Below are 57,671 nucleotides of genomic sequence, written 5' to 3' on the forward strand. Positions count from 1 at the left end.
AGGCGCTGGTCAAATATCCGCTGCGCATGGCGCTCAATTTCTTCATTTCAGACATCGGCTCCATCCTGCCGGCCATCATCTCCGGCGCCGAGATCACCGCGATCGTGCTGTCCTTGGAGACGACCGGGCCGATGCTGATCCAGGCGCTGCAAAGCCAGGACATGTATCTGGCAGGGTCGTTCCTGATGTTTCTCGCCTTCCTGACGGTCATCGGCGTCCTGATTTCCGACCTGGCGCTGGCGCTGCTTGATCCGCGAATTCGTTTGCAAGGCGGCAGCACCAAATGAACACGCAATCGCCGCTGCCCGCTCCGGGTGCCCCACTGCAACACTACGTTTCCATCGCGCCATTCGACCTGCAGTCGGTCGAGGCGATGACGCCGGAGCAGTCGAAGGTCTTCCAGGCATCGCAATTGCGGCTGATGTGGTGGAAATTCCGACGGCACCGGCTTGCCCTCATATCCGGCATATTCCTGGCAGCGCTTTATCTCGCGATACTGATCTGCGAGTTCCTGGCGCCCTACAATCTGCACACGCGCAACATGGACTACATCTATGCGCCGCCGCAGCAGGTGCACCTGTTCGACAACGGCCAGTTCGTCGGGCCGTTCGTCTATGGCCGCCGGATGACGCTGGACATGGACACGCTCAAGCGGAACTACATCGACAGAAAGGACGATGTTCAGCGGATCCGTTTCTTCTGCAAGGGCGACAGCTACCGGTTCTGGGGCCTGATCGAAGGTGACATGCATCTTGTCTGCCCTGCCGAAAACGGCCAGCTCTTCCTGGCCGGCACCGACCGGCTGGGACGCGATGTGTTCTCGCGCGTCATCTATGGCGCGCGCATTTCACTGACGATCGGTCTCGTCGGCATCGCTTTCAGTTTTCTGCTCGGCATAGTCATCGGCGGACTGGCCGGCTACCACGGCGGTATCTTCGACCTGATCGTTCAACGGATAATCGAAGTCCTGCAATCGATCCCCAGCATTCCGCTATGGCTGGCCCTGGCGGCGATCATGCCGATAACCTGGAGTCCGATCCTGATCTATTTCGGCATCACCGTCATCCTCGGCCTGCTCGACTGGACCGGACTGGCGCGGGCCGTGCGTTCGAAGCTTCTGGCCTTGCGCGAGGAGGACTACGTTCTGGCCGCGCAACTGATGGGCGCCAGCAGCGGCCGCATTATCCGGCGGCACCTCATTCCCGGCTTCATGTCGCATCTGATCGCGACGGCGACGATCTCCATACCCGGGATGATCCTGGGCGAGACGGCGCTGAGCTTCCTCGGGCTTGGCCTGAGGGCGCCGATAACCAGCTGGGGCATCCTGCTCACCGAGGCGCGTAGCGTCAGCGTGATCGCGTTCTATCCATGGCTGCTTTTGCCGATCCTCCCCGTCATTCTCGTCATCCTGGCCTTCAACTTCCTCGGCGACGGCTTGCGGGACGCCGCAGACCCCTACAAGTGATACCGCCGTTCCGCCGCGCGCCCGGCTGCGCGCTCGGCCCGGCATGATCCCAGCCGGGCCGATCCGCTCTATCTCTTTGTTTTGACGCAATTCCGGATGGAAAACCGTTCACACTTTTCCTGGAATTGCTCTATATGCGGCGAAGGCTCGATCGGGGTCCAACAAGTCGCCCTCGGGTTTCACCCGCGAACCGTTCCGGTCGCGGGCATTGCCGATCCCTTGAGCTGGTTCAGGACACAAACGCATATGTCTCGCCTCGAGAGTTTCATCCGCAGGCTGACCGCACAGCGCGACATTCTCGATCAGGTCTGCGTGGAGGTGGCCAAGATCGAAGGCCCCGTGATCGAGCTCGGCCTCGGCAACGGCCGAACGTTCCATCATCTGCGCGAGCGCCTGCCCGGACGGCGGATCGTGGCGTTCGATCGCGCATTGGCCGCGCACTCCAGCTCGATTCCCGAACCTGAAAACCTCGTGCTCGGCGAGATACGCGAGACGGCGAGACGGTTCATTGGCATCGAGGCCGCTCTTGTCCATGCCGACATCGGCACCGGCTATGAAGATCGCGACGCGGTGACCTCCACCTGGCTCCCCGACCTGACCGCGCGCCTCCTTCGCGTCGGCGGCATCGCGGTCAGCGGCACGCCGCTCGATCACCCGCAGTTGCAACGCCTCCCGCTGCCGCCTTCGGTGCCCGCCGATCGCTATTTTGTCTGCAGGCGCGTGTGAGAGCCGACCCAAGTGTTCAGGGGATCGTGTAGACCGCTATCTCTCGCTCGATGCCGCGCAGCGAGACCTCGTGCGGCACGGGCGTCAGCGCGTTCCTGTGCAACAGATCGGCGGTGAGATTGTCCTCGACGACCGCACGCGTGGCGAAGATCGCCTGTGCGGTAGCGAGGTTCTGGACCCGCGAAGCAATGTTGACCGTCTGGCCGAAATAATCCTGCCGCTCGTTCATGGACACGGCGATGCAGGGGCCGGCATGGACCCCGATCTTGAGCAGCAGATCCTCGCGCCCGCTCTTGTCGTTGAGCGCACGCATGGCTTCGCGCATCCTGAGGGCTGCGGCAATCGCACGATCAGGCGTCGCGAAGGTCGCCATCACCGCATCACCGATCGTCTTCACCACCGCGCCTGCCTCCGCCGCGACGATCTCGTGCAGAACCTGGAAATGCTCGCGCACGAGATCGAAGGCCGAAAGGTCGCCCACCCGTTCGTAAAGCGCGGTCGATCCGCGCAGGTCGGTGAACAGGAATGTCAGGCTGGTGATCTTCAGGCGCTGGTTGATGTCGAGCGTATCCGTGCGATAGAGATCGCGGAACGTCTGGTTGGTGAGCAGGCGCTTGGCGGTGACGAAGGGCCGGCGTTTGCCCAGGAAATCATGCAATGCCTGGCCGGCGATGAAGACCGTCGGCAGCACGCGGGTGTCGGTCCTGTTTTCCAGCGAAATGCGCAACGGGCCGGGTTGCATCTCCAGCGTCTGGCTCTGGACATGCTCGCGGTCGAAGACCAGTGAGAGGCTGCGGCGCTCCTTTGTCGGCTCGCCCTTCACGTCGATGAACTGCGCCGAATGGGTGACCGGCTCGAAGACGATGACGAATTCGGACGGAAGCTGTATTGGCAGAACCGCCTTTTCACCGGGCGCAAGCTCGATATCCTCCAGCGAGAACGCTTCCATCGTCTTCGCGAAATCCCCATCCTGCAGATCGACGCCGGACGCCCAGTAGATCTGGCGGAAATACTCCACCATCGGCAGTTCATGCGGATTGTGGGCGGCAATCCTGCGCATGCGGGGACTGACGGTGAATGTCACTTCGACCATCTCATCGAGGGTCGGCGAATAGCCCGAGGAGCACAGCGCGCAGGTGTACTCGTCCTTCTGCAGGGTTTTCAGCGTGGCGTTGGTGTCGAGCACGCCGCCGCAGCCGGGACACAGAACATTCCAGGAAATGTCGAAGATGCCGACCCGCGCCGCATGGAGAAAGGCGCCTATGGCGCGCTCCTCGTCGAGACCATGCTTGCCGGCGAAGGCCAGCGCATTGATGCGGCAGAGTTCGTGGTCCTCGCCTTCCGCGATGATTCGCCTGATCGCGTCGACTGCCAGTGGATCGACACCGGCCGATTGCCGCAGAAGCGAGAACAGATCCTGAGCTTCGTTCATCGTGCAGGCTCCGGAAAATGCGCCCAGTGGCGTGTTGACCGGACCGCGCTGGTCCGAGTGCTCCATTTTACTTCGAAACGGACCGTAGGGCGATTCGAATAGACAAGCCTAGTGACAGCCAATTCCATTCGGCCGATTTTCACCGGCCGCAAGCGGCACTATGATGGTCCACGGGCATTCATCTTTGGGGCTCTCTCCCATGCCGACATCCGACAATCCGCCATTTCCCCCGACCCTGCGCCTTTTCTCTCTGGCGGTCATTATCGTCCTGATCGTGGGTGCCGGCCTGTTTTTCGCGCCCGTGCTGGTCAAGCCGCGCTGGCCCTGGGCCGTCACGCCGTTCAATGCCCGCTTCCTCGGCGGCTTCTACACCGCCGAGATGGTCGTGATGGCGGCGCTGCTGTTGTGGAATCGCTGGTCGCCCGGCAGGCTCGTGCTCGTCATGGCGTTCATCTTCACCGTCATCGTGTCGGCGGCTTCGTTCATCAATCTCGGCTATTTCAACTTCGAGCGCAAAGCGCCCTGGCTCTGGTTTTTGGTCTATCTTGCCTCGGCCGCGGTATCGGGGCTGTTCCTGTGGCGGACCAGGGCCCTTCCTTCCGCAAAAGGCGTGACCTTAAACCCCTCATGGCGCGGCTACCTGCCGGTGGAATCGGCAATCCTTGGACTTTATGGCGTCGGCCTGTTGCTGTTTCCGCTGACATTCAGCGGCATCTGGCCGTGGCCGGTCGATGCCTTCCACGCTCAGGTCTACAGCGCCATCTTCCTCGCCGGTGCGGGCGGCACATATCTCGTCTGGGCAAGCGCGCCGCGCGAGGAACTGCTGGTGCTCGGCCTGGCGCAGTTCCTGGTCGGCCTGCTCGCCATCCTTGGCCTCGCCATCACCGACGCTGCGGTGCACCGGATCGACTGGACGGCGGCCGGGACTTTGTGCTGGCTCGCCCTTTTCGGCTGGATCGGCATCAGCGGCGCCTTCAAACTCTACGCCGCCTCCCGGTATTTTGGCTCGCGAGCGGCACCATAGGGTGCAGAGACGGCTGGATTTTCAGGTGACGTCCGGTGCATCGTGCCGGACCTATTGTCTTAGAGCATTTCACTTGTTTCAAAGGAAATGGCGAACTGCTCTATCTCTTTGTTCTGACGCAATTCCGGGCGGAAAACCGCTCACACTTTTCCTGGAATTGCTCCAACCGGGAACGCCATGACCAGCACGACCTCGCCATCCGCCAAGAAAATCCAGCCGCAGCTCCGATCCGTCCGGCCAAGCGATGCGGAGGCGCTTTGCGCCATCTTCAACATGCCAGGTTTCCGCTGGGGCACGTTCAGGATGCCCTTCGAGATGGTGGAGCAGGTGGAGCGACGCATCGCCAAGTCCGGTCAGGAGACCACCTGGATCGTTGCGGACCTGGATGGCAAGGTCGTCGGCCATGGCCGCCTGGAGGTGCAGGGTTCGCCGCGCCGTTCGCATATCGGCGAGGTCAATATCGGCATTGATGATGCCTTTGTCGGCAAGGGCATCGGTTCTGCCATACTTGGCGCGCTGCTCGACGTGGCCGACAACTGGCGGGCCCTGAAGCGGGTCGAACTGACCGTCTATGCCGACAACGAACCGGCCATCCGTCTCTACACAAGCCACGGCTTCGAGGTCGAAGGTCGGCATGTGAAGGCCGGTTTTACCGACGGGCAGTACCGCGACCTCCTCAGCATGGCCCGGCTGCGGTTCTAGGGATCGACCGTCTGGCCTTGGCGAACCGGTCTCCCTTGGCGATTGCAGCGCAAGCGGCTAGACGGGACCGATGAGCGCCGTCCTTGATCCAACCCCTGCGCCGCCGGCGGAAATTCTGGCTGTGCTGTCGCTGCTCTGCCCGGAAGTCGTGCGCGACATCGAGCAGAAGTGGAATGCCCCGGTTTCCGACTACGCCCGCCATCTGTGGCGGCCGGTAGCAAGGCCCGCATCGAGCCCGGCGATCGCTGCCCGCTCGATCCTGCGCGAAGTCCTGCATCAGCGCCTCGGCGCGATCATGCGGCCTGAGGAGATCGGCAAGGCCCTCGAAGAGTTCGAGCAACGACCGGTGATCCAGTCCGGCCTGCACTGCCTGCTTCTGATGGACCGGATCACCTTCGATGCCCTTCTGTTCGCCTGGCTCGGCGCGGTCGAAAACGGGCTATCGGCCTTCGTCGGCTTCATGGGAACGACGATGACCATGGAGACGATTGGCCGGGAGGGGCCGGGATGGCTCGACGTCGGCGACGACAAGGTCAACCTGTTTGGCATGGGGCGCCACAAACTGTGCCGCAAAAGCGCCTGCGCGGCCGGACCCGTCTCCCTCAACAAGCGCGCGCTCGAAGCGGTGGGCGATGAAACGGACGCCAGCCGCTGGCTGGGCACGCTGCTGGCCAGCCGGGACAAGGTGTTTGGAACCGCCGCGGATGCGCTGACAGCCCTCAACGAGGATCTGATCGCCGATTGGGACCGTTCCGGCATGGCCCTGCCGGTTTTCATCGATGATCGGTTCGCAGCCGCTGTCATGGCGCGGCACCTGGAACGTGACAGCAGTCTTCTTTCCAGGCTGCTCATTCAACCCGCACGACGCCAGCGTCTCGAGCATGCCTTGCAGCAGGCCGCATCGGGCCCATTCGGCAGATTCCTGCCCAACGCCACGGACTATTTCTGGGGTATCCGCGAGCAGCGCGTGCGCAGGCTCGTCCTCGAGAACGGGCAGCTGATCGAGCCCGACAGGCCGCATGGTCTTGCCATCCCGTTCGAGCGGCCGCATCTCAAGCAGGCGCTGCTCGACGGCGTGCTGCTGCCGAACCTGTTCCTGACGTTCCTCGTCCTTGCGTTGTTGCCGCGGGTGCGGGTTGTTGGCGGCCTGAGACAGATTGGCTATGTGGCGCTTTTCCACTCGATCCTGCTGGCTGCGCTGGACGAAGACGCACCGGAAGAGCGCGATCTGGCCGCCGAGCTGCAGGTTCGGGAAAACGCCTGGGGCATGCGGGTCATCGATGAGATGATCTCGGTCCGCGAGCAGCTTGCCGGCCTGCCGGAAGGGGCGCTCTTCCCGGACCTGCTCGGGCAATACCGATCGCGGACATTCGCCGAGACGACCGACGACCTGAAACTGGTTCGCGAAAACGCCCGCTGGCGCAAGATCGGCCGGGCAGAGATCAAGGCGAGCTAAGCCTCACGGCGACTGTCGGTGCCCCCGTCCGATCCCGCCGCTTCATTCGAGCACGGCCTCGACAATGGCGACAAAGTCATCGAGCGAGCGATCGCCACGAATCTCGATGCGTGGAAGATCGATGAGATCGCAATCGAGGTCCGCCGGCCCATGTCTGCCGCCAAAGCCGATCCGATAGCCGCATTCCCTGGCAAGCCGGCCAAGCCGTCGGTCGGTGACAGAGAAAGGTGCCGCGAACGCCGTGGTCGACCGACTGGTCCAGCGTTCGATGAACATACGCGAACGCAGGAGCTCGGCGGCCAGCTCAGAGCTCGACAGGCCGTCGATCGCGCGATGGGTCGCCATATGGCTTCCGAAGAACGCACCTTCGCCGGCGAGGCGTCGCACCGTCCCGGCGTCCATAAGCGGCGTCGGCGGACCGCTGAACGCGTCCCACTGCGCACTTTCACCCACCAGGTCCGTCACCAGGAACACTTCCGCCGTCAGGTCGTTCGCGCGCAACGTCGGCCAGGCGTGATCGGCAAAGTTCTGGAAGCCGTCATCGAAGGTGATGAGCACCGGGCGGCCGGCGAAAGGGTGACGGTTGGCGATGAACCATTCCAGTTGCTCGGACGTGATCGCGTGGAAGCCATTGGCTCGCAGCCACGCCATCTGGCCGGCGAATGCGGCTGGCGTGCACCGATAACGGGCGAGCGCGGCCGGACCGTCATCGGCGACGCTGTGATACATGAGGACAGGGATACTCTGCCTCCGCTCGCTGCGTGCGACGTCTCGGCGCAAGGCCCGTGCCCCGCCCCAGACGATCTTTCGCGCAACCCCGATTTCGATGGGCGCGCGGATTGGCACATGATCAATCACCGGCTCCGTCGCCACGTCGTCCGGCGACAGGCGGCGGAAGCGGTCTATGCGATAGAGCTCGGTCTGGATCGATCGATCGAGGACGACGCCGTCGATCCCTGCCAGCGTCTCCGCGATCGCTTGCGCACCGAATGTGTTCCAGTCGAAGCCCGTCCTTTCAATATTGTCACCGAGCACGAATGCATGCGCGCTGATGAAACTGCCGCCAGGCGCCAACGCCTCGACGACCTTCTTTGCGACGCGCCGCAACTCGGCGAGATCGTCCAGGTAGTAGAGCACTTCCGAACAGACGATCAGATCCATCTCGCCCGGCAGCGTGTCCGCGGCGAAATCCAGCACGCCGAACTCGACATTCGGCTGATCGCTGCATCGCGCGCGCGCCCGCCCGATGGCTATGGCAGAGATGTCGGTCGCGGTCAGATGGCCCACGCGCGGCGCCAGCCGCCGCGTGAAGTGGCCCTCCGCACAGGCCAGCTCAAGCGCCCGCCCGATAGGACCCGCAGGCAGAATTTCGAGCTGCCGCTCATATTTTTCCTGCTCATAGGGCGAACCGTAGTTCCAGGGATCCTCGGTCGCGAAATAGCGATTCCAGAACGACGTGCGATCATTGTCGTGGGCATCCGCGGCCGGTCTACGACGCGGCGCTGCAAGAGGTTTTGCAGGTTCGGCGCTCGACCGAACCAGCCTCCGCGCTTCCGCGGCCAATCGCGCAAGCTTGCCGAAGTGGCTGTCCCGATCAGACCGGCGTCCCGCCATGGACAACGATGCCTCGGCTGCAAGCATGTTCGACGTGTCGGCACCGGCGCCCGGCGCAAGCCGCTCGGGAGGCATGAGATTCGCGATCAATTCGATCCAATGACGCCTTGTCACCGTCCCGAGCGCGGCGAACTGCACGCGAGCCTCGATCCGGCCATCCATCATCAGACAGGCATGGATCTGATCGATCCCTTCCGGAAGTTCGATCGCGGTCGGATTTCTGGCGTCGACGCGAATTCCGAGTGTCCGCGCCAGCCTGCGCGGCGCGGCAAGGTCGTCGCAGTCGAGAAGCATTTGCTCAAGGTGATATTGGGCACGGCGACCGGCCACGGGATCTCCCCAGACCTTGCCGAGTTCGATGATCAGCTCGGCGAGGGAGGCGCCGAACCTGTCCCACCTGGCCGCCAATTGCGCCGGCACCGACAGGCTTCCCACGATCAGGCCGTCGACGACCACCTTGGCGACCTTGCGCGCCCACTTACGCCCCACCGGGAGCGCGCGCAGGGACTGCGGGTTGATCGGGCGCGAGCCGCGGCCGCAATCCGACGCGGCGTTCCACAACGCGAACCACGCGAGCGCCTCGGAAGCGGTACAGCCGTTTGCCTCGATCGCTCCATTGGCGTGAGCCGGTGCCGGGTGTTCGACCCTGGGATCGGGAGAAAAGCCGCGGGTGATCACGATCTCCGCATCTGCCATCATCTGCGTCGAATTGCGGGAGAGCGAGTCGGGGCCGATCCGATGGAAGGCGAGCGGCTCGTCGACCATCACCCAACGTTTGCCCAGACGCGCGAGGCGCTGCCACAGGTCCCAGTCCTCGCAGGTGCGCAGCGACACATCGAAACCGCCCAACTCGACGATCGTCTCCCGGTCGACCAGCAGCGCATGAGTGCGAATGGCGCACCGGCGAGCGAATGTTTCGAAGGGCTGGATCGCGACCTCCGGTGCGATGCTCGACGGGGTGAGGCCGCCATCGGGCATCACGCGGCGAGATCCGCAATAGGCGGCCACTGCCTCGGGAGCGGCTTTCAGCGCGGCCAGCATTTTCGCGAGAAAGCCGGCATCCACCCAATCGTCCGCGTCCAGAAACACGAGCCAGCGGCCCCGCGCTGTCGAAATCCCGCTGTTGCGCGCGCCGGCGGCGCTCTGCGCGCGAGAGCTCAACGTCCGAAATCGGGCATCGCGCTTCGCATAACCGGCGATCATCGCGGGGGTGCGGTCCGTGGAGGCGTCATCGACGATGATCGCCTCCCAATCCACAATTTCCTGATCGAGAAGGCAATCGAGCGCGCGCGCCAGCGTTGCCTCCGCGTTGTGCACGGGAACCACGATTGAAACCAAGGGATTATGCGTCACGCCGTCTCACCCGCGTCTGGTTCGATGGGAGAACAAAACGGATGACGGCATCGGATGGCAGCATCGCTCTGTCAAGATCGGGGCGAATTGGAAACAGGCAAAAAGGACTGGAAGGACGACGGAGCGCAAGCGAAAGCTTCGCAAACGACGGGCGCCTCAGCCGTCCGAATCGGCAGCGTTCTGCCACCGGCCCACAGCGATCGCTCGATGCCCATTTGCGCTGCCGCTTGCTGGTTGACGGCTATCGGTTCATCCTTGTGCATAGCCTGGCCGTGAAATGTGTGGCGAGATCACGCCGTCGCGGCCGCCAGTGAGGTCTTGTTCCATGGACTGCTCGGGCTGTGGTTTCGAGGTTGAGGCCGGTTTCGCCTTCTGTCCGAAGTGTGGCCGGCGCCAGCCGGTGCCATGCGCCAGTTGCGGCTACCTCTGCGCACCTGATTTCGAGTTCTGTCCGAAATGCGGGGCAAGCGTCGGTGCGCCGGCAAAGGCCGTCGAACGGCCTGCTCCGACACCAAGCCGCACCATCGTGCCGCCTTCGCGAACGCCGTCGCTGCTTCCCAACATCGAAAGCGAAGAAGGGCCGCAACCCGCCTCTGACGCCGATCGCCGGACGGTAACGGTGCTGTTCGCCGACCTTTGCGGCTTCACGACACTCAGCGAGCAGCTCGACCCCGAGGTCATGCAAACGCTGCAGAACGCACTGTTCAAGGAATTGACGGCGGCCGTGCGAAGCTTTGGTGGTTTCGTCGACAAATTCATCGGCGATGCGCTACTCGCCTTGTTCGGTGCGCCGGCCGCGCATGAGGATGATCCGGAACGTGCGCTTCGCGCCGCTCTCGACATGCTCGCCCGGACGGCGCGGCTCGGCGAACGCACCCCCGACTCGGGCTCGCCTCTGTTGCTCCACATCGGCATAAATACCGGTCCGGTCGTTACCGGAGGATTGGGCATCGGCACCGCCAAATCCTATTCGGTGACCGGCGACACGGTGAATACAGCGCAACGCCTGCAATCGCTGGCCGCGCCGGGTGAGGTGCTGGTGGGCGAGCTCACTCACAGGCTGACCCGGCATGCCTTCTCCTATGAGTCGCTGGGCGATGTCGCGCTTCGCGGCAAGGCTGGCAGCGTGCTCGTCCATCGACTGGATGCTCCGCTCGCCGCGCCGCGCGCAGCGCGCGGGCTCGAAGCGCTCGGCCTCAATGCGCCGATAATAGGCCGTGGCGCGGAGCTCAACAGAATGCTGGCCAGCCTTGACCAGGCGTGCGGCGGCTCGGCCCAGCTTGTCCGCCTCGTCGGAGAAGCCGGCATCGGGAAATCGCGGCTGGTGAAGGAGTTCGTCGCCCGCGTCGGCGACGAGGATCGCTTTCGCAACGTCGCAGTGCGGCAGGCAACGTGCTCACCGCTGGGCGAACAATCATATGGCGCCTTGGGCGCGGTAGTGCGCAGCGCTGCCGGAATGATGCAAAACGACAGCGGCGACGAAATGCGGGCGAAGCTCGCGGCTTTGCTCACCGATCTCGGCCTGCAGGGCGAGGAGGCGAGGCGGCTGATGCCCTTGCTCTACCATGTGCTTGGCCTTGGCGACCCCGATGCCACCCTGCAGCATGTCGAGCCCGAGCAGTTGCGGCGGCAAATTCTCTACGCGGTCCGCACGATCGTCGAACGGCGGCTTGCGTTGTCGCCGCTGTTGATTGTCGTCGAAGACCTGCATTGGGCCGACGCCGTGTCGCTCGAGGCGCTGCGTTTCGTGATGGACAGGCTGGAACGCACGCGGTTGATGCTGCTGGTCACGCATCGTCCAGCGCCGGACAACGACCAGCTCGACTCAAGTCGGGTCAGTCACACGGCGCTCAGGCTTTTGCCGCTCAACAGCGACGACGGACGCAGCCTGCTTACGGCGCTTTTCGGCGAAAGCTGGGTGAACTCCGCAGGCGGGCTGGTCGACCAGATCCTCGAGCGCGCGGGCGGCAACCCGCTTTTTGTAGAGGAGATCGTTCGCGGCCTTATCGATCGCGGTGTGCTGACGCGCGAGGGCCAGCGGTGGCGGACTGCGGCGGGCGAAATCGCAACCGGCATTCCCGCCACTATCCAGGCAATGTTGCTTGCCCGGGTAGACCGGCTGCCGCAAGAGGTGCGCCGGTTGGCCCAGGAGGCCGCGGTAATCGGCCCGCGCTTCGATGCCACGCTTCTGAAAACCGTGACAGCCGACCCCGCCCGCCTGGAAGCTGGCTGCGAACTGCTTTGCGACGCGGAGATCATCGAGGAGGTTGCCGGATCAGGCTCGGTCTCGTCGCAAAGCTACCGCTTCACGCAAACCTTGCTGCAGGACGTGATCTACCAGAACCTGCTCCTGCAACGCCGGACCGACATCCACGGGCGAGTCGGTGCCGCCTTGGAGCAACTGTACGGCGACAAGCCGGAACGGCTCGAGGATTTGACCGTGCTCGGCCATCATTTCGCGCAGAGCGCCGAGCGGGAAAAGGGCGCGCGTTACCTGCAGGCAGCGGGCGATCGCGCTCGCATGATATACGCCAACGACGACGCCCTTCGTTTTTACGAGCGAGCGCTGACCGCGCTGGGCGCGACCGGGCAATCACCGGTCAAACTGGCAATTGCAGAGCGCATTGCCGATTTGAGCGGCCCGGCAGGCCGCCGCGAGATCGCGCACCGCCACTACGAGACGGTCTTGCAGGCATATCGGGAGTCGGCCGATCGTGTCGCTTCGGCGCGCGTTCTGCGCAAGATCGGCCGGCTGCTCTGGGACGTCGGCAAACGGGACAACGCAGAGTCTCGCTATGCTGAAGCGGCAGCGCTGCTCGACGGAGCGGATGCCCCGGTCGAGCAGGCGCATCTGTGGCAAGAACGTGGCCGGCAGGCGTTCCGTAGCGGAGACCACGCTCTCGCGGCAAAATGGGCAGACGCGGCGCTGGATTGCGTGCGGGCTCTGACAGCGGAGCATGTCTCGGAAGCAGGGCGTGAAGCCACACTTGTGACCGCCGAGGCGCTCAATACCAAGGCTGTTGCGCTGGCTCGCCTTGGGCGAAGCCATGAAGCCGTGCGTCAGATTGAACGTAGCATTGAATTGGCCGAAGCCGCCGGTCTGCCGGGCACGGCCTGTCGCGGCTACACCAATCTCGGCGTGCTCTACACGACCATCGATCCGGCAAAGGCGATGGAGGTCTGCCGGCGCGGTCTTGAAGTGGCGCGCCGTATTGGCGATTTGGGGTTCCAGGCGCGCCTTCTCGCCAACCTGGCGGTCGCCTGTTGTACGTTCACAGATCGCTGTCCGACCGAGGGCGTTCCCGCCGCTGAGAAGGCCATCGAGATCGACCGGGCGCTCGACCAGCGCGAACACCTGGCGGTGCCGTTGATCGTGCTTGGGCAGATCCACCAGTGCAACGGCCGTCCGGAACAGGCGGTTGGTTTGTTCCATGAAGCGCTGGATGTGGCCCGCGAAACGGGCGAACCCCAACTGCTGTTTCCGTGCTATGATGGTCTTGCAACGCTCAATCTCGACCTCGACAATCTGACCGAGGCCGAACGCTACTTTTCCCTGGCGCAGGGAATATGCGCCCAGCACGGGCTCGACCCGGAAGCGCTCGTCGTGCTGCCTTTTCTCGACTAGCCGGGGTGGGAGGTTGGAATGTCCGCGCATAGTGACTTGGTACCGCTTCAACCGGGTGATCGTGCGCCAAACGTGGTACTCGACGCCATCACCCAGGAAGGCAAGATCGCGCTCGACGACTTTCGCGGACAAAAACCGGTGCTGGTCGGCCTGTTTCGAGGTCTGCATTGTGCGTTTTGCCGGCGCCATATCGCCGCCCAGGCGCGGCTTGATCCGGAGTTGCGCGAAAAGGGCGTGGGGAGCCTGACGGTGGTCAACACGCCGATCGAGCGGGCGCGTCTCTATTTCCGCTACCACCCGATGCCGAATCTGCTTGCGGCCTCCGACCCTGAACGCGCTTCACATCGTGCTTTTGGACTGCCCAATCTCGAATTCACCGAAAACGAGACGAACTGGCCGTACAAGGTCGCGATGGCAGCAGCAATGGATATGCGGGTCGACATACCAGGCGAGTTGCCCGGTCCTATGAACCCCATTGCGGCCGCCGAAATCCTCGACAAGAAGGACCATTACGAAGTGACCGAAGCCGACCAGCAGATGATGGCGACGGGACACGGACAACTGATCGGTCAGTTCCTGCTGGACCGGCAGGGTATCGTCCGCTGGAGCTTCACGGAGGTTCCAGAGGGTGGCCGATACATGTTTGCGGCGCCAAGCCCGCAGGAGCTGATGTCAGCGGTCTCCCAAGTCGCCCAATAGACTTGCGAACAAGGTAAGCATGACACCGCCCAGAGAGCGGCAACGCTGTCGCCTGCGAGCGCCGAGATCGCAAGTTTCACAACAAATTCAATAGTTTGCTTAAAATAGGATGGTCCCGTTGGCTGGGATCACTATCGGAACCATGTCATTGTTTCTATTATATTTTTTCTGACTTCAGCAGATTTGTATCACAATATGTGCCACAATACGTAGCACGCATCTGGGGCGACTTCGAGGCTCAGCCAACCAGCGCATTTCCGAGCGCTCAGCCAAAACTGCATCAATTTCCCTCAGCTCTCAGACGACGAAGTCACCACAATTTTGGACGAGGCCGCTCGAACGCAAAGTGCTTGGCGATGTAGCGATCCGAAATTCACCGGCCACACGAACATATAGCGTCGCTCAAAGGCCCTCTAGAGTGGCGGAGCGAGAAGCGCCTGCGGTTTGCTACGTGACGCTAGATTCGATCTTGTGGATCATGTCGATAGGCTGCGGCCCAGCTGGCGAATGGCAACTTCGCGGCGCGAAGTTGTCCGCGGCTATAGCCGACAGCGGATCGTCGGCTTTTGGCAGGGTAGCTGGCAGCTGTTCCAGGGACCAGGGATGAGGCCGCTCATCTTGCCGTATCAACGTTCCTTGACATCGGGTATTTATCCGAAATTATGTAGCAAAGATGGGATCGCAAGCATGACGGGAATCGCGCTTTCGGGCGTATCAAAGCACTTTGGCGCAGTCGAAGTGATCCGCGATGTGAGTCTGCACATTGACCCAGGAGAACTGGTCGTGTTTCTCGGTCCGTCCGGTTCCGGCAAGACGACGCTGCTCCGGATGATCGCCGGCCTCGAAAGCATTGACCAAGGCACGCTGACGATCGACGGGGTGCGCTCGGAGAACCTTGCGCCGGGCAGGCGCAACGTTGCGATGGTCTTCCAGAACTATGCGCTTTACCCACATATGACAGTCGCGGAGAACATGGCCTTTGGGCTAAGGAACATTCGGGTTGCGCCGGATGTCATACGCCAACGCATCGCTGAGGCTGCGCGTATCTTGGAGATCGAAGCGCTGCTCCACCGGCGGCCGTCGCAGCTCTCCGGCGGGCAGCGTCAGCGCGTGGCCATTGGGCGTGCGATCGTCAAGGAGCCCAAGGCATTCCTGTTCGACGAGCCACTCTCCAATCTGGACGCGGCGCTTCGAGCCCGTACACGCGTCGAGCTTGCCGAACTGCATCAACGTTTGAAGTCGACGATGATCTACGTCACCCACGACCAGGTGGAGGCGATGACGCTCGCCGACCGTATTGTGATCCTCAACAATTGCCGGATAGAGCAGATGGGAAAGCCCGTTGAGGTCTATGCACGTCCGGCGTCGCGATTCGTCGCGACCTTCGTCGGGTCTCCGGCGATGAACATTCTGCCTGTTACGGTTTCGGACTCAGGCGATAGGCTCAATGCGCGCTTGACGGATGGATCGCTCGTCGAACTTCCGGGCGCGCCCGTCAACATGGATTGGCGCGAACTAGGAGTGCGGCCGGAATCGCTGACTGTGGTCGCGGAGGGCGGTGACGCATTCGCCACGGCCACGGTTGTCGAGCGCCTTGGCGAGCGAACGCTCATCTATGCGCGGCTCGCGGATGGGACGCAGGTGACGGCACAAGATCGCGGGCTTTCGAGCGCCAGACCGGGCGACGCCGTTCGGCTGAAGTTCGACACCACGGCCCTGCATCTCTTCGCCGCGGACGGATCAACCTGGCACGCGCATGCCGACGGGGCCTGAACCTGCCGAGCCTGAATCCGGTTCTGCGCGACGCGCTTGTCTTATGACTTTGCTTGCCGAATGGGCGAGAAAGAACCGCTGGGAGAGAGTTCGCCCTCTCTCGTCAGCGGCGAGGGACGGATACTTTAGTCTAGCCCTTGATACCCGCCGAGAGCGTTATCGCTTCGGTTACCCGGCGCTGGAAGAAAAGGTAGGCCAGTGCCACCGGAAGGCCGGCCAGTACGGCTGCCGACAGCTGGCGCGCGTAGTAGACACCGAAGGCGTCATTGACCTGCGTAATGCCGACGGTGATCGTCATCATCTCGGTGCGGGTCACGGAGAGGAACGGCCACAAAAACGCATTCCACGTCCAGATGAAGCAGACGATCGACAGCGCCGTCGTTACCCCCCAGTTCATCGGCATATAGATCTTGAAGAGGATCCCGAATTCAGACGCATTGTCCATGACCGCGGCCTCGCGGAAGTCCTTCGGGACCTGATCAAAGAACTGCTTGTACACGATGATAATGACGGGATGGATAAGCTGCGGCAACATGATTCCGGCCCAGCTGTTGAGCAGGCCAAGGTTGGCGACCAGCACGAAATGATTGATGATAAGCGCTGAGGTTGGCACCATGAAGGAGGCGAGGATCAGCCGCCATAGCGCGATCCGCCCCGGAAAGCGCAACTGGGAGATCGCGTAGCCGCACAGCATCGAGATGAAGATGGTGATGACCGTTACGCCGACCGCGACCGCCACCGAATTGACATACCAGGTGCCGATCTGTGTGGTGGTCAGGGCGTTAATGTAGTTCTCAAGCGTCGCCGTCTTGGGCCAGAGTTCGATGTAAGGCCGGATGACCTCGTCGTCCGGTTTGAGCGATGAGATCACCCCCCAATAGAGCGGGAACGCCCATAGGATGGCCCAGACAAGCGTCAGTGCCGTGATTATCCCGCCCCAAAAGTTCCAGCGTTGCACAGCCATGACGTTCACCGGCGCCGCCTTTCGGCGAACCGGAGCAGTTGGAATTGCAGGACCGAGACGACGACCACAAGCGCGAAGAGGGTGACGGCGACAGCTGCCGCCCTGCCTCCCTGGTTCTGCTGGAAGGCCTTCTGGAAGACGTAGTAGACGAGCACCATATTGTCGTTCGGCCGTCCGCCGATTGAGAACAGATAGACCTGATCGAATATCTTGAGCTGCAGGATGAGCTGGATGGTTAATACCAGCGAGGTGATCGGCCATAGCAGTGGCCAGGTGATGCGCCGGAACGTGGTCCATCGCGTCGAGTTGTCGAGCGCCGCGGCTTCGTAGATCTCCGCTGGTATTGACCGCAGTCCGGCGAGAAAGAGGAGGATCGAGAAGCCCGCGGTCCACCAGATCGTCACTCCGGCCACCGCAGGCAAGAACCAGACGCGCGACTTGAAGACCGGTACGCGCGGGATTCCCAGCCAGTCCAGCACATGCATCGCGATCCCGAACTGGAAATTCAGCGTCCAGTCCCAGATCAGATAGACCACGGATACCGGCAGGATGTAGGGCAGGAAGAACAGCGCCAGAACGATCGCCTGGAACCGGCCCTTGAGGCGCGACACGCCAAGCGCGATCAACAGCGCGATGAGCGTTCCGGGGACTACCGTCATCAGCACGAAGTAAGCGGTGTTCCAGACCGCACGCCGGAACATCGGGTCGTTATCGAGCCGCAGGTAGTTGTCGAGACCAACCCACCGACCCGCCCCGATCAGCGGCGCATCGGTGAAGGAGATGCGGAACATCTGGACCGTCGGATAGAGGAATGCCAGCAGGTAGATCGCCAGGAAGGGAGCGACCAGCACCAGCGCGACAAGACGTTCAGTGCGGGAGTTGCGAAGCATGGCTCCTCCTCAAATAAGGCTAGGACCGCCCTGGACAGGGCGGTCCCAGCCTTCGAGCCCTACATGCCGTTCAGCTCTTCCTTGATGGATTTCACCGCCTCGCCCGGGTCCATCTCTCCATTGAGGGTCGGCACGAAATAATTGGACATGATGTCGAAGATTGGCCCGGCGACACCAGCCTTGGGCGACTTTGGATCAAAGATCATGTTGGCCGTCAGCGTCGAGTAGGTCGCGTTGGGTTCCATTGCCTTGTATTCGGCCGTCTCGGTGACCGGCTTGTATGCAGGGATGTGGCCTGCCGTGGCCCAGAACAGCGAGTGCTTATCCATCCATGAGATCACCTCGAGAACGGCGGCACGCTTTTGCGGGCTGATCTCCTTGCCCTTGTTCTTCGGGATCGCGAATGAGTGGCTGTCTGCATAGGTGCATGGCTTGTCGAAGATCACCGGGATCTCGACGGCGCCCCAGTCGAACAGCTTGCCTTGCTTGGCAAGGTCGGTCATCGTGGGAACTTCCCAGACGCCGTTGATCATCATTGCGGCCTTGCCCGAGGTGAATAGGGCGACGGTTGCGGGATAGTCCGTATAGGTCGACTGCAGCCCTGCCTTCGTCCACCCTTGCAGAACCGCCAGCGCCTTCGCCAGCTTTTCGGGATTGTCGCCGGTGAGGAACTCATTGCCCGTCAGAAGCTCGCCGCCCTGCTGACACACCAGCGAATAAATGGTGCGGTACATGAAGTTGCCGTCGGCGGTGACGCTGCCCAACGGGAACTCGACGCCGGCATCCTTCAACTTCTGCAGTGTCGCGGTAAATTCCTCCTTGTTGCCCATGCCCACCGGACGGCCGTCGCCGCCGAGCACGCCTGCCTTCTTCAGGAGGTCGCGATTGTAGTACAGGACGATTGGATGGGTATCGAGCGGCACTGCGTATTGCTTGCCGTCGACCGTCACGGCGCCCATCGTCGTCTGGGCGAAGTCCGAGGCCGAGAGGCCCATCTTGCTCATGTCGTCGGCGGTGATTTCTTCGAGAATGTCCTGGCTCACCGCCAAGGGGATGCGGCTGGCATGATAGGTCATAACGTCTGGCGCCTCACCGACCGCCGCCGAGGTCTGCACCTTGGTGTAGAAGGGCGTGCCCCACTCCAGCGTCGTGGCGTCGATCTTGATCTTGCCGGCGTGGGCGGCGTTGAAGTCGGAGATCATCTGCTTCATGCGCACACCGTCACCGCCGCCGAGGAAATCCCACCATGCGACGGTTTCTTCGGCCTGGGCCGCGACGACCCAGAATCCTCCGGCCGCAACCACCGCCATGGCCATCTTGCGAAAGTTCATCTCAGCTTCCTCCCGAGTGCGGCGGTTAGATCCGCCTTGAACATTTCAATGCTACACCAAACCAAACCGCCTGCAACGGATTTTACGGTATATATCTGATGATCGGATATTAACTCAGAGCGTCACACGCACCATCGAATAAGAGTGCGGCGGCAAGTTCAGCGTCATTCCCTTGCTGCTGAGCGTCGCCCCGTTGCCTTTGACCGGCGATACGTTGTCCGGCGCGTCCTTCGTGTTGCAGGCCTCGAGATCGTCGTGACGGATGATCGTATGCTCGATGGACTTGGCGGCGAACCGCTCGAGGGCGACGTCGGCCTCTATCGTCTCGGACCCATGCCGGTTGATTGCGAAGAAGGTCAGCGTGCCGGCGTTCGAATTGTGCACGCCCGCAATGTCGAGCCACGGCACCCTGTCGGCCGCGGCCGCGTCATAGGTAGGCACCTCGACCACAAGCTGCAGCGCGGTGCCGCGGCCGTGCCTGGAGGCCAGCATAAAAGGCCAGTAGATCGTCTGCCGCCAGGCGGCACCGCCGGGATCGGTCATGATCGGCGCAATAACGTTCACCAACTGCGCAATGCAGGCGATGCGAACAATATCCGACCGACGGATGAAGGTGTTAATGATGCAGCCGACCTGCAGCACGTCCTCGAAATTGTAGACGTCTTCCAGAAGCCTGGGCGCTTCAGGCCAGTCCCAGCCACGCATGCGCTCGGCGTCCCGCTTGCGCTGATGGTACCAGACGTTCCACTCGTCGAAGGAGATCTTCACGTCCCGCTTCGAGCGGGTCTTGGCCTTCACATAGTCGATAATGCCCGCGACCGTGCCAATGTAGCGGTCGAGCTTGGCTGGAAGAGCGAGATATTCGGCCGTATTCTTTTCGTAGTTCTCGAAATACATGTGGAGAGAGATGTAGTCGACCTGCTCGTAGGTCGCTTCCAACACGGTCGCTTCCCACTGCGGATAGGTCGGCATATTGGAATGCGACGAGCCGCAGACGACCAGTTCCACCGCCGGGTCGAGGCCGCGCAGCGCCTTGGCGGTCTCGTTGGCGAGGTGGCCGTATTCGCTCGCCGACTTGTGGCCGACCTGCCAGGGGCCGTCCATTTCATTGCCAAGACACCAGAGGCGGCAGTTCCAGGGTTGCGCGCGTCCGTTCTTGGCCCTGAGGTCGGACCAGTAGCTGCCGCCCGGGTGGTTGACGTATTCAACGAAGGCCCGCGCCTCGTCGAGGCCGCGGGAACCGAGATTGACCGCAAGCATCATCTTGGTGCCGGCTTTTTCGGCCCAGTCGGCGAATTCATGGATGCCAACCAGGTTCGGCTCCGTGGTGCGCCAGGCAAGATCGAGTCGCCGCGGGCGGTTCTCCTTTGGACCTATGCCGTCTTCCCAATTGTAGGCGGATACGAAGTTGCCACCCGGGTAGCGGCAGATCGGAGTGTCGAGCGCACGCACCAGCTCGATCACGTCCTTGCGCATCCCCTCTTCGTCCGCTTGCGGATGTCCGGGCTCGTAGATGCCCGTATAGACCGCCCGGCCAAGATGCTCGAGAAACGAGCCGTAAAGGCGTTTGTCGATATCCGCGACGGCATAGGCCGCGTTCGCCGTGACTCTAGCCTTCATGATCCCTCCCACTGCGGACTATCAATCCGACTTTCCGATTTATATCCGGGTCATGGGTCAGTTAAGGGTGGAGTTCGCCCGCCCGTCAAGGGCCTGGAGCAATTCCAGGAAAGATGTGTGCGGCTTTCCTGGAAAAGCCGTAGCGCTTTTCCTTGGGAATTACGTCCAAACAAAGAGTGGAGCAGTTCGCAGTTCCGTGAGACCGCGCCCTTAGGCCTTCAGCAGGCGCAGAACGATGTCGTTGCTGTAGTTGCCGAAGCCGCTGCCGAAGATGTTTATGCCGCCGGGGTGACGCGCACCTTCCTTCACGCCGATTCGTATCCGGATCGAGCGGTGCCGCTCGAGCTCCAGATCCGCCAGCGAGCATTTGGACACCTTGTCGTTGTTGCGATAGGTGCCGTCGTCCGTGACGCGCCAGTGTGCGAGGTCGCCATACTGCGATCCGGCCAGCTTCCACCAGCCAGGCGTATGCTTGCCGCGCTTGTCGCCATAGTCGGCCGGCGCCGTCCAGGTATCTATCTCGTGTCCGTTGATCGCGACCGTGATGTCCGATGGCCAATCCTTCGATGTGCCCGGCACCTCGGACGAAAGCTCCATCGCCAGTTCCAACCCGCCGACTTTGGCATGAGCAAGCGTCGCATTGTTGGGAAACTGGTATTCGACGAAGCCGCGCGTGAACCACAGCAGCCCGGCCCGCATACGGTCGGGATCGAGGAAGGTGTCTGGCACATCGAGAAGTCCGATGACGCCGTCCTTTGAACACAGGCCGCAGGGAGCGGAAACTTCGCATCTTGTATAGAGCCCAAGCGGCATCGCCACTTCTATGACGCCTAGATCCTGCGCCGGGGTGCGGTCTTTAAAGACGACAACCAACTCGGAGAAGGTCGAATAGCAGACCTTCTGGCTTCCCTTGCGCGCCTTCTGTGATTTCGTCTCGATCAAACCGACATCGACAAGAACCTGAATGTTTGCGGAAATCGTCGATTGCGGAAGACCCAGTTCTTCGGCCACTTGATTGACGTTTTTCGGCCCCTTGCGGTGCAGCAGATCGAGAATCCGGACCCGGACCTCGCTCGCGAGGCTCTTCAACAAGTCGAGCCGCTCAAGCGGATCGACAACCATGATTTCATTCGACATATGGCCCCGCACTCGTCACACGGGGTTATGTATCAGCAGATCAGATACAAATAAAGACGCGTTATGAATTGAACCGCCTAGCTGACATATGCTTCGCAGCGACTTCGTCATCAAGCAGTTGATCAGCACGGCCACCATGGCGGCGCAGTCGCCTGCCTTGACCAGAAAAACGCAAACAGCCGCAACTTCTGCAGCCTGAAGTCAGAAATTATATTATAAATTCATGGCTTTATCGGAAAGCCAGATGGTACCGTTGGCTGGGATCGGGTAGTTGCCTATACCATTGTTTTTGCTTCAGTTTTTCCTTTTCGGCGTCCTATTTGTATCACAATAGGCGTCACAGATTGTAGCACCCTCGCAGTTGGCGATTGCCGCTGCTTAGGCCTAAGGCATCGACAATCCACCGCGCAACGTCGAGGCGGCTCCGTGCTTCTTGGTTGATTCAGGCTTTCCCACCCTGCGTATGGCTATTTTGCAACGTCCCGACGATCGATAGGCCGGGTCGTTGCGATGGATTTGGTGGGCCCGGAGGATGTACTCAAGCCGCTGATTTTATTGTCTTTTTCGCGGGCATAAATCGAGAGCTTCCCGTATCGTTCCAAATGGTTCCGCGGCTCATTCAGCCTGAAGCCCCCGACGTGCCAGGGATTTCCACAACGTCTGTCCCAATGTTGGCTGCGCCAACTACCCTGGCTCTCGCTTGTGCCAACGGCAATGTTGGGCCGGTAGCGGATAGCCCGCTGTTGGAGTGTTCAACGAGAAGCGGACACACCGCCGGTGGAAGCCTAGGGTGGAAGTGGCCTTAGCGCCCGTATGGAACGTCCGATGTTGGGATATCCGGTTCGACAACTGGCTGCGAGTTCGGAGTTTGGTCGACTGCTGAGGCTTGCTCTCTTCTAAGGAAGTGGTTTTCTATGTTTGTAAAAGGTCGGTCTGATCGGTTGGTGGTCCAACATCGCGAGGATCTCGGCGCTACCCCCAAACTGCTGGTGAACGCCATCTGCCATCCCAAGTAGTGTCTCCCGTCGTTTCTTTGAGGCTATGTCAAGCCCGAGATCAGAACTCTGTTCCAGGCCCGGCTTGTCATCCATCCTCAGATGGCGGCCACCGAGCCGGTGCCGAGCCATGACATCGACGAGTTGCTGCTGGGACGAAAAAATCATCGAGATCAATCGCTGGTTCTTCATCCATGAACTCGCGCCGAAATTGCCTCCAAGCGAAGTTGGCAAAGAGAACCCGGTCGTGATGGTGCCGATGCTTAACACCCGAATGTCGTCGATTTCTATCCCAAGGAAATGAGTGGCTTCATGGATCGCACAAAGGTCCGGTGTATTCGCCACTACGCCGCCGTCGACGAAGTAACTCGCACCGATTTTGGCCATCGGAAAGAAGGTCGGCGCCGCCGAGGTCGCCATGGCCACGTCGATCGCCTTGACCTTGTAGTCGTTGATAAAGTTGGGGTGGTGCGCGGTTTTGAATAACTGCACACTGCCTTTTGTCATGTTGACCGTGGGGACCAGAAGACGCGTCTTGGCGTCGCCTATCAATGTGTCCGCACCTACTACGGCCTCGATAGCCTTACGAAGTTCGGTCCCATCGTACCTGGGCTTTACGATCCCCCGAAGGAACCGCCAGGAGTTCCTGATTGGTTCCGAGTTGGTTCGCCTCTAGTGAAAATGTCCTCGCCTTTTTCCTCGAAGACGTCCCGAATTTCCTTAGCCGGTTTTCCGAGCGCCAAGCCGATTGCGATAATGCCACCGATGGACGTTCCAGCGATCAAGTCGAAGCACTCGCCAATTGGCCTCCCGGCTTGCTCCTCGAGCTTGGAGAAAATGTGCGTCGAGAACAGCCCGCGATAGCCTCCGCCGCTCAGGGCAAGAATCTGAAATGGCATCTCTTTCCCTGCACTCGGCTTCTCGTTTATCCGTGGAGAAGAAGCCTATGTTCGTAATATGTTCTTCATAGATGCCGCGGATCCGAGTAAGATTAACCAACGATTCGGGTTCCTTCGCAATCGATCCATCAGACGATCGCCGACAGTGGGGTTCACCTTTGGCAAATGTATCGAAACTGCTCCATACGACCACCGACCCGGAGACATTTCTGGAGAACCTGACGCTCGACACGTCGGACGTCGAGAAGCTTCGAGAGGCGCGTCTTTATGTCCGGGCTTTTCTCAAGGAATGGTTCGCCGCGCGGAGTCGGCAGGGGCTGGGCTTCGTGATCGAACCCAGATTCTTCACTCAAGGGAGCGTATCCTACAAAACCATCAATTATCCGATCTATGTGCCCAAGCAGCAGATGGACATGGACGATGGGTGCTATCTGCCACTTAACTTCGTGCGCGGTGCTCAGCCGAGCGACGCGGCAACCCTCTTCTTCGCATTCATCGATGAAGCGCTGCGCCATCTAGCGAAGGAAAAGGGCTGGCGATTCGTCGAGAAACCGACGTGTTGCCGGCTCGTCATCGCAGATGACGCTCACGTGGACATTCCCCTATACGCCATTCCCGACCGAGAATTTCAAACGCTGGAAAAGGCGGCGCATGCCAGCGCTGACATGGTCACTAAGCGGATGGCGGCCGGGGACACGGCACTGAAGTGGGAGGACCTTCCGGCCGACAGTGTCCTATTGGCTCACCGCGAGAAGGATTGGATTGCATCCGATCCGAGGAAAATTAGGAAGTGGTTCGTCGACGCCGTCGAGGTACACGGCGAAATCCTACGGCGAGTGTGCCGCTACCTCAAGGGCTGGCGGGATTATAATCATCCGACCCTTGATGGCGTGTCGTCTATCATTCTCATGGCCTGTGCTTTCGAGGTATTTGAGGAGATGGGGCGTCGCGATATGCCCACGCGGGAGGATTTGGCGTTGCTCACGGTCGTCGAGCGGCTGCCAAAGCTGCTCGAAGGACCGGTGCTCAACCCTGCCGATCGTAGCGAGAAGCTAGATGCGAAGCTTGACAGCGAGCAGCGCGAAGTCGCCATCGCAGAAGCCCGGCGCCTGCACGCTAACGTCCGGGAAGCGGTTCATCACTCGGCGAACTGCCAGGAGGCTGTCGCCGCCATGCAGGAGGCATTCGGTGACCGGATTCCTAACCGCCCCGACCTCGTGAACATCGCTGAAGCGGCTCGCGCTGAGGTGCGTTCCCACGCGCCGAAGATCGTGGCTGCTCCGACTGTGGGCCGTTCCACTAGTGGCTGATGAAAGGGATATTAGGCGCCGCATTCATGACGCCTTTTCCCAGCGGGAGTTCAAGCGTGATTGGGGCAGCGGTACCTACGTAGGATTGCTCGATCCGACCGACCTCAAGATATCGGCCACAGTCGAGGTAACGGACCTCAACTTCGTGCGTGCACCGACGATCCGGCTCGCAGATCAAGCAGACATCAAGCGGACGATACCTCACCTGCTGAGCAGCGATTTGTCGCTTTGCTATTTCGAACAGGGTGCCGTCATTCTCGACCGTTACAATCCAACTGGCACCGTGCTGCAGTGCCTGGAGCAGGCCGACAAAGTACTCCGCGACGGTATGCGGGGTCGCCTTGACGCCGATTTCGCCGATGAGTTTCAGGTCTACTGGGGACTGGTTCCGGTGATGATTGACCTGCCCGTGGGCTTCACTGGGGACGCCAAAATCAACGTCAGCGAGCCGGACGGGAGGGGCGAGGCCCAGATCGTCCTGACGCGCGGAGCCAGTTGGCTGACAAAGGCGCCGGATCCTGGCAAGGGCAGGTATAAGCCGAGCGAGGGTTTGCCATGCCGGGTCGTGAGAACGAAAAAGCGCCTCACCATCAATCCGGACGGTCATTGGCCGCCTGACACTCTCGCGGACTTAAACGTCTGGCTCAGATGGGTCGACCCGGGTCTAGTGGGCGCTATCGAGATAGCGCTCCGACAGTCCCACGGCAGCGTTCAATATCTCGCCATCGCCGCTGCGAACGGTGTGTTCATTGCCCGGATCGAATTGCCAAAGGGCTTCCGAACGCCTGAGTTTTTGAAAACCCGGCGAGCGGCGCTCCCTTATCTCTTGGAGCGCTTCGCAAGCAAGATCGGGGTGGACAGGACGAGTGGCTACCGGGCTGACCCGCAATACGTATTCGGACGCAACATGAGCAGGATCAAGAATCTCAGTGGCAAACGTATCCTACTGATCGGTTGCGGAACCATCGGCGGATTTCTGGCGCATCAGCTTGCTCAGGCGGGCGCTGGGGCGCAAGGCGGAAAGCTCACGCTCGTCGATCGTGATACCTTGAAAACGGAAAATCTGGGGCGGCACCTGCTTGGAGCGCCCTATCTTGGGAAAAACAAAGCGGAAGGCTGCGCCGCTTTCCTCTATGATCAACTGCCTATGTTGTCGGTCAGCGCAGCCGCCGGCGACGTGTTTGACAGGGACTTGGCATTCAACCGCTTCGACCTGCTCGTCGATGCAACTGGAGAGGAGGCCTTGTCGATCGCTATAAACGACAAAATCGTTCGCTCGCGGCCGCATGCACCTGCGGCCTTGTTCGTTTGGCTTATCGGCAATGGAGCCGCCGCGCAGTGCCTACTCGTCTGTGGCCCGGACGGTGCCTGCTTCAAATGCCTGAAGCCGGCACTGAATGGCGAACCTCGATTCCGCACGCTTAAGAAGGGCGTGGAGACCGAGGTCGAACGCAACCTGGCGTGCGGCGATGCTCGATATGTACCCTTTCCCGTGTCGCGGTCGGTCGCAGCAGCTTCGCTGGCTTGCGAGGCCGCAATTGATTGGGTGAATGGTGTGAGGGAGCCAACCTTCCGATCGGCGACGCTGGATCGACATAAGGCATTCATGGTGAAAGACGCTCTCCCCGCTAAGGCTGCGAATTGTCCAGCTTGCGGCCAGGAGGCCTGACTTGATCCTGAGCTTCGCGCGCGACACCTTGGTCGTAGTTGAAAATCATGTCATCGACGCGGTATCCGCACATGCGCAGACAGGGAGGGACGCAGCTGAGGCCGGCGGCATCCTTATCGGAAGCTATCGCGGCCGCCATATTGATATTTGCGAATGTACCGTGCCAATGCCCGCAGACCGACGCCTGCGCTACATGTTCGACCGATTGGATACAGGCCATGACCGGGCCGCCAAGGAGGCGTGGCGGAAGAGCCAGCGCACGGAAACCTACGTCGGGGAATGGCATACCCATCCAGAGGACTATCCGTCCCCATCAGGACTCGACCTCAGAACCTGGAGCAATGTGATGCGGCACCACCGAGAAGGTCCCGTCTTGTTCCTGATTGTAGGCAGACGGGGATATTGGGCCGGTCTAGGTTGCCGCGGCACAGTTCTGCCCACCCAATATGCCGATGCGGAAAAGGCTGAAATTCACATCGCCTGTCAAACGCCATCCGGAACTGCCCCCTTTGTGTCATGAAGAACTGCCCCCCATCGGGTTCATGATGTCGGTTGAAGGTTTGTTCCGTCGGTGACGGGCCGGAGGGAGGCGGAGCCGACCGGAGGCGTGGAACAGAAAGGTAAGTTTCTCATGTCCACCGGTGAAACCCCAGCATTCACCTGACAAAATAAGTGAGTCGAGGGGCTGAAATTCCATGGGCTGCAGGGGGATGCCATCGGGCAAATCATCCTGTACCTGACGGACGAGGGCGCTCCGCCGTCGACGGCCGGACCCTTTCCGAACACGAAGAATATCCACATTCGGACTATTCACTTGTCGATACCAGACTGGCTGGCTGACGGGCCTTTTCTATTGGCCGAGTGACCTGACAATGCGGAGAACCTGCCGATCAAGAACACTCGGAGGACCTCAGCTGAAGCCCGAGCTGCGAACGGTTTGAACCTATCATCTTTCTTCGGATCGGCATGGTCCATGACGCCTTTGATCACGATCCACCGCTCGATTCCGGCGCTTCGGGCCACCTCTCCGATGACAGCCGCCTCCATTTCAAGCCCGAGAACCGAACGCACGCCCATGCGGGCGAGCATGTCCCAGGTTAGGCCGTCCTTGACAACCACATTTCCACTCGCAATTGGGCCCCGCTTGATGGCAAACGGCAACCGCGCGGGCGGGTCCACATCCATGAGTATCGAGCGTCGAACTTCGTTCTCACCTTTGCTGGTTAGCCGAAGAGCGTCGCCCTCTACAACGACAAGCGCATCGGCTTCGAGCGCTTCAACGGCAGCGCGCCATTTGCCCGGTTCGAAATAGCGTCGCCGAGCAGGATGCCTCTTTGGGTCACCCCCGCCATTGAGGCGTTCCATGATCCAGAAGCGTGCATCGGCATCGGTCGGACGTCCGTAGCTCGGCGTCGCTTCGGCGGAGAGCGCATCGGCTGCCCGTAGCCAGTCAATAGAAACAGGCGACTGTCGATGATCGCCGGTGAAGCCGCACTGATCGACCTTGCCCTCGTCATACTGGTACGTCATTTCGGAGACAACCACGTCGCCCAGCGCTAAATCCGCCGGGTTACCCGCGCACACGCCGCACATCACCAAATACCTTGGTCGTAAGCGCTCCGCCAACATCATCGCCAAGGCGCCTGTCCGGTTGGCCCCCATTCTCGTGGGCTTTGCCAAAGCCAGAGTGAACAGTGGTTCACCACCCGAAAAGAAGGTTCCAGCGAGATGGCAGGAACTGGAATCCTCGCGAAGGCGCCACTCGCGCACGCCGTTGTGCCCCGGCATGAGCGCCGTAAATGCGACTTTTGCAGCTACGAACTCTTCCTCTATCGCTGTAATCAGCAAAACATCCGTCCGCTCCCCGGCTATGACCTCGCTCTCCGCTTGCGTCCAACGTCGGAGCCGGAAGTGCCCCTTTGATAATTGACTCGTCCAATAATTTCCGCGGAGTTCGTTACCATCTTCGTAGAACCTCAATATAGCCGCGCCTTTGTACGGGCCATCATTGTTCACTTCAAGAAACTTAGGCTCAACTTCGTACAAATAATGAAGTACTGGACCACTCGAACCCTCACGTCCGTAGCGTGCGAAGATTGTGCGTGAGTCCGAGTTCTTGGATTGCACCTCCATGCTGATCCCGTTTGAGTCTTCGCGAATGATTGCGGCGGCTTTGACATCGCCGGTTTTCTCCCCACGCTGCCATGTAATGTTCATGCTCCAGCGGCCAGCAATATTCGGAAGGTTTGCATCGCCCAACGCGTGCACCACAGAACCATTATTATTCGGGCTCATCGGTCGCCTTGTCAAAAGTTGTGAACCTCGCGGCCTCTCTCGAAGACCGCCACGCCGTAATGCGTACTAGCCACGCCCGCCGCGAGGACAGCCGGTAACGCCGAACCGAATCGAGCAGCCCAATAGCGCCCGCCCCCATGCACCCGTGGCCCCGCTGCGGCTTCGTGCGCTATCGGTGGTGAGAAGTAGACGGATAGTCTCAACACGCGGAAATCAGACGAGAGCACATGAAACCCGTCATGGTAATCAGACGTCAAGCGCGAGATTTCGGTAAGAATCTTAGTTGTGCACGTATCGTTCGACGGTTCGAACGCCGGGCGGAGTGGCATGATGGGCAAATCGTCGGGAGCATTGCTCACCAGCACGCCTATGCCTGAGAATAGCTCTCCCCCCGCGCTTCTGACTTCATTCAGCAATTCTTGCAATCGTCTTGTCAGCATCACAGCTAGCGGTTGAAAAGGGCCTTGACCAGCGTCGGGCGCCACCTGGAAGGGAATCGAATGTCACTTTGGTGCAGCATTTCATGATATGCAGCTGTTAGAAATGGTTTGCCGTCGAGATTTGAGCACACTTGGACCCTATTCAAGTGATCCTAACGTATCGTGGCTGCGGTTATCGATATTGCCATCCCGCACGGCCCGTGCCGGCCGTAGCGTGGCCAAACATGACCATAGCAGAGCAGATAGCGCCGCGGAACAGGCCACTCGAAGATGAAGATTGAGCGGTGGCGTCCAAGTTTGTTCGTTTCCCACCGTGGAACGGATCTGGAGGCCGGTCCGCTTTTGGGCAGCGAGTCAACGTCCGCAATCGGTGCAAAGTACCGGGATGCTCTGCCTCGCGTATATGGCCTGCCGGGCACCATTTTGGCCGGCCGTCAAGAACGCGATCTTGGCAATGATCCAGGGGCAGCGATCACCGCCTCGCCCTCTACCGTGCCAGCCTCCCGTACGGCAGAATGTAGAGGTTGTTTGGTTCTAAAGGGTCACGGATGCGCCGCCTGATTGTTCGATACCTGAATGCCGAGCGCGAAACCTGGCTTGCGAAAGCTCCCCTGCTCGGCTGCGGCCGTGAAATAACGCACAGACGAAGCTCGATAGAGCGATGCGCCTTCGCCACCGAAGAACCTCATGCCTTCCTGGCTTCTGCAGAGCGCCGCTGGGGCTAAATGACCGAGGCGTAGTTTCGGAGTTCGGTCACCGTTTTGGTGAGCCCTTGCCGCTCGAGGGTATCGAGGTATTCCTCTGCCGTTCTCGGAGGGTTTTTCAAACGTTTACGACAACGCTGGGCCGCTACCACGACGGCGGCTGTATTCAGGCCAAACTGATGGAACAGAAATTCGTCCGGATGCAGAAGCTCTATCTGGAACTTGGCGAGATAGTCACGCGGAAAGTCTTTCAGATTGAAAGTGATGATGGCGTCACAAGCCGCATGGATAGCGGCTGCGAGAACATGTCTGTCGTCACCGTCAGGTAGTTTTAGACCCTCAATCAGGTCCTCGTAGCCTTCAACCGTGCAGTCAGGCACTGCCTGGTTCATCAGTTGTTTTGTCCGCAAAAGCTGCTCGGGCTTAAGGTCCTCGCGATTCTTAAGCACGTTGCGAATCCATTCGTCATGGATTTGTTCAGTCCATTTCGCGCGAAATAGCCCTCCCGCTGCAAGCTCCATCAGGAAGTCTCGCAGCGGGGCCGGGTATAATACGCAAGCGTCGAGAATGACGGTGTAACTGGACTTCCTAATAGCCCATCCCCAAATCCTGCGCTTGGGCTGCGAGTTCATCCATTACGCGCTGACGCTCTTCCTCAGTTGACCTACGGAATGCATCTAAATCTCGGAATTTGACCCGTCGATGAGTTCCTACCATATGGAACTTGACCTTACCCTCCTCGAGGAGTCGAACAAGATAAGGACGTGACACATTCAGGTAGTCAGCAGCCTCCTGTGTGGTCAGCTCGGCATGGATTGGGAACAGGGTAACGGCATTACCCTGTGCCATTTCGGTGAGCAAATGATAGAGAAGATCGTTCACTGCCTTAGGCAGGCGCAGCATCTCTCCCCCATCCACTTGGATGCGCAATTCAGCATCCTCGTGCTTGGCTCTAGAAAGGTGGCGGCTGGCCTCCGCAGCCAATTCGGCATCGTCGGCCGAAGGCAATATCGGTCGTTCGAGCAGCGTAGTCATGGTCGTCTTCCCTGTGTTCCACGGATATAGCACCACGAATCAGCAATCGCAATATCCGAAATAACCGAAACAAATGAACGAATCGTCGCCCTTTTTGTTCCCATTCCCAGAGAATGGCCAAGGACGAGCTTTGCATCCGACGTTAACGCATGACGCTCGTGTTTGGTGCAGGTCTTTGCTGACGTCCGAACGTGCCGCCCAGGAAACAAAGAGGAGAGTTCACCACGTCCGAGATAAGTCGCCGCATCAACGAACTACGAGAGCTGACTGATGCGCAACACGAAATGGCGGAAGCAGCCCGCGACTGCGACAGAGCCAATCGAGCCGAGGAAGGGGCCCTAGCTGGCCCACGCCTACTGGCCGCTCAGGAGGGTGATCGCTTGGCTAGGGCCGGATCTGCTGGAGTCGAGATATGCGGCGAACTCGACCCGGAACATGTCCCGGCGCTTCTCCGCTCGACAATGTGGAAGGCATGACCGACCCGCGCGCAGCCGGTCAGCCCCTCAGATCACCCGAAGCTCGCCGGCCGACGTTTTTCCGGAACGTTTGTCCTGCACCAGTTCGTAACTGACCTTCTGCCTGTCTTGAAGCCACGTAGGCCGGAGCGCTCCACCGCAGAAATATGCACGAATACATCCGGGCCGCCCTGATCTGCTGAATGAAACCAAAACCCTTTTGCGATTTGTTGTCTTAGAGATCGAGATCAACGCGTTCCGACGCAGGTTTCGCAATCTCAGCCATGCGAAGTTTGTTGATCCTCTCTAGAAAGGTCTCCTCTCGACCCTCGCCCATGTGTTTCTGCACGAACCTCAAAGCAGCTGCGTTACTGCCGTACACGTAGTCGGTGGCATTGTTCACAATGTGCTTATTAACCGCTGTCACGAAGTCCCACGGCCGCTTATCAAACAGATGTCGCCTGAACTCTTCCGTCTTCGTGGCTATGAAGACCCGGTGGGGGCCAATGGGCAGGATAATGTGCGCCTTAGGGCCGGTCATCCCGACAGAGGCAATTATCGGACGATCTGAGGTGACGAATTCACGCTCGCCATAGACATTGCTCGCCGTCCACTGCAATTGCCCTATGGCCTTAATCGCAGCTTCGACTTGGATCATGCCGCTTAACGCGATCATCGCAGCCCTCTCGTCAAACGTCGGCCCGAGCAGCCTTAGATAATCCTCCACCGTTTGGGGGTTGCCCATCATTCCGGACCGCTTGAAAGCGGCCTGCAAGCTTGGGAGATCCGAAAACCAATCGTGCTTGACGTAGTGCTTTAGCCGTCTGATATCAGCCGGCATGCGCATCATCAGCGAAAGCAGGTATTTGATCCACGCTACCGCTTCCTTGGGCGTCGCATCGCTATCAAACCTCCCCATCATCAGACGCCGCATAGCAGCCGCCGCTTCCGTGTCGACCGGTCGAGTGAACTCTGTCTCGAAGAGGTTCGCGACCTTCTCCGGCAAACCCTCCACGGCATAGAGGCCGTTGATGTAACCAACGGCACTCGGATGTCGGCGCAAGGCCTTGACCTCCTTGTCGTTTGGCCTCGGCCTACTGAACTGAACGACGCGCCCATCAGCACCAGCCCATTCCTTCAGGTAGAACACCGGAAGGAAGTGGTGCTTGTTGGGATAGTTCTGCTTGAACTCCTTGCGCATGCAGCGTCTATATCGTGCTATACCCTCCCCTTGATACGGCCACTGTCGGCCGCCGAGCACCGATCTCGCGGAATACCCGGCCTGCCGAAGGTCAGCGCCACGCGGAATCTCGGCAGCTCGTCATCTCGAGTCAGGCATGCTGGCGCTTTTCGAGGAAATATCTCCAGGTCGGTAGCTGACAAAAAGAGAAATAAGCTGGCGGGTCGGATCGCTCCAGCCCGCCCTTCTCATCAACGCAGCACGCCGTTTTTCTTTGCCATCCATGTCGCGATAACATCCATGAGTGCCGAGAGGCAGTCATAGGGCTCAAGGCCGAGCTCCCTGAGTTTTGCACGGATACCATCCATCTCAGATGGATTTACACCGCCTTCGATCACCGAAGATACGAAAGCTGTGAAACCAGGTCCGGCCAATTGCCGTCTTCGAACAAGTTCCGGGTGGCTAAAGGACGCCGGGAGAACAGTCGCTGAGAGAGCACTATGCCGACGCGATCGCCCAATTTTCAAATGCTGCGGCGACGAGTGCAGGACCGATGGCTCGGCGCTCGCGTTTCGATCTCTCGATAGCCCGGTCGATGAAGTCCATGGTGCTTGCGCCCGGCGCACGGGCGATATCGTCGACGACCCGCGGCTGGCCCCCGATGATGCTGAACTCCCGATCATCACGTTTTATTGTCTCGATGGGTACCTCGATCAAAGCAGTATACTGAGCCGCAGCCAGCTCCAACGTGAGAGGCGCAAGAAGGGTGTCCTGCCTATCCACGACGGCGTCGTCCTCCCAGCGTGGGATGAAGAGGTTCGCACCTGGAGTTGAGCCTAATGCCAGGAAGTCTTGGTATCTTTCGATCCAGTCATAGAAATCGGACAGGAGAAGTCTAGGCTTTCTCGTCCTGTTGTGCCGATCGATAGCAGATGCCATCCGACGAAGCATGGGAGCAACCGGAATCCAGTTTCGGAATGGTCCCTTTTCACCCTCTGCGGCCGGCAATTCCAAGCTTGCGGATCCAACTTCGATCTTCAATTTTTTCTTCGAGCGCGCTAGTATCGCACCGACCTCGATCATCGTGACTGCCTCGTCCAATCCGACAGAGCGGGATCCGTCATAGTCAAAAATGATACCTGCCCGCTCGTTCGCGAAATCGAGGTTCACCTCAAAGAAGTTGTTGGCAAGTCGTATTGGAGCTTTCTGTCCCCCTTCGACGAAGGGCGGCACCACATACATCTTGACCGCAAACTTGGTCCAAGTTCCATCCTCGATGTCCTGAAGTTCAATCGATGCGGCCATGAGTGGTGGCGCGTCAAACTCAAGGATCGCCCTTTGGAAGAAATCGGTATCGTTGTCGAGGGGTATGCCAAACCGCCGGCGCTCGAGGGTCAGATGCTCGATATCGATTTCCCGCCGTTTGCCCAGGAATAGGTCGTGAATCTTATCGTGCCCATCCTCTCCGGGAACAAAAAAACTGCCGAGGATCGAGCCATCTTCAAAGCCACACGTCTGCCGCTCGCGGATCTTTGTTTCTATGTAAGTAGAATACGACCCCGAGATCATTACATTGAGGGCGTCCGATAATCCCTCGCCGGCGTTCCCCAGTTCAACGGCACGATCGAGGGGTACGGGAACGGTTATCTTGTGAAGCTTGCGGTTGCCGCGGGACTCTTCCCGTCTGACCCGGCGCAATGTTTTATGGATGATAACCTCATCCACCGGAACGATCATACTACGGGTCGGCAGTCTGCTCCCGCCGCCGAATTCAAGCACGACGATGGCAGCTGGAAGATCTGCGTCCACCAGATGCTTTAAAGCCGAGAGCTTGATGCGGGGTGCCTCCCCGGCCCGATCCGTCGATTTGACCTGGACGAGAAACTTCGCAAGGTCGTTTTGTCCGTCGAGCGGCCGGTCCGACGCTCGCACAGGTTCCCGTTCGAGAAGAAAATCCCAACCTAATCTGTCGACCGCGGACTTCTGGGCGCGAAACCCTTCCGGCTGGCACCAGCTGAGAAACTGGTTTTCTCCTATTGTGCCGACATCACGCTCGTCCATACACTCACTTCTCCGGAACATCATGCGCCGAGCGGCGTTCCTAACAGCCCTCTTCGCTCACTATGTCTCGCCGCGCTGTTAAACGTACCTCGGCCTTCGCCGCCGAATTCACCGCTCCAGCCTCACCCTCAACCGCCGCGCCCGTTCCTTGAAGGCTTCCTCGCCGCCTTCCAGAATGTCGCAGACCTGCTTGCGCATGTCGGCATCTTCGAGGCCGCCGGAAACATAGGTGATTGGCGGCAATTGGCCGAGGGTGTGGGTGCCAGCATTTGCAACGATGATCTGGTCCGCGTCCGTGTTTATAACGAGATTGGCATTGTGCGTGACCATGATGACCTGGCGCTTCGCTTTGGCGACATGAACAGGCTGACGAGTTCATCGAAGATGGATTTCGGATCGAGATTTTCCTCCGGCTGATCGATGATCAAGGGCCGATGATCGCTTTCGTCGAGCGCGAGATAAAGCAGCAGCAGGACTATGCCGCGTGTGCCCGGCGAGAGCTTGGTGATGTCCGTACCCTCATAGTCGATCCCGTACTCGATCTGAATGTGATCGGTGCTGAACAGCCACTTGGCAAACCGCATCAGCCAGGCTCGGTATGCCGCCTGATCATTGGACGCCACGTTGGCGACAGCGAGCAACTCGTCCTGCCAGGCCTCGGTGAAGCGCTGGATCGCTTCGTCAACCACGGCGACGTCCCCTTCCTCCCACGCCTTCCGCAGATTGGTGTTTGCCCACTGTTCGAGTGTGCCCTTGCCCTTGAAATCACCGGCGCGGCGAAGATCGAAGAGCTTCTCGCCAAGCGAAGCCCATTGCTTCACATCGGCATGCCGTTTTGCGGAAAAGGAGAGCTTCTGCAGCGTGCCCTTCGCGGTCTGAAGGCGATCAACCAATGGCTTATAAAGGTCGCGCAAGACTTGTTCTTCGGCGATGATCGAACCCAACACGCGAAGATAGGTTTCCCGCCGCTGCTTGCTTAGTTCAGCCATCCGTTCCGCCGCCCCTTCGCAATCCGATAGGCTTTGGCGCGTGTTCTCGATCTGCGTATTTTCTTCCGCGATCCGCTTGACAAGGTTGCCGAACTTGGTCGCTGTCTCGGTGTCGATGTTGATGAGCGCCTGTAATCGCACTGCCTCTGCCTCAAGGACTGCCAGTGGCATTTTCTCGGGATCGGCATCCGCCGCGAGATATGATTGGTTGGGGTCGGTCAGAGGCGTTGGCGCAACGCCGCGCCAACCAGCCGCGTTCTTGCGCGCGGTGTCGATCCGGGCCGCAAGCGCAGCATCGACGTCACCATGATATTCGAGAAGGAACGCCTTCCAGTCGGCGTCATCCAGTCGAGCAGCAACGAAACTCGCCTTGGTCTGGCGGAGCGCTTCGGGCGCCTTATTCTGCCGGAACGCTTTCACCTCATCCTGAAGGGCGAGAAGAGACGTTTCCTGATTTGCGAAGAAGCGTAGATAGGAACGGACCTTTTCGGCCGCGTTGGCGATGATGGTGAGACGGTCGGCGCGCGCTTCGCTGCCTTTGACAATGAGCTTGTCCCGATCCGCTTCCAAGCCCTTGACCGTCTGTTCCTTTTGGGTGAGCTGCTGCTTGAGCCCCGGAATCTGGCGCCTTTTTTCACGCTCGAGACCGATCCCATCCGACAAGGTTCCGATGGCCTCTTCCTCGCGCTCACGAGCCAGACGATGTCGTGTGGCGCGCAGATCGAGAAGCTGATCGAACCGGAATGTCCCATCCTTCTCTGGATGCGCCTCAAAGATTACGCGCTCGATCTCTCTGAGCAGGGCATCGGTTATGCCATCGGCTGAGCAAAGTTCCTCGACGAACTTCTGTGAAAGATATCGTGCCCGGGGAAACCGTCCGTCCAGTTCTGGATCGTATTCATAGTCGAGCAGATCGCGCGACGAAGGATCGCCACTTCCCCAATCCAGCTTAACACTGGCGCCGTTCAAAAGGTCTCCGGCGCGAACGAGAAAGGAAGCGGGGCTGAGATGTTAGGAGGCCGCATCGCAGCCGGCGGCGATGGCGTCAGCAAGCGCGGTCTTGCCGGATCCGCGAGCACCGATGATCGCGACCAGGCCGGGATTGAGCTCTATCGTTGGTGTCACCGCCCAAGCGGCATCTCGGATCGCCACGCGGGAAATCACCTGCGACGGCGTCGCCCGAATGGGAGGCGCCGCGCCGACGAACGCTCGCCCAGCTGGGTCAATCACGGCTTGGCGTAAAGAATCGAAATGCGCTCCGCCCTTAACCCAGGAGTAACGATCGCCATCCGGCGCGCCGATTTTCCCTGTCTCGTGCGCGTCGCTGCCATGCAGACATGGCTTAAGAGCTCCATACCGGTAACGGATATCATCGGGGCTGGCGCTTGCCTTTCTGCCCAACCAGAAATCGCGTTGAGTGGCACTGCTGGCGAAGATGACGTCCGCGAACCGCTCGACCTCTTGTCTTTGAGCGCCCTCCGCCTCACCCCGCATGCCGGACGTACCGTCATGTTCGCTGCCGGCAACAGCGATGAGAATGTTGTTTTTGGCCCAGTCGATGGCGCGATAGAGTTCCGCCAATTGTTCGAAGCTGACCTTGAATTGGGTGCCCCGCGGGCGAGCGCGGCTCGTCCCGCCAGGCCGGCGTCGATTTTCGAACCGAGGCGCGCCAATTCGTCGGGCGTACAGGCGAACCTGTCTCCGGAATATTCAAAAGTCAGCTGTGAGAGGAACCGCTGTGTCGCGCCGATGTGATCCGGATCCTCGGGACTGACGAGAAGATGGCAATTAACCCAGTTGCCCTTCACCGTCCCGAAAGCCAAACGCAGCTCGACATTCGGAAATACGAGATCGACGCCGGCGAGACGCCCATCACGGTACTTCGCATCGCGAACTCGCTTATAGGTATCGAGCAGATAGTAGTCGGTCACACCCAGCGCGCGGATCGCAGGCGTTGTCGCCTCGATTTTCGAAAGATATTGGTCCCAGGTGTCCGAGCCTTTGAACTGGTCATTGAGCACCGTCCCCGGCGCATGAATATGTGGCTCCCACCGGAGCCATCGCGATCCCGAGTTTCCCACATTACCCCCACTGCACAATCGATTGTCTCTAAATGAAGCCAGCCCGCCGTCAGGAGGCTGGTTCCGATCCCCGTCGCCGTTCTTCCGAGCTCTTCAGCAGCCGAACGACATTGGGATGCATCCCTGCTTCCTCGGCACGCTTCCAAGCACCCTTATCCGGCCATTTCTCATTGACGGCCAACGGATAGTTCGCCAGCCACGCATCCATGTCGTATCCCTCAGCCGGCAAAGTGACTTCGACATCCGGATCTACAGAAAGATGCTCTGGCAGGAGATAGGTGAACAGGTTGCTGGGTAGTCCTTCGACGGAGCGGAGGCGGAAGCCAGAGCCGGTCTTCGTCAGTATCGCGCGTGCCTCGCCGAAGCCGGCGCCTACTGCACGCAGGATCGTGTCGTAAGTCATGACCTGGATCTGTTTGTCGGCGCGCAAGGCGGCCAGACGCTTTCGCCGGGCTTCGTTGCTGTCTTTTTCGGCTGAACGGCCGATGACCAGGACACATTCGAGCGATACGGCGTTCCGGCGCATGCCGGGCGGAACGAGCAGATGTTCAAGCGAGTCCAGAACAGTTCGGCGGTTTTCGTTCCAGAATTCCCGCCATACGTCGACCTGCGCGATCGCGTCGTTCATCTCAGCGGTGAAGCCGACATGCTTGCTGGATTGGGTGAAGAGCTTCTTACCTGCGTCTTCGAGTTCCACAAGAACGAGTTTCCATTCATCCGACGATTTCGCCAGATAGGCATAATCGGCAATTCGCTCCCCGATCGGGAATTTGGAAATAATGCTGTTCAGGTGAAGACGGTGGTTGAGCAAACCGGGCGTCGGCAGAAAGGTCGTATGTTGCTCGAGGAAAGCCTGTATGGCGTTCTCTTGTCGGCCGGGTTTGGAAAGCAACGCCTTGAATTCTTCAATATGCTTGTTGTCGACCAGCGATTTCATGAATGGATGCCCCCTCTGAAGTGCGACAAAGCGTTCGCGTGTACAAACGAAATTTGCAACAGATTTCCTTGCCCATGGGTGAAGCTCGAACTTGGCGGTCGCGGGGAACCTCGCCGAAAAGAAACGGCTACCGGTCGGACCGGCACGAGCGAGAAACTCGCATCTATGTGACCCTGCTGCTCATGGGGGCCGAACTCGCTGCATGTACATGCCGCATGGGGCAGGCCAAAGGATAAGGAGCTCGGAATACCGGACGCGTACGAACGGTCAAAGCGCTTTTACAGACCAACGCGGCGTGGCGGCCGGCTTTGTAGCTCGTATCGCCACAGCGATAGGTGTCCATTTGAGCCGCTCGCCACGTTTGCCTGCCAACTCCTTCGGTCCTTCTACCAACAGGCGATCTGCGGCGGACTCGTGTTCCAGCTTAGCGGCGGCAGTCGCCTGGTTCGAACCGTGGTTCCGATGGCGTTCCGAAGCATTGCTGATGCGACGTATCTATCGAACTGTGGCGGAACCTCCACCAGAAAGTTGAATCCAGCAACGTTCGGCAATTCTGTCATAGCCCCACCCAACGCGATAATGCGCGGCGTGACCCAAGCAATCAATCAGGGATTTGGAAAACCCACTAAACCGGTGCCATTGGTCATTGAGAAAATCGCCTCGACAATGTACCTGCACAGATTGCACAACACGGGGGATCACTGGAACTGATGAACAATAAGGGAAAGCAGCATGACCACATCCGTTCAGCAGCAAGAGAACGGCGATCTCATATCACTCGCCGCTGACATAGTTTCGGCCTATGTGTCGAACAATCCGGTCCCAGTAGCGGAACTGCCAAATCTGATCGGTGATACTCACGCTGCCTTACAGCGGATCGGTACGCCTGATGCCGAGACTGCCACCCCGCAGGAGCCGGCGGTTTCGATAAAGAGATCGGTGACACCGGATCATATCGTCTGCCTTGAGGACGGAAAGAAATTCAAATCTCTGCGACGCCATCTCAACGTCCACTATAATCTCACTCCGGATGAGTATCGGCAGAAATGGAAATTGCCTTCTGATTATCCAATGGTGGCACCGAACTACGCTGCAGCCCGCTCTGCACTGGCAAAAGCAGCCGGGCTGGGCCGAAAGCCTTCAGGACCGCTCGATGAGCCCAAGAAAAAAAGCGGAGGCCGTACCGCGGCAGCAGCAACTAAGTCATCGGTTGCAAAGTCGCCTGCCAAAAAGCCGCGTGTTCCCGCATAAGGGCTGCTCTCGATAAGGGCACGGGACGGCGCGAGGAGCGAAAGGCCCACGCCTTTCCTCCTCGATCGCCCGATGGAACGTGCGGGATTCCACACACGCTCACGCTTTGGAGTTCGGTCAAACGCCACGACAAGGACATCGACAGTACGACCGCCAAGTCATTCGAGGTCGACGACCTGAATTATGAAAGTGCAGCTCGCGCGCGCCTTTGGCTGTTCGGCGAACAGGCGCGAAATGAAGACGTCCGAATACAGGTCACCGCGCGAGGTCTCCCCGCGGTCTAGTCATCGCGCTTCCGCGTGCTCGGTCTGCCGGAGCGTTCGCCCGTCATGATCCGGCGCGTCCGGTGTTCAACGGAATCAATTGTTCCGATCCCCTCTCGGCACTTGCCACAGCTCTCGAACATGTCGATCGACGTGCATTCGGCAGGATCGTCACCGATGTGGCGTAAGGCGCTTCATAGGGCGCGTTCGCGCCCCGAAATCCTGCTGTGCGGATTAACGACGCCACGGATTTGCGGGGAAAGCCGTCGCCTGCGCCCGAGCCTGCGGTCTCGGCCGCCCCCTTCTGCGGGTCCGGCTGCCCGGCAACGCCCCGCCAAGAGAGTGAGAGTGCGGAGCACTCGCTCGCAAAGAGTGAGATGGAAGACGTGAAGACGTACGTGGAAGCCGGGCGAGCGCATGAGAGTCTGCCGGCCGGCACTGAAGGCAGGTTATATCGACGTGTTCAAATCTATGGCCGCTGCCGCCAGCCGTGACGAGTCGATAGACTACCGGCCATCTGCGATCTGCAGGCTGAATTCCGGCTGCGCAAAGCGGAGCCGCCGCTTGATGAGATCGGGGAGGAGATGGCGGCGATCACAAAGATGACATCAAGGTGTATCGCAACCTGGCGTCGGAACAGATTGACAAAGCAGGCGGTGAGATCATCGAAGCATATTTCGCGGATTTAGATAAACGGCAGTGAGACGGCCAGACGTTGAAATCCCTCAGCCCCTTGGCTTGTTCGCTGGCGATCTCCTCATTCGCAGCGTCGAGTACCTGGATGCGTTCGAAGTGCTGGTGGAGCCTGCGCAGCCCGTGCGCCATTTCGCGAGCCACTTCCTCTTGGCTCACTCCTTGGAGTTGGCCCTGAAGTCGTTCCTTGCAGCCAGCGGGACGTCAAAGGCCGACATCTTCGATCTGGGACACCGGCTCAAAAGGATACTCAAGCGGTGCAAGACCAAGGGGCTGCCCGAGGTCAATTTGCTTTGCGAACTGGTAGCGCAGATGGAGCCGATGAATAAGCTGCACGATTTTCGCTACCCCGCGGGTTATCATTTGGTGCTGCCCTTCACGGACGAAAGTCTCACAGTTGTGCGTTCCCTCCACCGAGCGATCGCCCCGAAAGTCCAAATGGAGCGTGTGAAGGCAACGCTTCAGTTCGCGAGTGACACGCGACACCTAATGGGAAAGAAGGTCGCTCGACTGACCGCGATCTTTGCCGCCACTGCCTTATGCCGCCCTCGCCTCGATCGCCCTCCGGCGGGCTTCCCTAGGGCGAGGGACACCTTTGTCCATGAATCCGCTACAATCCCTGATGAACTTGGTGTCGGCACTCGATGGTGGGGAAAATGAGCGCTCGTCTTCTGCGCATGGCGCCTTCGGTCATCGCCGCGGTGACTGTAGCCCGCGCGGCGCACTCCGAAACGCCGAAAGAGGCTTATGAAGCCTGTCTTGCCGCCGCCATGAACAAGATACTGCCAACTAATTGCGGCCGCCCCGACGTGATCGCCAGAATGATAGCGTTCCAGTGCAATCAGCAACTGCTGGCGCTGGTGGGATCTATGCCTTCGGCGAAAACCGTCGACATGGCTGCCCTCCCGGTAATGGGCTCTCCCGATGAGACCGAGGAGATAACAGCTTACAACAATGGGTTCGCATGGAGTGCATAATTAATCAGCCCATGGCCGTCCCGCTCTACATCGCCGCAATCGGCCTTGCGATGCTCGCCAGCGCGATCTGGTCTTTTCGCCGTGGTAGCTTCCTTGGGTGCGCGGCGTGGCTCCTGATGGCTGCGCTATGTGCTTATGCGCTGATGCTGTCCCCGGCTCACTCAGGGCCGGCCAAGACCCCCATCGCACGTTGCACAAGCTTCCTGCGCGTGTTCGTGCTCCCCCTTCATGGAGGGCTGAAATACAGCCTCATCAAGGCGACACAGCAGGGAGATCCGCCGACCGTGACGATCGAGTTGAGACCCGCAACAAATTGCGTTCTCCAGGTCGACCGATCGGCGCCTGCGAGTTCGACCGAGATCGGCGCCATATCAAGTTTGTATACGTTGGACGGACAGCGTAGCCAGATCATCTACGACTAGGAGAGGCGCGTTTACACCGCCTCCGCGTCCGGTGCGCTCTGGCGCTTCCCTGTGGCCCACTGCATGCTGGCGCAATCAAAGAGCAAGGATCGTCTATGCCCAAGGGAGCCGACTTTCAGGATGATGATATAGTGGTCATCTCGCGCGACCCGCTGATAGGCAAGTTGCTGCTGATCACGGAAGATGACGAAGAGATCGAGCTTCACCTCGAGAGGGACAGCGCCGAAGCATTGGTTGGCGCGCTGGCCGCCTTCCTGGCCGAAGGCGAAGGCAAGGATAGGCCGAGAAGGCTCACCTGAATCCTACGCCGCCCTCGCCTCGATCGCCTCTGGTGGGCTTCCCTGGCCAGCGCCAGGGCCCCTACGGGTGATCGCGACACGGCCCTAAGCACCGATGGTGTCTGCCATAAGGTACCAGCCGGCTGTATGAACGCCAATCCTGCCGCTCCAGCCATGGGAGGCTTGACGGCCACTGACAGGGTTGCGAGCACCAACATGAAAAACGTCGACGAGCGCATGAGACAGAAACGGGGTTCCTCGCTGCAGCGGCAACTCACATTGGCGTGAGTTCCTCTCGCCGCTGTCCTACACCGCTGAAGCGTCCGGCGCGCTCCTGCCGGCGGCCTGAATTTGGGCAACCATTCGCGCCTGCACGGCGATGCGCACCCGGTCGAGCGCTTCCTGCTGCGCGCTCCCGCTCGAGCCGATAGACGTCGGGCAGCGGTTGCCAGTCGGCTGGCCTGTGCTTCATGCACCACTGCGGCCGGCGATAGCCCCAGTGCTCGATCGCGACGAGCTCACTGCCATCGAACCAGCACGAGACGTTGAGCTTTGGGAAACGCAGCACCCGGGCCAAGTCGCCCAGAGGCGCAAGCGACGAAAAAATGGCCCAGACGATCCGGTTCGCGATCTTTGCGGCGTCGGCCGCTCTCGCTGGCTTGACCTTTTCTGTCCTGCATTCCTTCTGGACGTGGGCTACGCCGCTCCTGTCGTTTCCGCACGGCATCCCGGCTGACCGTGATACCCAGAACCCGGCCGACGACGGCGCCTTTGATTACCCGGATAAATGTAAAGGTTCAATAATTGCTGAATATTCCACCGATCAGTTTAATAGGGATTTTTCTTCCGGACCATGGCCGACACAACAAGTTAATCTGATGAGATTCTGGTGTGGCATTGACGATGCTGCCAAGGCCGCACGAGATGTCCAAAAGGTATCCGATCGAAAAGGAGGTCCGCACGGAACCTCGGTAATCCAGATTCCCTGTTAGAAGCTCGACGCCTTGCCCATGAACCTTCGTCAGGCCTTCGCGGAATAGGCTCAATTCAGTGCGGCAACACACTGAAGACTGCGACCACAAGAACCGCGGCGACCAGCGCTAGAACGATTGCAGCGAGCCGTATGCGTTTGACCCAGACTTGGCGAGCGGATCGAGCGGCCATGCCTGCGGCTGCGCCAGGCAGAAGGCTTGCTGGAATCGGTGCTGCAACTGATGGGGCTGGCGCTCGCTGTCCCCGATCATACCACCCTGAGCCGTCGGGCGCGGACATGGCAATCGCCCAACAAACGGCATGATCGCCAGGTTCCGCCGGAGGGACCAGTGCATGTTCTTGTCGGCAGCACCGGCGTGCAGGTCTACGGCGCGGGTCAGTGGCTCAAGGAGAACCACGGCGCCAGATCCCGTCGCAGTTGGCGCAAGCTGCATCTGGCACTGGATGCCGACAGCGGCGAGATCATTGCCCATACCCTGACTGATCAGGCGATGTCTCTCAAGTTGAGCCACTACTCGACCAGATTGGCGGTCCGATCGGACAGTTTACTGCTGACGACGCCTATGACGGAAAACCGACTTACGACGCAGTCATCGATCATAGCGCTGCCGCCGCAATCGTCATTCCGCCTCGCGTCAACGCGGTCGAACCATTCGACGATAGACCTTCCGGCCAAAGGGACCAGCATATCGCCGCAATCGGCAGAGACGGCCGGATGAAATGGCAGGTCTCCAACGGTTATGGCAAACGCTCGCTGGTCGAGACCGCCATAGGGCGATACAAGTCCACCATCGGGCGGCGTTTGCGGGCACGGTCGCTTCCCGTTCAGAAGACCGAAGTCGCCATCGGCTGCGCCGTCCTCAACCGCATGCTTGCCTGCGCACGCCCCGAAATCCGCCCGCCGCAAGGCGGCCACGGCATAGTCTGCCGCTTCAAAGATCGACATCCCTCAAGTCCGGACCCATGCACCAACGCCACGTTGATGGAGAAGATCCAGTACGTCGGTGCAGGCTTTCAGAGTTTGACGGAAGCGATCGACACCACGTCGCCGGAAGAGGGCATGATGATGCAGTTGTAGGAGCGTTCGCCGAATTCGAGCGCGCCAAGTTGCGTGAACGCACAAAATATGGTCTGGACGCCGCACGAAAGGATGGCCGCATTGGCGGGGCGCCGCCCCAAGCTCAAGGCGCGCCAAGAGCAGGAGATCGTGAATTTGGTGCGCACGGGCCAAAAGCTGGGCGATTCAAGGCTTCGTATCGAGCAGGCCGCTGGCAGGCGGATTGACTAAAGTTCAGGCATGAAAACCTCTAACGACAATCCAAACTCGTTGCTTACAAACTGGCCTCACTCTCAAGAGGAACAGCCCAGGCCAACAGAGGATGAGGCAGCAGCCAGCACCAGGGGCAACCATCAATCACTTGGACGGCCGCCGGCCAAACGGCGGCGGATAGAGCCGGATGAACCTGGGACGTCGACACGACGCGGCCAACCCTTGTCTGTGAATCCGCGAAGCGTAGCCAGCGAAGGCGCATGGGACAGTCTCGTTCGCCAACACGCGGTCACCCACTCGCACCGGCGCGATGATCCCACCGAACGACGCGGTACCGCGCCCGAGCGGCGCCCGGACAGAATGCCCGCTGACGGTAGCGTTTCGTCGTCGCATCGTGGGCCACAACGACCAACGTATGGTCTGGAGGCGACGGCAGATCTTCGCCTGACGGAACAACAGTCCGACCGGACCGCAGGAAAACGACTGCGGGAAGAGCCGTACAGGCAGCGAAAGCGACCGATGCATCGCTTGGAGTTGACGGCGGCGGATCTCCGCCTGGCCGAACATCAGCTGGGCCCGGCGGCAAAAAAAAGGCTGCAGGCAGAGCGAGAGCGGTATCAGCGACAATTGAGCCGAATAGCTCAGAACCATAACGCCGGCCTGTGCGTGTCCATGGCAAAGGACAACGAGCTGGCGCATCGCATCGCTGGCGGGTTGGCATTGCCCTTCCTGGAAGGGAGCGTCAACGCGCAAACCAACGCAGAGCGGCTCGACAAGTACCTTCAGATGATTGTCAATGCGAGGCGGGCCACGGGGGCAGGCATAACGCACCGCGATCTCGATCGTTGCACCGCGCTCGCGGCGCAGTATCTCTGCGAGACCGGGTGGTTCGAAGGTGTATCGCTGAAGCAGCTGGCTCATGTGGGCAACAAGCTGAGCAAGCACCCGAACCAGCAAGCGTGCATGGATGCAATCGCGTGGATCGCCGGACAGCTCGAGCAGGCCGATGATCTATCGGGGCTGCGTGGCTACCCGTCAGTCCTACTCCTGAACGCCTTCGCCAAGAACATCAACAGTGGCAGGTGTAAACGCGCGGTGGCTCGTTTGGCACGTTACCTGCAACGTGACGACCAGGCCCGACAGTCTCTGGACTCGAAGGACATCGGCCTGGCACTCAATACCTTCAGCAAGTGGTTCGATAACCCGGACTGCCAGTCCATGGCGCACTCGCTCGCCGCGCTTCTCGCCAGCGGAAGCCGCCTGCGTCATGCGATGGATGCGCAGAGCGTCGCGAACACGCTTAACGCCCTGAGCAAATGGCCCGACACGGCGGTCTGTGCGGAGGCCGCCAAAGCACTGGCCGGGCGGCTGGTCGACGAGCCCGGGTTGCGCAAGGCCCTGGAACCACTAGGCGTGGCCAACGCGCTCAACGCCCTGAGCAAATGGCCCGACACGGCGGTCTGTGCGGAGGCCGCCAAAGCACTGACCGGGCGGCTGGCCGACGAGCCCCGGTTGCGCAAGGCCCTGGACCCGCAAGGCGTGGCCACCGCGCTCAACGCCCTGAGCAAATGGCCCGACACGGCGGTCTGTGCGGAGGCCGCCAAAGCACTGACCGGGCGGCTGGCCGACGAGCCCCGGTTGCGCAAGGCCCTGGACCCGCAAGGCGTGGCCAACGCGCTCAACGCCCTGAGCAAATGGCCCGACACGGCGGTCTGTGCGGAGGCCGCCAAAGCACTGGCCGGGGGGCTGGCCGACGAGCCCGGGTTGCGCAAGGCCCTGGAACCACTAGGCGTGGCCAGCGCGCTCAACGCCCTGAGCAAATGGCCCGACACGGCGGTCTGTGCGGAGGCCGCCAAAGCACTGACCGGGCGGCTGGCCGACGAGCCCGGGTTGCGCAAGGCCCTGGACCCGCAAGGCGTGGCCAACGCGCTCAACGCCCTGAGCAAATGGCCCGACACGGCGGTCTGTGCGGAGGCCGCCAAAGCACTGGCCGGGCGGCTGGTCGACGAGCCCACATTGCGCAACACCCTCAACGCGCAAGAAGTCGCCACCGCGCTCAACGCCCTGAGCAAATGGCCAGACACGGCGGTCTGTGCGGAGGCCGCCAAAGCACTGGCCGGGCGGCTGGTCGACGAGCCCACATTGCGCAACACCCTCAACGCGCAAGAAGTCGCCAGCGCGCTCAACGCCCTGAGCAAATGGCCCGACACGGCCGTCTGTGCGGAGGCCGCCAAAGCACTGGCCGGGCGGCTGGTCGACGAGCCCACATTGCGCAACACCCTCAACGCGCAAGAAGTCGCCACCGGGCTCAACGCCCTGAGCAAATGGCCTCGACGTGCGAACTGCGAGAATGCCATCGACGTCTTGGCCAGCCGGCTGGCTAAGGACCACGATCTGCGACAAGCCATGGATGCGCAACAGGTGGGCGTGTCGCTCAATGCGCTTAGCAGATGTCTCGGAAGGCCGGCGTGCCAAACAGCAGGGCTGTTGCTCGCAGAGCGCGCAGGCTTGGCCGAACTTCCATGGCAGCAGTTCGAGATGGGTGAGATCGCCATGGTGGCCAACGCGATGTCCCGCCTGCTGCACCCTGACGAGGAACAGCTCCAGACCTTGGGTGGCGCCAAGCTGCAGGCGATAGCCGGGCACCTGGAGTTGCACCGCGAGCGTTTTGAGTCCGCCTCGGTCCCGGAGATTGGGATGCTCTTCAAGGCCCTTGCAGCGGCGCGGCTTCATCGCCAGATGCGTCCGCTGGCACGGCCCGCGCTGGAGCGGGTTTCGGTCCTTGTGGGGGACGGCAGATTACGTGAGACCAACCTCGAGGGTATCGGCAACCTATGCATGGGACTGTTGCCGTTGATTCGCAGTCCGGAGCTGAACTCTCGCCATCGGGGCCACGCGTTACGGGTGTTCAACACGTTGCAGCCTATCGTCGAGCGCAAGATCGACTTGTACCTGACCGACGGTGATTCGCAGTCTTCGACCGACATTGATCAGCACGCAACGCGATGCCCGGCACTGACCTTTTTCCAGGTACTCAAGGCCTACAGCATGGTGTCCCGGCAATGGAAGCCGCGCCACGTCGAAGGCACTCACCAGGAACTGCGCCAGCGCCGCGACCAACTGGCGACATGGGTGGACCGGACGCTGGAGCGTACGCGCGAGGCCATCGAGGCGGACCTCGGCGAGATGAGCTGGAACCTGATCGCGCAGATCGAGGCCGGTGACCAGACGTTTGACGCCCTGGATCTGCGCATGGCGAAGGAGGCGCCGACGATTACTCAGGCCCACCCACCGACCAGCTTCGACCTGGACGTTGGGCGCTTGAGCATGCACTCGGTTCCCGGCCAGCCTCGTGTGCCGGCACCCGGCAACGGCAGCACGAACCATCTTGTGGTCGACTTGCAGGGCAAGGAGGTATCGAACAATGCGACTGAGACGAACCAGCAGTACTCGCTGTTTGCGCGGCTGACGGGTCTGCCGCTGGTGGAGGTCCAGCTGCCCGGGGCGATTTCGACGTTCATGCTCGCGCGTACGTTCAACTATCAGGGTGAGCCCTGGCGCTTCGACTTGTTCGGCGGCAGCCGCGCCACGCGCGGCAACATGAGCCGCCCCGCCCAGCTGTTGTCCGGCACATCCGCGGCGCCGTCGCTGCTGCCGGCAATTCGCTACGCCGACACCACGCCGGGCAGTAGCTTGATGACGCTCGTCGCCAAGCTTGCCCCGCAGCGCGAAGACTGGTCGCGCATGCAGCGTTCACTACTGGAGATGGTACCGAGCGATCACGTTATTGAGGGCACACTGCGTCTGGGATTCTTTGAAGACGTCAGCGGTCCTGCACACCCGTTCAAACCCTTGGCAGTGGACGGACGGCCCCTGGCGCTGTGCCCCAACGATGGCTGCGGATTTTTAAAGTTAGAGGTAGCCTTGTGCATCCCCGCCTTCCGCAAGCACTATGATGCTTGGCAAGCAGTGCAGGCTGGTCAGGCCAGCGAAGAGCAGCGTGACCTTCTGGCAAACGACAAGGGCCCCACGCGGCTGGCACCGCAGGCGCTACAGCACTTCCCGCGCGACGAGGCGGCGCTGCAGGAGGCGCATGAGGCGATGCGGCACCGGCTTGAGGGGCTGCCGCCAGAGCTCAGCCAACTCACGCTATTCGAGCTGGCCACCAGTGGCGGCTACCAGGGCCAGCGAGTCCGGGCGGTGCCCTCCGCCGACGACAAGGTGCATCTGCCGCGCGAGCGCAGCCAGGCCTTCGACGCCGCAGGCGGCCCCTTGCTGATCGGCAAGCCACCCTACGACAAAGAGAATCTGCTACCGGTGCCAGAGGAACGCGTGGCGACCGTGGCGAAGGGGGATGCCACCGCCGAGTTCCTCTCGCAATCCTTCGGCATTCAGTACAGCTACACCGGATTCGACGACCGATCGGGCGACGATGCCCAGATGCTGCACAGCAAAGGCATGCTTATCATCGTGCCGGAGAAGAACTGGCCGGCCGATTTTGTGAACACAGACCTGGTCTGCTCCAAGGAGGACCTCAAGACGCTGTCGTGCTGGACGGCCGGGCGCGACCGCAGTGCCGTGCCGCGTGACATGCTCAGCACCGGCAGCCTGCGGCTAAAGGACATCGTGGAGCCCGGGCGCATGGGCGCACTGCCGATTCGGGAGCTGCGCAAGCGCAACATGGATACCGACGGCGACGACGCGTTCGTGTACGCGGGCTACCCCAGGCTGGCGGCGCTGATCGCGCGCGAGATGGCCGATCGTGAGGACAGGCGCGGCCAGCCGCAGTCCTTCAAGCCGCCGAAGACGGCCACGCCGGCCATTGATGGTGAGACCGGTCATTACAAGGCCGGGCGGCTGTCCGAGATCATGTCGCTGCGGCGTGGCGGTCAGATCATGGGCGCTGCCAGCACCCTGGCGGCGCGCTTCATGGCGCAACCCGACCAATTACGCGAGGCGATGGCGCGCAACATGATGTTCGGCACCTACGATGGCATTGAGCGCGATCTGCGCACCGGCTTGCGTGAGGTACTCGAAGGTGACGCCCGCGATCCACAGGTGTTGGCGAAACTACGCGCCGATGCGGGCGATGCGATTGAACGCGCCCACATGCCTGAGGCGCGTGAAGCCGCCCAACTCCTGCACGCGCAACTGTTTCGCCTTGACCCGCGGGTGTCCTCCGCTGACGTGCCGCAGCTGCCCGATGCGCTGGCGGAGGCCTTCCCGAACCTCGCCAAGGCGTACGTTGCTGCGCCTTCTGCTGAGGCACGTATCCACGCCATCCTCGACAACTACCCTGTGTGCAGGCTCTCACATGCGCAATTCCCTGCCGGACAACCGGGGCTCATCCCCGGCGAGCCGGAACTGACCATGCGCAACCTTTTCACCATTGCGATCAAGGTAGGCACCGATGCGCTGAAATCCGACACCGGCACGGCGCTGTTCGCCAAGATCGTGGAGGCGTGCGAACGATCCGAGCGGGGGTTCGCCGAGCGGGTGCGCGTGGTGCCGTACAGCAAGGCGACAGCCCGGGCCATGCACGATGGAAGATTTGATGCTGAGCAGACCAAGGGGCTCCTGCAGCACATGCCCACAATGGCCGCGGGTGTGATGCAGGATGCGCTGCACGCGCTGCAGCAGGCGGGCCTGATCGGTCCGCCACCGCCACCGGTCGAGCGCCTGCGCGACATAAGGACCGAGGACATCACGCTTAACGCCGTATCCCTGCTGACACGCGCCCGCGATATGGAGCCCGTGGTCACCGATATGCTGAAGCGTGCGGCCCAGCCCTATGGTGGGCGACTGGTGGGAACACAGCATCAACTGAAGTCGCACGGCTCGCTGAAGGAAAAGCTCAAGCAGCAGATGGCTTTGAAAAAGCAGACCCTGGAAGAAGCGACGGCCGGCGTAAACGACGCGCTGCGCTACAGCGTGGCACTGAATCCGGAGGACTTCACCGTCGGCCTGCGTGGCGTGCTGGCCTCGCTGGACGATCAGGGGCATGTGCGCGTCAAGTTGACCAACACGTTTACGAAGCACAGGCAGGCATTCAAGGCAGTCAACGTCACGTTGCGCAGTCCCAAAGGCGCGCTCTGGGAAATCCAGTTCCATACACCGCAGACCTTCGCGCTCAAGGAGCAATTCCATGATCTATACAAGCGCAAACATGCGCTGGAGATGAAGGGCGCTCCACTGGCTGATCAGAGGGAACTGCAGGCACCCGCGCAGGAGGCCTTCAGTCGCGTGGCTTCGCCGCCGGGGTGCGAGGAGATCGAAGATTGGGAAACGTTGGGCAGCGACAGAAAAGCCGCATTGCCAGCTGCCGAGATATCACATGTCTCCCGTGCTTCCGGCACCGCCACCAGCATGTCCCCAACAGCGCAGTGCTTGCACGGTGATCATCCCAATTGCGGGGAGGGCGTCGTGGAAACCATCCAGGCGCCGGCGGCAACATTGGGTGAAGCGGAACGCCCGCCGCCCCTCGACTCCCTCACCGCCGCCCCGCAGCCTTTGCTAGCCGGCAGTGACGCACGAGCGGATTTAGCGTCTTCCATGAGAAGCAGAGAACGCTCAAGTCGAGGTCGCTAAGCTTTTAGCGGCATTGTCACGTTGTTTAAATGTGGCCAGGTGAGGCCGAGCCTGCGCTTTTCAGGCGGGGCGTGCACTCACGGCTTCCCACGCGGCCATTGCCTGGGGTCGATGGGTTCGAATTTGTGCCGCGGGGCGGTTGGTCTGGGATGGGACGAAGAGGTTTCGGACGGCGGAGAAGATCGACACGAAATGCTGCAATGAGCCACCCGACCGGATCCTGTCGCCTTCGCTCCCTTTCGACTGGAGGCGCTCGCCGTTGACGTGGGTCCACCAGCAGCCGCACGATGAGTGCCGTCAACGCTTGTGGCGTTCCTTCGGACAACGGCTGCCATTGCGGCATCGCTGGTGTCTTCCCGGAGCTATGGCGGAAACTGGGTGATGACGGTTTGAGGAGAGCGGCGTATCGAGGCGGGTGATGAAGCCTGCCAGAACCTCTCAAAGAGAGCGATACGCCATGAACGAGGCGTTGGTGCATGGGGTCCGGACTTGATCGGATGTCGATCTTTGAAGCGGCAGACTATGCCGTGGCCGCCTTGCGGCGGGCGGATTTCGGGGCGTGCGCAGGCAAGCATGCGGTTGAGGACGGCGCAGCCGATGGCGACTTCGGTCTTCTGAACGGGAAGCGACCGTGCCCGCAAACGCCGCCCGATGGCGGACTTGTATCGCCCTATGGCGGTCTCGACCAGCGAGCGTTTGCCATAACCGTTGGAGACCTGCCATTTCTCCAAGCATACGGGTCGGTCGTCCCGATCTGGCGCAGGCTCGTCCGGCTGGCGCACCCGCGCAAGCTGCCGGTGGAACATCGTCCTCAGAAAAAGACATTCCAATGTGCTCTGCAAGAGCCTGCCGAAGCGATGAGGCGCTCGTTGCCACCCCAAGTTCATGGATGCCGCCGACGGCTCGGCCGTTAATTTCACATAATTTCACATTCCAAATAAGACACAAAAGTCAGCCCCGAGCTGACGGCCGAAAACGCGCTTATGCAGTGGGATCGCGCGTAATGAAGGCCAGGCTTTCGTGTCGATTCCAAGTCTTTTTGCTCTTCGGCTGTCCGCTCATCCGTCTTGACCAGCACGAACCTACAGCCTATCTCACCGCAAGGTTAGCACTTCCCGCTGGCGAGTGCTAACCGGGCTCCGGCAACGAAGAACCTTTCAACCTCCGCACCAGGGATATCCAAAATGGCAAAGTCGAATTTCCGGCCGCTGCATGACCGCGTGGTCGTTCGTCGGGTCGAATCCGAATCCAAGACCGCGGGCGGGATCATCATCCCGGATACGGCGAAGGAGAAGCCGCAGGAAGGCGAGATCATCGCCGTCGGCTCCGGCGCCCGTGACGAAGCCGGCAAGCTCGTGCCGCTGGACGTCACGGCCGGCGACCGCATCCTGTTCGGCAAGTGGTCGGGCACTGAAGTCAAGCTCAATGGCGAAGACCTTCTGATCATGAAGGAATCCGACATCATGGGCATCATCGGCTGATCATCGGCCTCTCCATCAATTGAGTTTTCGGGCTCTTCCCGAGCCCCTGTCAGGAGCTTAACCATGGCTGCAAAAGACGTAAAATTCTCCCGCGACGCCCGTGAGCGCATGCTGCGCGGTGTCAACATCCTCGCCGACGCGGTGAAGGTCACGCTGGGCCCCAAGGGCCGCAACGTCGTCATCGACAAGTCGTTCGGCGCCCCGCGCATCACCAAGGACGGCGTCACCGTCGCCAAGGAGATCGAGCTTGAGGACAAGTTCGAGAACATGGGCGCCCAGATGGTGCGTGAAGTCGCTTCGAAGACCAACGACATCGCCGGCGACGGCACGACCACCGCCACCGTTCTCGCCCAGGCGATCGTTCAGGAAGGCAACAAGGCCGTTTCCGCCGGCATGAACCCGATGGACCTCAAGCGCGGCATCGACCTCGCCGTCGGTGAAGTCGTCGCCGCTCTCGGCAAGGCCGCCAAGAAGATCAAGACCTCCGAGGAAGTTGCCCAGGTCGGCACCATCGCCGGCAATGGTGACGAGTCGGTCGGCAAGATGATCGCGGAAGCGATGCAGAAGGTCGGCAACGAAGGCGTCATCACCGTCGAGGAAGCCAAGACCGCCGAGACCGAGCTGGAAGTCGTCGAAGGCATGCAGTTCGACCGCGGCTATCTCTCGCCCTACTTCGTCACCAACGCCGACAAGATGGTCGCCGATCTGGAAGACGCCTACATCCTGCTGCACGAGAAGAAGCTCTCCAACCTGCAGGCCATGCTGCCGGTGCTGGAAGCCGTCGTACAAGCCTCGAAGCCGCTGCTCATCATCTCGGAAGACGTCGAAGGCGAGGCCCTGGCCACGCTGGTCGTCAACAAGCTGCGCGGCGGCCTGAAGATCGCCGCCGTCAAGGCTCCGGGCTTCGGCGACCGCCGCAAGGCCATGCTGGAAGACATCGCCATCCTGACCGGCGGCCAGGTCATCTCGGAAGACCTCGGCATCAAGCTCGAGAATGTCGGCCTCAACATGCTCGGCCGTGCCAAGAAGGTGTCGATCTCGAAGGAAAACACCACCATCGTCGACGGTGCTGGCAAGAAAGAAGAAATCCAGGGCCGCGTCGCCCAGATCAAGCAGCAGATCGAGGAGACCACCTCGGACTACGACAAGGAGAAGCTGCAGGAGCGTCTGGCGAAGCTCGCCGGCGGCGTTGCCGTGATCCGCGTCGGCGGCGCGACCGAGGTCGAGGTCAAGGAAAAGAAGGACCGCGTTGACGACGCTCTGAACGCGACCCGGGCGGCCGTGGAAGAAGGCATCGTTCCCGGCGGCGGCGTCGCGCTGCTGCGCGCTTCGCTGGCCCTCACTGTCAACGGCGCCAACTCCGACCAGACCGCCGGCATCGCCATCGTTCGTCGCGCGCTGCAGGCTCCGGCCCGTCAGATCGCGGCCAACGCCGGTGCCGAGGCTTCGATCGTTGCCGGCAAGATCCTGGAGAACAAGGGCGCTACCTTCGGCTTCAACGCCCAGACCGGCGAGTATGGCGACATGATCGTCATGGGCATTGTCGACCCGGTCAAGGTCGTTCGCACCGCTCTCCAGGACGCGGCGTCGGTCGCCGGCCTGCTCGTCACCACCGAAGCCATGATCGCCGAGTCTCCGAAGAAGGAGTCGGCTGGCGGGGGCATGCCTGGCGGCATGCCCGGCGGCGGCATGGGTGGTATGGGCGGTATGGATTTCTAAGGTCCACGCACCTCAACAATCTCGAGGGCGGCAGCGATGCCGCCCTTTCTCTGACGCGGAGCCAAGCCGATCGCCCATCCACAAGGCTACATACGGCGGCACATTCACTGCGGACACCAATGACTGACTTCATTCTGTTCGCCATGGTCGGCTTCCCGCCGAGGCGGTTGACGGCGCATTAGGCATGGACTAGGGCCCGATCTCCTCCACCGTGCTGCTCTCCTTCGGTGTTCCGCCGGCGCAGGCTTCCGCCGCGGTGCACGCGGCGGAAATATTCACCACGGCCGCTTCCGGCACGGCGCATCACTACCACCGCAATTTCGGCCGGAAGCTGTTCTGGCCGCTCGCACGTTCGGCATTCTCGGCGGATGCCTTGAAGTCTTCGTGCTCACCTCGTTCGACGTCATAGTGAAACCCTATGATAAGACCTATCTCGCTGTTGATCGAAAGAGGTCCCACACGACATCAATAGCCAAAGTCTCTGCGGTACTTTCAGCTATTCTACCGACCAAACCGGGAAGTCCCGGGATTTTGGTCGCCCGAGGCAAAGATCGATTAGGGGGAATAGGTGGGTGCAAGAAGCGCGAGCGTGAGGGACTTGGTCTAGCCCGATTTGTTTTGGTGGGGAGGAACCGGCGACGCAGTCCTTCGAGCGACGGGGCTTTTCACAAACCTACGTCACGGGTGGTTTAGCTGGTTGCGGAGCCTCAATCGTTCTTCCGTGTTGGCTGATGGCCGGCATGCGCACAGCGTCGGGACAGCGATCTGGCTCAGCGTCCCGGCTTGTCGTCCTGGTCGATGAGGATGCGCTCAACGGCTCCATCAAGATCTTCATATTGGCCACTTCTCAACGCCCATAGGAAGCCAGACAGCCCCAGTGCGCCCAAAGATAGCGCGACTGGTATGAGGTAGATGAGTGTCGTCATGACGGCCGCGCTGATGAGCGTATGCCGGAACGCGTTGCCGAAGAAGCCCTTGTCAGCTCGGCGGGCATAAAGCGGTGCAGCCTCAGCGCGTTTCCGATCACCAGCAGCGATGAGGCGGACATCGCGACTGCCGCGATCACCGGTGTGACATGGCCGAGGATGGCGAGCGGAACGGCAACGGCGTTGTAGATGATCGCGATTGCTATGTTCTGGCGGATCAGCCGCCTTGCCTTCTGCGAGACGTCCAGCGCAAGGGGTACCGCCGAAAGGCTTTCACGCAGGAACACGAAATCGGCGGCGTTGCGGCCGACATGGGCGGCGGTGGCTGGAGCGATCGAGACGTGCGCCGCGCCCAGCGCTGGGCTGTCGTTGAGCCCGTCGCCCACCATCAGGACCTTATGGCCGGCCTTGGTCAGCACTTCGATCCGCTCAGCCTTCCCGGACGGCAGCAGCGCCGAAACAAAACGGTCGATTCCCAATATTCTTGCGACATCGCCACAGGCGTCTGCGGTATCGCCCGACAGCATTTCGACCGAGACCCCGGCATCATTCAACTGCGCCAAGCCGGCCCGGGCATCGGGCCGCAACGCATCCTCGAAAACGAAGGATGCGACAATGCCGCCGTCTTTCGTCAGGACTGTTCCGCCATGCCCACTTTCGCTATCGGTTAGGGCCTTCCATCTAGCCCACCCGCGCCGGCCCAGTCGCCAGATACTTCCAGTGACAGTGGCTTCGATTCCAAACCCCGGATGCTCTGTGACGGCATCGAACTTGTGCTGCCCGCCAGCAGCGGCAAACCCGGCTACGGCCTTTGAAAACGGATGACGCGAATGCGCGGCCATATCGGCGGCGATTGCCAGCACGGCCGGGTCGATCGACGACGCATTGACGAGCCGGGGCTGTCCGAGCGTGAGCGTTCCGGTCTTGTCGAACACCGCCGTATCGATCGTCGCCAGGCGCTCCATGGCCGAACCGTCCTTCACCATGATGCCGCTTTCGAACAGACGCCGCGCCGCGACCACCTGCACGATCGGCACCGCGAGGCCGAGCGCACATGGACACGTGATGATGAGAACGGCAATTGCAGTCGTCATTGCCAGGTGCCAGTCGCCAACCGCAACCATCCAACCGATGAATGTTATTAAAGCTGTGAGATGGACCACCGGCGCATAGAGGGCGGAGACGCGATCGGCGATGCGTCGATAGGGCGAGCGGCCGCCCTCCGCCGCCTCCATCAATCGAACCATCTCCGCCAGGAACGAGTCCTTCGCGGCGGCTGTCGCCTCAATCGTGAGCGAGCCGGTAAGGTTAAGTACCCCAGCCTGCACGGGGATGCCTGGCGCCACGTTTCTGGGCGTGCTTTCGCCGGAGACCAGGGAGCAGTCGAGATCAGATGATCCCCGAATGATCTTTCCGTCGACAGGAATCCTTTCGCCCGCTGCGATGAGCAGCTGCATTCCCGGTTCGATCTCGGCAACCGGCAGATAGTCGCGCGCGCCCTCGCCGCGCAGCACCATGGCACCACGCGCCGCCAGCTGCGACAGGCCGTTGACGGCGGTTCGGGCCCGCTCGCGCATGACATGATCCAGCGTACGGCCGATTAACAGGAAGAACAGCAGCGATACCGACGCGTCGAAATAGGCGTGATCGCCGTGATTGATCGTCTCATAGAGGCTCATGGCGTAGGCGAGCGACATCCCGACCGCGATCGGCACATCCATGTTCATGCGGCCGTGGCGCAGCGCGTTCCAGGCCGAGCGGAAGAAAATGCCCCCGGCGAAGGCAAGCGCCGGGATCGCGATCAGCGCAGAGACCCAGTGGAATAAGTCGCGGGTCGCGCCTTCGGCGCCGGACCAGACCGAGACCGAGACCGAAAGCAGCATGATGTTGCCCGTCGCAAAACCAGCAACCGCGACCGCGCGGATCAGTTCGGATAGTGTCTTGTTTTT

The 57,671-nt window shown here is 60.7% G+C and carries 39 protein-coding genes and 6 pseudogenes (2 of these 45 only partly in view); 24 read left to right on the top strand and 21 right to left on the bottom strand.

All coding sequences use genetic code 11. The features are described from left to right. From EJ067_RS09795 to EJ067_RS09805, 3 genes are all read left to right on the top strand, one after another. On the top strand, positions 1 to 287 hold the 3' end of the coding sequence (locus EJ067_RS09795) for an ABC transporter permease (RefSeq protein WP_126085750.1). The gene continues 712 nt to the left of window position 1, outside the view; only the last 287 of its 999 coding nucleotides appear in the window; its start codon lies off the left edge, out of view; its stop codon occupies positions 285 to 287. After that, entirely contained in the window at positions 284 to 1,465 is a 1,182-nt protein-coding gene (locus tag EJ067_RS09800) for an ABC transporter permease (RefSeq protein ID WP_126085751.1), read from the top strand. The genes EJ067_RS09795 and EJ067_RS09800 overlap by 4 nt, the downstream gene beginning before the upstream one ends. A 246-nt stretch (positions 1,466 to 1,711) precedes the next feature. Then, a complete protein-coding gene (locus EJ067_RS09805) occupies positions 1,712 to 2,191 on the top strand; it encodes a class I SAM-dependent methyltransferase (protein ID WP_126085752.1) in 480 nt (159 codons plus the stop codon). A gap of 16 nt (positions 2,192 to 2,207) precedes the next feature. Here EJ067_RS09805 and EJ067_RS09810 read toward each other — a convergent pair whose 3' ends face one another. After that, positions 2,208 to 3,623 carry an adenylate/guanylate cyclase domain-containing protein gene (locus EJ067_RS09810; RefSeq protein WP_126085753.1) on the bottom strand — a complete coding sequence of 472 codons (1,416 nt, stop codon included), beginning with the start codon at positions 3,621 to 3,623 and terminating at the stop codon, positions 2,208 to 2,210. 199 nt (positions 3,624 to 3,822) lie between these two features. On the opposite strand from EJ067_RS09810, the gene EJ067_RS09815 reads away from it, so the two are divergent. The 3 genes from EJ067_RS09815 to EJ067_RS09825 all read left to right on the top strand — a co-directional run bounded on the left by EJ067_RS09815 (position 3,823) and on the right by EJ067_RS09825 (position 6,805). Further along, the gene (locus tag EJ067_RS09815; protein ID WP_126085754.1) at positions 3,823 to 4,647 is read left to right on the top strand and encodes a hypothetical protein; all 825 of its coding nucleotides are present in this window, start codon (positions 3,823 to 3,825) and stop codon (positions 4,645 to 4,647) included. Positions 4,648 to 4,824: 177 nt separating this feature from the next. Beyond that, entirely contained in the window at positions 4,825 to 5,349 is a 525-nt protein-coding gene (locus EJ067_RS09820) for a GNAT family N-acetyltransferase (protein ID WP_126085755.1), read from the top strand. 70 nt (positions 5,350 to 5,419) lie between these two features. Further along, entirely contained in the window at positions 5,420 to 6,805 is a 1,386-nt protein-coding gene (locus tag EJ067_RS09825) for a hypothetical protein (protein WP_126085756.1), read from the top strand. A 42-nt stretch (positions 6,806 to 6,847) separates the two neighbouring features. On the opposite strand, the gene EJ067_RS09830 is transcribed toward EJ067_RS09825, so the two are convergent. Next, entirely contained in the window at positions 6,848 to 9,772 is a 2,925-nt protein-coding gene (locus EJ067_RS09830) for a trifunctional glycosyltransferase/class I SAM-dependent methyltransferase/polysaccharide deacetylase (protein WP_126085757.1), read from the bottom strand. A gap of 325 nt (positions 9,773 to 10,097) precedes the next feature. Here EJ067_RS09830 and EJ067_RS09835 point away from each other — a divergent pair, with 325 nt between their 5' ends. The 3 genes from EJ067_RS09835 (at position 10,098) to ugpC (ending at position 15,869) form a co-directional block, all read left to right on the top strand. Then, positions 10,098 to 13,397: an adenylate/guanylate cyclase domain-containing protein gene (locus tag EJ067_RS09835; protein WP_126085758.1), complete on the top strand. Its 3,300-nt coding sequence runs from the start codon at positions 10,098 to 10,100 to the stop codon at positions 13,395 to 13,397. An 18-nt stretch (positions 13,398 to 13,415) separates the two neighbouring features. After that, a complete protein-coding gene (locus tag EJ067_RS09840; RefSeq protein WP_126085759.1) occupies positions 13,416 to 14,096 on the top strand; it encodes a redoxin domain-containing protein in 681 nt (226 codons plus the stop codon). Positions 14,097 to 14,783: 687 nt separating this feature from the next. Then, the gene (ugpC, locus tag EJ067_RS09845) at positions 14,784 to 15,869 is read left to right on the top strand and encodes a sn-glycerol-3-phosphate ABC transporter ATP-binding protein UgpC (RefSeq protein WP_126085760.1); all 1,086 of its coding nucleotides are present in this window, start codon (positions 14,784 to 14,786) and stop codon (positions 15,867 to 15,869) included. Between the two features lie 130 nt (positions 15,870 to 15,999). On the opposite strand, the gene EJ067_RS09850 is transcribed toward ugpC, so the two are convergent. The 7 genes from EJ067_RS09850 to EJ067_RS09880 all read right to left on the bottom strand — a co-directional run bounded on the left by EJ067_RS09850 (position 16,000) and on the right by EJ067_RS09880 (position 23,705). Continuing rightward, positions 16,000 to 16,833: a carbohydrate ABC transporter permease gene (locus tag EJ067_RS09850; protein WP_126085761.1), complete on the bottom strand. Its 834-nt coding sequence runs from the start codon at positions 16,831 to 16,833 to the stop codon at positions 16,000 to 16,002. 5 nt (positions 16,834 to 16,838) lie between these two features. Then, entirely contained in the window at positions 16,839 to 17,723 is an 885-nt protein-coding gene (locus EJ067_RS09855; RefSeq protein WP_126085762.1) for a sugar ABC transporter permease, read from the bottom strand. Between the two features lie 59 nt (positions 17,724 to 17,782). Next, the gene (locus EJ067_RS09860; RefSeq protein ID WP_126085763.1) at positions 17,783 to 19,054 is read right to left on the bottom strand and encodes an extracellular solute-binding protein; all 1,272 of its coding nucleotides are present in this window, start codon (positions 19,052 to 19,054) and stop codon (positions 17,783 to 17,785) included. Between the two features lie 114 nt (positions 19,055 to 19,168). After that, positions 19,169 to 20,674, bottom strand: a complete 1,506-nt coding sequence (locus EJ067_RS09865) for an alpha-N-arabinofuranosidase (RefSeq protein ID WP_126085764.1) — start codon at positions 20,672 to 20,674, stop codon at positions 19,169 to 19,171. 210 nt (positions 20,675 to 20,884) lie between these two features. Further along, positions 20,885 to 21,811, bottom strand: a complete 927-nt coding sequence (locus EJ067_RS09870; protein ID WP_126085765.1) for a transcriptional regulator — start codon at positions 21,809 to 21,811, stop codon at positions 20,885 to 20,887. A gap of 896 nt (positions 21,812 to 22,707) precedes the next feature. After that, positions 22,708 to 23,457, bottom strand: coding sequence for a CBASS cGAMP-activated phospholipase (locus tag EJ067_RS09875; RefSeq protein WP_348639284.1), 750 nt, complete (start codon positions 23,455 to 23,457; stop codon positions 22,708 to 22,710). Continuing rightward, complete coding sequence (locus EJ067_RS09880; RefSeq protein WP_126078901.1) at positions 23,421 to 23,705, bottom strand: patatin-like phospholipase family protein; 285 nt, start codon at positions 23,703 to 23,705, stop codon at positions 23,421 to 23,423. Before EJ067_RS09880 ends, EJ067_RS09875 begins: the two co-directional genes overlap by 37 nt. 158 nt (positions 23,706 to 23,863) lie before the next feature. On the opposite strand from EJ067_RS09880, the gene EJ067_RS09885 reads away from it, so the two are divergent. The 3 genes from EJ067_RS09885 to EJ067_RS09895 are packed head-to-tail and all read left to right on the top strand — an operon-like array spanning position 23,864 to position 27,204. Beyond that, entirely contained in the window at positions 23,864 to 25,015 is a 1,152-nt protein-coding gene (locus EJ067_RS09885) for a cyclic GMP-AMP synthase DncV-like nucleotidyltransferase (protein ID WP_126078902.1), read from the top strand. Continuing rightward, positions 25,008 to 26,684 (top strand): ThiF family adenylyltransferase, encoded by a 1,677-nt coding sequence (locus tag EJ067_RS09890; protein WP_126078903.1) that lies wholly within the window; start codon positions 25,008 to 25,010, stop codon positions 26,682 to 26,684. Before EJ067_RS09885 ends, EJ067_RS09890 begins: the two co-directional genes overlap by 8 nt. A 1-nt stretch (position 26,685) precedes the next feature. Further along, positions 26,686 to 27,204 (top strand): Mov34/MPN/PAD-1 family protein, encoded by a 519-nt coding sequence (locus EJ067_RS09895; protein ID WP_189343224.1) that lies wholly within the window; start codon positions 26,686 to 26,688, stop codon positions 27,202 to 27,204. Between the two features lie 290 nt (positions 27,205 to 27,494). On the opposite strand, the gene EJ067_RS09900 is transcribed toward EJ067_RS09895, so the two are convergent. The 9 genes and pseudogenes from EJ067_RS09900 to EJ067_RS09940 form a co-directional block, all read right to left on the bottom strand. Continuing rightward, on the bottom strand, positions 27,495 to 28,979 hold the full coding sequence (locus tag EJ067_RS09900) for a hypothetical protein (protein ID WP_126078905.1): 1,485 nt from the start codon (positions 28,977 to 28,979) through the stop codon (positions 27,495 to 27,497). 1,161 nt (positions 28,980 to 30,140) lie between these two features. Next, complete coding sequence (locus tag EJ067_RS09905; RefSeq protein ID WP_245467204.1) at positions 30,141 to 30,644, bottom strand: PIN domain-containing protein; 504 nt, start codon at positions 30,642 to 30,644, stop codon at positions 30,141 to 30,143. Between the two features lie 67 nt (positions 30,645 to 30,711). Next, entirely contained in the window at positions 30,712 to 31,158 is a 447-nt protein-coding gene (locus EJ067_RS09910) for a helix-turn-helix domain-containing protein (RefSeq protein WP_126078907.1), read from the bottom strand. 503 nt (positions 31,159 to 31,661) lie between these two features. Beyond that, positions 31,662 to 31,840: pseudogene (locus EJ067_RS09915) on the bottom strand (cold shock domain-containing protein). Between the two features lie 8 nt (positions 31,841 to 31,848). After that, a complete protein-coding gene (locus EJ067_RS09920) occupies positions 31,849 to 32,814 on the bottom strand; it encodes a DUF4238 domain-containing protein (protein ID WP_126078908.1) in 966 nt (321 codons plus the stop codon). 230 nt (positions 32,815 to 33,044) lie between these two features. After that, positions 33,045 to 33,224: pseudogene (locus tag EJ067_RS09925) on the bottom strand (aldehyde-activating protein); the annotation flags it as partial. Between the two features lie 67 nt (positions 33,225 to 33,291). After that, positions 33,292 to 34,854: a hypothetical protein gene (locus EJ067_RS09930; protein WP_126078909.1), complete on the bottom strand. Its 1,563-nt coding sequence runs from the start codon at positions 34,852 to 34,854 to the stop codon at positions 33,292 to 33,294. A gap of 108 nt (positions 34,855 to 34,962) precedes the next feature. Then, positions 34,963 to 37,924, bottom strand: a pseudogene (locus EJ067_RS35785) (TrlF family AAA-like ATPase). 49 nt (positions 37,925 to 37,973) lie between these two features. After that, positions 37,974 to 38,861: a Shedu immune nuclease family protein gene (locus EJ067_RS09940; RefSeq protein WP_126078910.1), complete on the bottom strand. Its 888-nt coding sequence runs from the start codon at positions 38,859 to 38,861 to the stop codon at positions 37,974 to 37,976. 732 nt (positions 38,862 to 39,593) lie between these two features. Here EJ067_RS09940 and EJ067_RS09950 point away from each other — a divergent pair. The 9 genes and pseudogenes from EJ067_RS09950 (at position 39,594) to xopAD (ending at position 51,596) form a co-directional block, all read left to right on the top strand. Next, positions 39,594 to 40,112, top strand: a complete 519-nt coding sequence (locus EJ067_RS09950; RefSeq protein ID WP_126078911.1) for a MucR family transcriptional regulator — start codon at positions 39,594 to 39,596, stop codon at positions 40,110 to 40,112. A gap of 1,001 nt (positions 40,113 to 41,113) precedes the next feature. Continuing rightward, positions 41,114 to 41,728, top strand: a complete 615-nt coding sequence (locus tag EJ067_RS09955; RefSeq protein ID WP_126078912.1) for a hypothetical protein — start codon at positions 41,114 to 41,116, stop codon at positions 41,726 to 41,728. Beyond that, positions 41,725 to 42,045: a hypothetical protein gene (locus EJ067_RS09960; protein ID WP_126078913.1), complete on the top strand. Its 321-nt coding sequence runs from the start codon at positions 41,725 to 41,727 to the stop codon at positions 42,043 to 42,045. The genes EJ067_RS09955 and EJ067_RS09960 overlap by 4 nt, the downstream gene beginning before the upstream one ends. An 11-nt stretch (positions 42,046 to 42,056) precedes the next feature. Then, a complete protein-coding gene (locus EJ067_RS09965) occupies positions 42,057 to 42,467 on the top strand; it encodes a hypothetical protein (protein WP_126078914.1) in 411 nt (136 codons plus the stop codon). 95 nt (positions 42,468 to 42,562) lie between these two features. Continuing rightward, positions 42,563 to 42,766 carry a hypothetical protein gene (locus EJ067_RS09970; RefSeq protein ID WP_095811644.1) on the top strand — a complete coding sequence of 68 codons (204 nt, stop codon included), beginning with the start codon at positions 42,563 to 42,565 and terminating at the stop codon, positions 42,764 to 42,766. A gap of 584 nt (positions 42,767 to 43,350) precedes the next feature. Next, positions 43,351 to 43,737: a hypothetical protein gene (locus tag EJ067_RS09975; protein WP_126078915.1), complete on the top strand. Its 387-nt coding sequence runs from the start codon at positions 43,351 to 43,353 to the stop codon at positions 43,735 to 43,737. Between the two features lie 174 nt (positions 43,738 to 43,911). Next, positions 43,912 to 44,630: pseudogene (locus EJ067_RS09980) on the top strand (IS5 family transposase); the annotation flags it as partial. Between the two features lie 71 nt (positions 44,631 to 44,701). Further along, entirely contained in the window at positions 44,702 to 45,022 is a 321-nt protein-coding gene (locus EJ067_RS35790) for a recombinase family protein (RefSeq protein ID WP_348639277.1), read from the top strand. A gap of 13 nt (positions 45,023 to 45,035) precedes the next feature. Then, positions 45,036 to 51,596, top strand: coding sequence for a XopAD/skwp family type III secretion system effector (gene xopAD / locus EJ067_RS09990; protein WP_126078916.1), 6,561 nt, complete (start codon positions 45,036 to 45,038; stop codon positions 51,594 to 51,596). Positions 51,597 to 52,147: 551 nt separating this feature from the next. Here the strand turns inward: xopAD and EJ067_RS10000 are convergent. Further along, positions 52,148 to 52,321: pseudogene (locus EJ067_RS10000) on the bottom strand (IS5/IS1182 family transposase); the annotation flags it as partial. 459 nt (positions 52,322 to 52,780) lie between these two features. On the opposite strand from EJ067_RS10000, the gene groES reads away from it, so the two are divergent. From groES to EJ067_RS35235, 3 genes and pseudogenes are all read left to right on the top strand, one after another. Continuing rightward, on the top strand, positions 52,781 to 53,077 hold the full coding sequence (gene groES / locus EJ067_RS10005) for a co-chaperone GroES (protein ID WP_095811641.1): 297 nt from the start codon (positions 52,781 to 52,783) through the stop codon (positions 53,075 to 53,077). Between the two features lie 63 nt (positions 53,078 to 53,140). Beyond that, positions 53,141 to 54,796, top strand: coding sequence for a chaperonin GroEL (groL, locus tag EJ067_RS10010; protein ID WP_126078918.1), 1,656 nt, complete (start codon positions 53,141 to 53,143; stop codon positions 54,794 to 54,796). A 119-nt stretch (positions 54,797 to 54,915) separates the two neighbouring features. Then, positions 54,916 to 55,237: pseudogene (locus EJ067_RS35235) on the top strand (TSUP family transporter); the annotation flags it as partial. A 329-nt stretch (positions 55,238 to 55,566) separates the two neighbouring features. Here EJ067_RS35235 and ccoS read toward each other — a convergent pair. Beyond that, positions 55,567 to 55,722: a cbb3-type cytochrome oxidase assembly protein CcoS gene (gene ccoS, locus EJ067_RS10020; RefSeq protein ID WP_126078919.1), complete on the bottom strand. Its 156-nt coding sequence runs from the start codon at positions 55,720 to 55,722 to the stop codon at positions 55,567 to 55,569. Then, positions 55,719 to 57,671, bottom strand: partial view of a cation-translocating P-type ATPase gene (locus EJ067_RS10025; RefSeq protein WP_126078920.1) — the 3' portion only. Its footprint extends 333 nt past the window's final position; the window shows 1,953 of its 2,286 coding nt (coding positions 334-2,286); its start codon lies off the right edge, out of view — the gene reads right to left on this strand; it ends in the stop codon at positions 55,719 to 55,721. Before EJ067_RS10025 ends, ccoS begins: the two co-directional genes overlap by 4 nt.

It is taken from the genome of Mesorhizobium sp. M1D.F.Ca.ET.043.01.1.1 (assembly GCF_003952385.1).
Taxonomy (GTDB): domain Bacteria; phylum Pseudomonadota; class Alphaproteobacteria; order Rhizobiales; family Rhizobiaceae; genus Mesorhizobium.

Excerpts from the sequence above, each read along its gene's own strand:
- EJ067_RS09800 (WP_126085751.1), top strand. The coding sequence starts at position 284 with ATGAACACGCAATCGCCGCTGCCCGCTCCGGGTGCCCCACTGCAACAC.
- EJ067_RS09805 (WP_126085752.1), top strand. The coding sequence starts at position 1,712 with ATGTCTCGCCTCGAGAGTTTCATCCGCAGGCTGACCGCACAGCGCGAC.
- EJ067_RS09810 (WP_126085753.1), bottom strand. The coding sequence starts at position 3,623 with ATGAACGAAGCTCAGGATCTGTTCTCGCTTCTGCGGCAATCGGCCGGT.
- EJ067_RS09815 (WP_126085754.1), top strand. The coding sequence starts at position 3,823 with ATGCCGACATCCGACAATCCGCCATTTCCCCCGACCCTGCGCCTTTTC.
- EJ067_RS09820 (WP_126085755.1), top strand. The coding sequence starts at position 4,825 with ATGACCAGCACGACCTCGCCATCCGCCAAGAAAATCCAGCCGCAGCTC.
- EJ067_RS09825 (WP_126085756.1), top strand. The coding sequence starts at position 5,420 with ATGAGCGCCGTCCTTGATCCAACCCCTGCGCCGCCGGCGGAAATTCTG.
- EJ067_RS09835 (WP_126085758.1), top strand. The coding sequence starts at position 10,098 with ATGGACTGCTCGGGCTGTGGTTTCGAGGTTGAGGCCGGTTTCGCCTTC.
- EJ067_RS09840 (WP_126085759.1), top strand. The coding sequence starts at position 13,416 with ATGTCCGCGCATAGTGACTTGGTACCGCTTCAACCGGGTGATCGTGCG.
- ugpC (WP_126085760.1), top strand. The coding sequence starts at position 14,784 with ATGACGGGAATCGCGCTTTCGGGCGTATCAAAGCACTTTGGCGCAGTC.
- EJ067_RS09850 (WP_126085761.1), bottom strand. The coding sequence starts at position 16,833 with ATGGCTGTGCAACGCTGGAACTTTTGGGGCGGGATAATCACGGCACTG.
- EJ067_RS09855 (WP_126085762.1), bottom strand. The coding sequence starts at position 17,723 with ATGCTTCGCAACTCCCGCACTGAACGTCTTGTCGCGCTGGTGCTGGTC.
- EJ067_RS09860 (WP_126085763.1), bottom strand. The coding sequence starts at position 19,054 with ATGAACTTTCGCAAGATGGCCATGGCGGTGGTTGCGGCCGGAGGATTC.
- EJ067_RS09865 (WP_126085764.1), bottom strand. The coding sequence starts at position 20,674 with ATGAAGGCTAGAGTCACGGCGAACGCGGCCTATGCCGTCGCGGATATC.
- EJ067_RS09870 (WP_126085765.1), bottom strand. The coding sequence starts at position 21,811 with ATGTCGAATGAAATCATGGTTGTCGATCCGCTTGAGCGGCTCGACTTG.
- EJ067_RS09880 (WP_126078901.1), bottom strand. The coding sequence starts at position 23,705 with ATGCCATTTCAGATTCTTGCCCTGAGCGGCGGAGGCTATCGCGGGCTG.
- EJ067_RS09900 (WP_126078905.1), bottom strand. The coding sequence starts at position 28,979 with ATGAGCCCGAATAATAATGGTTCTGTGGTGCACGCGTTGGGCGATGCA.
- EJ067_RS09905 (WP_245467204.1), bottom strand. The coding sequence starts at position 30,644 with ATGGAGCTTGCAGCGGGAGGGCTATTTCGCGCGAAATGGACTGAACAA.
- EJ067_RS09910 (WP_126078907.1), bottom strand. The coding sequence starts at position 31,158 with ATGACTACGCTGCTCGAACGACCGATATTGCCTTCGGCCGACGATGCC.
- EJ067_RS09920 (WP_126078908.1), bottom strand. The coding sequence starts at position 32,814 with ATGCGCAAGGAGTTCAAGCAGAACTATCCCAACAAGCACCACTTCCTT.
- EJ067_RS09930 (WP_126078909.1), bottom strand. The coding sequence starts at position 34,854 with ATGGACGAGCGTGATGTCGGCACAATAGGAGAAAACCAGTTTCTCAGC.
- EJ067_RS09940 (WP_126078910.1), bottom strand. The coding sequence starts at position 38,861 with ATGAAATCGCTGGTCGACAACAAGCATATTGAAGAATTCAAGGCGTTG.
- EJ067_RS09950 (WP_126078911.1), top strand. The coding sequence starts at position 39,594 with ATGACCACATCCGTTCAGCAGCAAGAGAACGGCGATCTCATATCACTC.
- EJ067_RS09960 (WP_126078913.1), top strand. The coding sequence starts at position 41,725 with ATGAGCGCTCGTCTTCTGCGCATGGCGCCTTCGGTCATCGCCGCGGTG.
- EJ067_RS09965 (WP_126078914.1), top strand. The coding sequence starts at position 42,057 with ATGGCCGTCCCGCTCTACATCGCCGCAATCGGCCTTGCGATGCTCGCC.
- EJ067_RS09970 (WP_095811644.1), top strand. The coding sequence starts at position 42,563 with ATGCCCAAGGGAGCCGACTTTCAGGATGATGATATAGTGGTCATCTCG.
- EJ067_RS09975 (WP_126078915.1), top strand. The coding sequence starts at position 43,351 with ATGGCCCAGACGATCCGGTTCGCGATCTTTGCGGCGTCGGCCGCTCTC.
- EJ067_RS35790 (WP_348639277.1), top strand. The coding sequence starts at position 44,702 with ATGCACCAACGCCACGTTGATGGAGAAGATCCAGTACGTCGGTGCAGG.
- xopAD (WP_126078916.1), top strand. The coding sequence starts at position 45,036 with ATGAAAACCTCTAACGACAATCCAAACTCGTTGCTTACAAACTGGCCT.
- groES (WP_095811641.1), top strand. The coding sequence starts at position 52,781 with ATGGCAAAGTCGAATTTCCGGCCGCTGCATGACCGCGTGGTCGTTCGT.
- groL (WP_126078918.1), top strand. The coding sequence starts at position 53,141 with ATGGCTGCAAAAGACGTAAAATTCTCCCGCGACGCCCGTGAGCGCATG.
- ccoS (WP_126078919.1), bottom strand. The coding sequence starts at position 55,722 with ATGACGACACTCATCTACCTCATACCAGTCGCGCTATCTTTGGGCGCA.